Annotated in this window: 45 protein-coding genes and 1 pseudogene (2 of these 46 only partly in view); 23 read left to right on the forward strand and 23 right to left on the reverse strand. The window is 70.5% G+C overall.

All coding sequences use genetic code 11. From position 1 onward, the window contains the following. Positions 1–612: the 3' end of a PucR family transcriptional regulator gene (locus OG322_RS13100; RefSeq protein WP_266411140.1), read on the forward strand. It extends 984 nt beyond the left edge of the window; the window shows 612 of its 1,596 coding nt (coding positions 985–1,596); its start codon lies beyond the left edge, outside the window; the stop codon is at positions 610–612. Here the strand turns inward: OG322_RS13100 and OG322_RS13105 are convergent. From OG322_RS13105 to OG322_RS13135, 7 genes are read right to left on the reverse strand one after another with little or no spacing between them, the layout of a single operon-like run. Further along, positions 587–2,539, reverse strand: coding sequence for a prolyl oligopeptidase family serine peptidase (locus OG322_RS13105; RefSeq protein WP_266411141.1), 1,953 nt, complete (start codon positions 2,537–2,539; stop codon positions 587–589). The genes OG322_RS13100 and OG322_RS13105 overlap by 26 nt on opposite strands. After that, positions 2,536–3,519, reverse strand: coding sequence for an erythromycin esterase family protein (locus OG322_RS13110; protein WP_124284851.1), 984 nt, complete (start codon positions 3,517–3,519; stop codon positions 2,536–2,538). The genes OG322_RS13105 and OG322_RS13110 overlap by 4 nt, the downstream gene beginning before the upstream one ends. Continuing rightward, positions 3,501–5,315 carry an ABC transporter substrate-binding protein gene (locus OG322_RS13115; RefSeq protein WP_124284850.1) on the reverse strand — a complete coding sequence of 605 codons (1,815 nt, stop codon included), beginning with the start codon at positions 5,313–5,315 and terminating at the stop codon, positions 3,501–3,503. The genes OG322_RS13110 and OG322_RS13115 overlap by 19 nt, the downstream gene beginning before the upstream one ends. A gap of 13 nt (positions 5,316–5,328) precedes the next feature. Further along, entirely contained in the window at positions 5,329–6,153 is an 825-nt protein-coding gene (locus tag OG322_RS13120) for an ABC transporter permease (RefSeq protein ID WP_124284849.1), read from the reverse strand. Then, positions 6,150–7,100, reverse strand: coding sequence for an ABC transporter permease (locus OG322_RS13125; RefSeq protein ID WP_124284848.1), 951 nt, complete (start codon positions 7,098–7,100; stop codon positions 6,150–6,152). The genes OG322_RS13120 and OG322_RS13125 overlap by 4 nt, the downstream gene beginning before the upstream one ends. Beyond that, positions 7,093–9,024, reverse strand: coding sequence for a dipeptide ABC transporter ATP-binding protein (locus tag OG322_RS13130; RefSeq protein ID WP_266411142.1), 1,932 nt, complete (start codon positions 9,022–9,024; stop codon positions 7,093–7,095). Before OG322_RS13130 ends, OG322_RS13125 begins: the two co-directional genes overlap by 8 nt. A 54-nt stretch (positions 9,025–9,078) precedes the next feature. Further along, positions 9,079–10,368 (reverse strand): serine hydrolase domain-containing protein, encoded by a 1,290-nt coding sequence (locus OG322_RS13135; protein WP_266411143.1) that lies wholly within the window; start codon positions 10,366–10,368, stop codon positions 9,079–9,081. Positions 10,369–10,877: 509 nt separating this feature from the next. Here OG322_RS13135 and OG322_RS13140 point away from each other — a divergent pair. The 4 genes from OG322_RS13140 to OG322_RS13155 all read left to right on the forward strand — a co-directional run bounded on the left by OG322_RS13140 (position 10,878) and on the right by OG322_RS13155 (position 27,300). Further along, positions 10,878–12,131, forward strand: a complete 1,254-nt coding sequence (locus tag OG322_RS13140) for an MFS transporter (RefSeq protein ID WP_124284845.1) — start codon at positions 10,878–10,880, stop codon at positions 12,129–12,131. Then, positions 12,131–15,430, forward strand: a complete 3,300-nt coding sequence (locus OG322_RS13145) for a type I polyketide synthase (RefSeq protein ID WP_329306436.1) — start codon at positions 12,131–12,133, stop codon at positions 15,428–15,430. The genes OG322_RS13140 and OG322_RS13145 overlap by 1 nt, the downstream gene beginning before the upstream one ends. Next, positions 15,427–22,722 carry a MupA/Atu3671 family FMN-dependent luciferase-like monooxygenase gene (locus tag OG322_RS13150; protein ID WP_329306437.1) on the forward strand — a complete coding sequence of 2,432 codons (7,296 nt, stop codon included), beginning with the start codon at positions 15,427–15,429 and terminating at the stop codon, positions 22,720–22,722. The genes OG322_RS13145 and OG322_RS13150 overlap by 4 nt, the downstream gene beginning before the upstream one ends. Positions 22,723–23,568: 846 nt before the next feature. Further along, positions 23,569–27,300: a S8 family serine peptidase gene (locus tag OG322_RS13155; RefSeq protein WP_329306438.1), complete on the forward strand. Its 3,732-nt coding sequence runs from the start codon at positions 23,569–23,571 to the stop codon at positions 27,298–27,300. A 176-nt stretch (positions 27,301–27,476) separates the two neighbouring features. Here the strand turns inward: OG322_RS13155 and OG322_RS13160 are convergent, their stop codons facing one another. The 3 genes from OG322_RS13160 to OG322_RS13170 all read right to left on the reverse strand — a co-directional run bounded on the left by OG322_RS13160 (position 27,477) and on the right by OG322_RS13170 (position 30,771). Next, on the reverse strand, positions 27,477–28,046 hold the full coding sequence (locus OG322_RS13160) for a hypothetical protein (RefSeq protein WP_329306439.1): 570 nt from the start codon (positions 28,044–28,046) through the stop codon (positions 27,477–27,479). A 151-nt stretch (positions 28,047–28,197) separates the two neighbouring features. Continuing rightward, on the reverse strand, positions 28,198–28,998 hold the full coding sequence (locus OG322_RS13165) for a DUF4328 domain-containing protein (protein WP_241200110.1): 801 nt from the start codon (positions 28,996–28,998) through the stop codon (positions 28,198–28,200). 165 nt (positions 28,999–29,163) lie between these two features. Continuing rightward, positions 29,164–30,771, reverse strand: coding sequence for a beta-N-acetylhexosaminidase (locus OG322_RS13170; RefSeq protein ID WP_266411149.1), 1,608 nt, complete (start codon positions 30,769–30,771; stop codon positions 29,164–29,166). 326 nt (positions 30,772–31,097) lie between these two features. Here OG322_RS13170 and OG322_RS13175 point away from each other — a divergent pair, with 326 nt between their 5' ends. The 5 genes from OG322_RS13175 to OG322_RS13195 all read left to right on the forward strand — a co-directional run bounded on the left by OG322_RS13175 (position 31,098) and on the right by OG322_RS13195 (position 35,255). Then, complete coding sequence (locus tag OG322_RS13175; protein WP_124284839.1) at positions 31,098–31,607, forward strand: 2-oxo-4-hydroxy-4-carboxy-5-ureidoimidazoline decarboxylase; 510 nt, start codon at positions 31,098–31,100, stop codon at positions 31,605–31,607. Between the two features lie 218 nt (positions 31,608–31,825). Beyond that, positions 31,826–32,206, forward strand: coding sequence for a succinate dehydrogenase, cytochrome b556 subunit (gene sdhC, locus OG322_RS13180; RefSeq protein ID WP_123461189.1), 381 nt, complete (start codon positions 31,826–31,828; stop codon positions 32,204–32,206). A gap of 5 nt (positions 32,207–32,211) precedes the next feature. Continuing rightward, entirely contained in the window at positions 32,212–32,694 is a 483-nt protein-coding gene (locus OG322_RS13185; protein ID WP_123461188.1) for a succinate dehydrogenase hydrophobic membrane anchor subunit, read from the forward strand. A gap of 30 nt (positions 32,695–32,724) precedes the next feature. Continuing rightward, complete coding sequence (gene sdhA / locus OG322_RS13190; protein ID WP_123461187.1) at positions 32,725–34,479, forward strand: succinate dehydrogenase flavoprotein subunit; 1,755 nt, start codon at positions 32,725–32,727, stop codon at positions 34,477–34,479. After that, positions 34,479–35,255: a succinate dehydrogenase iron-sulfur subunit gene (locus OG322_RS13195; protein ID WP_123461186.1), complete on the forward strand. Its 777-nt coding sequence runs from the start codon at positions 34,479–34,481 to the stop codon at positions 35,253–35,255. Before sdhA ends, OG322_RS13195 begins: the two co-directional genes overlap by 1 nt. A 97-nt stretch (positions 35,256–35,352) precedes the next feature. Here OG322_RS13195 and OG322_RS13200 read toward each other — a convergent pair whose 3' ends face one another. Next, positions 35,353–35,862: a MarR family winged helix-turn-helix transcriptional regulator gene (locus tag OG322_RS13200; RefSeq protein ID WP_329306440.1), complete on the reverse strand. Its 510-nt coding sequence runs from the start codon at positions 35,860–35,862 to the stop codon at positions 35,353–35,355. 89 nt (positions 35,863–35,951) lie between these two features. Between OG322_RS13200 and OG322_RS13205 the strand changes: the two genes are divergently transcribed. The 4 genes from OG322_RS13205 (at position 35,952) to OG322_RS13220 (ending at position 38,869) form a co-directional block, all read left to right on the forward strand. After that, positions 35,952–37,178 (forward strand): MFS transporter, encoded by a 1,227-nt coding sequence (locus OG322_RS13205; RefSeq protein ID WP_329306441.1) that lies wholly within the window; start codon positions 35,952–35,954, stop codon positions 37,176–37,178. A 67-nt stretch (positions 37,179–37,245) separates the two neighbouring features. After that, a complete protein-coding gene (locus OG322_RS13210) occupies positions 37,246–37,677 on the forward strand; it encodes a hypothetical protein (protein ID WP_123461183.1) in 432 nt (143 codons plus the stop codon). 9 nt (positions 37,678–37,686) lie between these two features. After that, complete coding sequence (locus OG322_RS13215) at positions 37,687–38,127, forward strand: thiol-disulfide oxidoreductase DCC family protein (protein ID WP_123461182.1); 441 nt, start codon at positions 37,687–37,689, stop codon at positions 38,125–38,127. 19 nt (positions 38,128–38,146) lie between these two features. Beyond that, a complete protein-coding gene (locus OG322_RS13220; RefSeq protein ID WP_123461181.1) occupies positions 38,147–38,869 on the forward strand; it encodes a TetR/AcrR family transcriptional regulator in 723 nt (240 codons plus the stop codon). A gap of 100 nt (positions 38,870–38,969) precedes the next feature. Here OG322_RS13220 and OG322_RS13225 read toward each other — a convergent pair whose 3' ends face one another. From OG322_RS13225 to OG322_RS13235, 3 genes are all read right to left on the reverse strand, one after another. Beyond that, a complete protein-coding gene (locus tag OG322_RS13225) occupies positions 38,970–40,523 on the reverse strand; it encodes an ABC transporter substrate-binding protein (RefSeq protein WP_124285284.1) in 1,554 nt (517 codons plus the stop codon). Between the two features lie 229 nt (positions 40,524–40,752). After that, on the reverse strand, positions 40,753–42,132 hold the full coding sequence (locus OG322_RS13230) for a metallophosphoesterase (protein WP_329306442.1): 1,380 nt from the start codon (positions 42,130–42,132) through the stop codon (positions 40,753–40,755). A gap of 63 nt (positions 42,133–42,195) precedes the next feature. After that, positions 42,196–42,441, reverse strand: a complete 246-nt coding sequence (locus OG322_RS13235) for an SCO4848 family membrane protein (protein WP_241200109.1) — start codon at positions 42,439–42,441, stop codon at positions 42,196–42,198. A 121-nt stretch (positions 42,442–42,562) separates the two neighbouring features. Between OG322_RS13235 and OG322_RS13240 the strand changes: the two genes are divergently transcribed. Beyond that, a complete protein-coding gene (locus OG322_RS13240) occupies positions 42,563–43,825 on the forward strand; it encodes a D-alanyl-D-alanine carboxypeptidase family protein (RefSeq protein WP_329306443.1) in 1,263 nt (420 codons plus the stop codon). Here OG322_RS13240 and OG322_RS13245 read toward each other — a convergent pair. Then, a complete protein-coding gene (locus OG322_RS13245) occupies positions 43,773–44,771 on the reverse strand; it encodes a YihY/virulence factor BrkB family protein (RefSeq protein WP_123461177.1) in 999 nt (332 codons plus the stop codon). The two genes, OG322_RS13240 and OG322_RS13245, sit on opposite strands and share 53 nt — an antisense overlap. A gap of 140 nt (positions 44,772–44,911) precedes the next feature. On the opposite strand from OG322_RS13245, the gene OG322_RS13250 reads away from it, so the two are divergent. Together OG322_RS13250 and OG322_RS13255 are read left to right on the forward strand one after the other, a co-directional pair. Further along, positions 44,912–46,273 (forward strand): FAD-binding oxidoreductase, encoded by a 1,362-nt coding sequence (locus OG322_RS13250; RefSeq protein ID WP_329306444.1) that lies wholly within the window; start codon positions 44,912–44,914, stop codon positions 46,271–46,273. A gap of 94 nt (positions 46,274–46,367) precedes the next feature. After that, positions 46,368–47,150: a decaprenylphospho-beta-D-erythro-pentofuranosid-2-ulose 2-reductase gene (locus OG322_RS13255; RefSeq protein WP_123461175.1), complete on the forward strand. Its 783-nt coding sequence runs from the start codon at positions 46,368–46,370 to the stop codon at positions 47,148–47,150. 91 nt (positions 47,151–47,241) lie between these two features. On the opposite strand, the gene OG322_RS13260 is transcribed toward OG322_RS13255, so the two are convergent. Further along, positions 47,242–47,832, reverse strand: coding sequence for a 2'-5' RNA ligase family protein (locus OG322_RS13260; protein WP_329306445.1), 591 nt, complete (start codon positions 47,830–47,832; stop codon positions 47,242–47,244). Positions 47,833–47,938: 106 nt separating this feature from the next. Then, positions 47,939–48,952 (reverse strand): tryptophan--tRNA ligase, encoded by a 1,014-nt coding sequence (trpS, locus tag OG322_RS13265; RefSeq protein WP_123462378.1) that lies wholly within the window; start codon positions 48,950–48,952, stop codon positions 47,939–47,941. A 335-nt stretch (positions 48,953–49,287) separates the two neighbouring features. Here trpS and rocD point away from each other — a divergent pair, with 335 nt between their 5' ends. Next, positions 49,288–50,493: an ornithine--oxo-acid transaminase gene (gene rocD / locus OG322_RS13270; protein WP_329306446.1), complete on the forward strand. Its 1,206-nt coding sequence runs from the start codon at positions 49,288–49,290 to the stop codon at positions 50,491–50,493. Positions 50,494–50,616: 123 nt separating this feature from the next. Continuing rightward, positions 50,617–51,477, forward strand: coding sequence for a hypothetical protein (locus OG322_RS13275; RefSeq protein ID WP_123462376.1), 861 nt, complete (start codon positions 50,617–50,619; stop codon positions 51,475–51,477). Between the two features lie 145 nt (positions 51,478–51,622). Here the strand turns inward: OG322_RS13275 and OG322_RS13280 are convergent, their stop codons facing one another. The 5 genes and pseudogenes from OG322_RS13280 to OG322_RS13300 form a co-directional block, all read right to left on the reverse strand. Beyond that, entirely contained in the window at positions 51,623–51,952 is a 330-nt protein-coding gene (locus OG322_RS13280) for a hypothetical protein (protein ID WP_148085524.1), read from the reverse strand. 399 nt (positions 51,953–52,351) lie between these two features. Further along, positions 52,352–52,470 (reverse strand): annotated as a pseudogene (locus OG322_RS13285) (IS5/IS1182 family transposase); the annotation flags it as partial. A gap of 201 nt (positions 52,471–52,671) precedes the next feature. Continuing rightward, positions 52,672–52,974, reverse strand: coding sequence for a hypothetical protein (locus OG322_RS13290; RefSeq protein WP_185095368.1), 303 nt, complete (start codon positions 52,972–52,974; stop codon positions 52,672–52,674). A 563-nt stretch (positions 52,975–53,537) separates the two neighbouring features. Then, a complete protein-coding gene (locus OG322_RS13295; RefSeq protein WP_329306447.1) occupies positions 53,538–53,747 on the reverse strand; it encodes a DUF397 domain-containing protein in 210 nt (69 codons plus the stop codon). After that, complete coding sequence (locus tag OG322_RS13300) at positions 53,744–54,580, reverse strand: helix-turn-helix domain-containing protein (protein WP_329306448.1); 837 nt, start codon at positions 54,578–54,580, stop codon at positions 53,744–53,746. Before OG322_RS13300 ends, OG322_RS13295 begins: the two co-directional genes overlap by 4 nt. Before the next feature lie 106 nt (positions 54,581–54,686). Between OG322_RS13300 and OG322_RS13305 the strand changes: the two genes are divergently transcribed. Genes OG322_RS13305 through OG322_RS13315 form a run of 3 tightly spaced genes read left to right on the forward strand, consistent with a single transcriptional unit; the run spans position 54,687 to position 55,359 of the window. Next, on the forward strand, positions 54,687–54,926 hold the full coding sequence (locus OG322_RS13305) for a hypothetical protein (RefSeq protein ID WP_123461168.1): 240 nt from the start codon (positions 54,687–54,689) through the stop codon (positions 54,924–54,926). Continuing rightward, positions 54,923–55,093 (forward strand): hypothetical protein, encoded by a 171-nt coding sequence (locus tag OG322_RS13310; RefSeq protein WP_164494384.1) that lies wholly within the window; start codon positions 54,923–54,925, stop codon positions 55,091–55,093. The genes OG322_RS13305 and OG322_RS13310 overlap by 4 nt, the downstream gene beginning before the upstream one ends. Then, complete coding sequence (locus tag OG322_RS13315) at positions 55,090–55,359, forward strand: hypothetical protein (protein ID WP_329306449.1); 270 nt, start codon at positions 55,090–55,092, stop codon at positions 55,357–55,359. Before OG322_RS13310 ends, OG322_RS13315 begins: the two co-directional genes overlap by 4 nt. Before the next feature lie 416 nt (positions 55,360–55,775). Here OG322_RS13315 and pdxR read toward each other — a convergent pair whose 3' ends face one another. Further along, on the reverse strand, positions 55,776–57,179 hold the full coding sequence (pdxR, locus tag OG322_RS13320) for a MocR-like pyridoxine biosynthesis transcription factor PdxR (RefSeq protein ID WP_329306450.1): 1,404 nt from the start codon (positions 57,177–57,179) through the stop codon (positions 55,776–55,778). A 47-nt stretch (positions 57,180–57,226) separates the two neighbouring features. Between pdxR and OG322_RS13325 the strand changes: the two genes are divergently transcribed. Further along, positions 57,227–57,671, forward strand: the 5' portion of a protein-coding gene (locus OG322_RS13325; protein ID WP_329306451.1) for a carboxymuconolactone decarboxylase family protein. The gene runs 62 nt beyond the window's last position; the window shows 445 of its 507 coding nt (coding positions 1–445); its start codon is at positions 57,227–57,229; its stop codon lies beyond the right edge, outside the window.

Genomic DNA, 57,671 nt, shown 5'->3' on the forward strand with positions numbered 1-57,671 from the left:
GACGCCTTCGCCATGCACCTCGCCGCCGCGCACCCGCGCGCCGTCGCCGCGCTCATCGGCGATGTCGCGTATGGCGTCCTGCCGTTGGCCCGCCACGACGCGGAGGAGCGCGCGCGGCTGATCGCCACCGAGTTCCTGGCCCGGGTGGGCTCCCGGCTGCGCCCCCTGATCGGCGTGGGCCGGCTCGCCGGCGACCTCTCGGCGCTCGCCCGGTCGCGGTCCGCGGCCGAGCAGGCCCTGCGCGTCCTGCGCGCGGGGGTGCTCGACCAGCAGGTCGCCCTGTTCGACGAGGTGCATGTCGAGGCGCTGCTGCTGGAGCTCGCCGATCTGGTCCCCCAGGCCGACCTGCCCAGCGGCGCCATCGCCCGGATCGTCACGTACGACCGTGACCACCAGGCGAATCTCGCCGAGACGCTGCGCGCCTGGCTGGATGCCTTCGGCGATGTCACGGTGGCGTCCGCGGCGATGTACGTGCACCCCAGCACCTTCCGCTACCGCCTGAGGCGGGCCGCCGAGGTCGGAGGGATCAACCTCGGCGATACGAACGCCCGGCTGGCCGCGATGGTCCAGTTGCGCCTGATGCACATCAGATCCGCAGGCCGAGACTCCTGATCAGGAACGCCAGCCACTCTGTGTCCTGCTCGACCGCGACCGCCTCTCCCGTCGCCGCACCGTGTCCGGCGTCGTCGAAGACATGCACCAGGACCGGTTCCCCGCCCTGCTGCGCGGCCTGCAGACGGGCCGCGAACTTCCGTGCGTGCCAGGGTCCGCACCGCGGATCGTTCGCCCCCGCCTGCAGATACACCGCGGGAAACGCGCCGGGGCGCACCAGCTCGTAGGGCGACAGCCGAAGGAACCGTCGTACGTCGGCGGGGTCGTCGGGGTCGCCCCATGCCTTGCGGAGCACGAAGTCCAGGTACGGGTCGCGGATCCCCCCGATCAGGTCGAGCAGGGGTTCGCGCGGCAGTACGGCACGCCAGAGGTCGGGCCTGGTGGTCAGGGCGACGCCGCACATCAGACCGCCGTCGGACCCTCCGGTCAGGGCGAGGCGGTCCGGGGTCGCACGGCCAGTGGCGATGAGGTGCTCGGCCACCGCCACGAGATCGCTGTCCCGTACATGCTTGCGTTCCCGGTGCGCGGCCAGCCACCAGTCCCGTCCGAACTCGCCGCCGCCCCGCAGATGAGCCAGGACCACGACTCCGCCGGCGGCGACGAAGGCAGCCAGATCGCTCTGGTACGCGGGCAGCAGCGGCACGTTCGCCGCGCCGTAGGCGTAGATCAGCACCGGGCCCGAACCCCGCCCCACCACCTGGTACGGGACCGGGATGCCGTCGGGCGCGAGGGCCCGGCCCTGCTCCACGGTGGCGTCAAGCGTCACGGTGGGCGCGGTCAGCGTCTGGAGCGGGCCGCCCGGCTCGTGGCCGTACACGCCCCAGGAACTGGTCGGCGTGGAGAAGGCGAACACGAAGGCGGGGGCGGGATTGCCCACGGCCAGCCCCGTCAGCGGAAAGTGCGGTGCGGCCAGCGCCCCGCGCCCCGGCAGCGGCAGCTCCCCGACGACCGCCCCCGACCGGTCGAGAATCCGGACCCTGGCGCAGGTGCGGTCGAACTCGCTGAGGTAGAGATGGTTCCCGACCGGGGTGAGCGAGCGCAGCACCGTATCGCCCTGCGGTACGAGCTCGCCCCAGTCCGACGGGTCGTGGAGCGAGATGGCCACCACCCGCCCGCGCGGGGCGTCCACGTCCGTGACCGCGACATAGCGGTCCCCGACGACATGTCCGGCGACTGTCCCCGGGCAGTCGGTGAGGAACGGCCGCCACTCCCCGCCCGGGCGGCGGACCGCGACCGGGACCGGGCTGCCCACCCGGTGGGCGGCGATCTCCCATCGCTCGCCGGCCTGGATGAGCGTGTACTCCCGGGACTCCCCCACCGGGACGGGCTCCACCGTGGTGTCGCCCCCCAGCCGGTGGAAGAACACCGCCTGTCTGAACTCCTCGGGCGACCCGGTGAGCGCGAAGAAGTAGAACCCCCCGGAGTCCGGCAGCCAGGAGACACCGCCCGCCCACGCGCTGTGCAGGATCTGCGGCGGGGCGCCGCCCAGCTCCTGCCCTGCGGCCACGTCGAAGAGCCGGATCGTGTTGTGTTCGCTGCCGTCCGTGCAGACTCCGACGGCCAGGACCCGGCCGTCCGGCGAGGGCGCCAGCCAGGACAGCACCCCCTCCTCCAGGCGGGCGATCGACCGTCCCGGCCCGTACGGGGAATCGGCGACGACCACGTCGGAGCCGCAGGCCCTGAACCACTGACCGGCCGCGTATCCGGGCAGGTCGGGCCGGGCCCCGGTGTAATGAGCGAGCACCAACTCCCTTACGGCGCAGGGGTCCAGGCCCTCGAAGGCGACGGAGGAGGCGAGTTCGGCCTGGGCCTGCTGCCACTGACGGACCTCAGGCGTCTCCTCCTCCAGCCAGCGGTACGGGTCCGGCACCCGGACCCCGGCGACATCCGCGACGACCTCGACGGTCCGGGTGGGCGGATACTTCATCGGTACTCCTGGAACTCGGCACGGAGCCGTTCGAAGGCCCCGGGGATCAAAGTGGCGTGGTCGAGGTGGATCAGTGCGTCGTACTCCGCACCGGGGGCACCCGGCCCGGTCGGCTCCCGCTCCTCCAGCAGGACGTCCCAGTCGAAGGGCCGGGGTGAACGCTCCACGAAGCGGATCGCGGGACCCGAGCCGCATGTCAGGGCGATGACGGCCAGCTCGGAGCCCAGCGCCTCGTGCAGCAGGCCGCCCATCATCGGGCGCCCCTCGAACGGAGTCCGTCGCACATGTGCGTTGTGCGCGCTGACGACGATGCGCTCCTCCCGCTCCAGGACCCATCGCACGGTCTCCGCCATGAAGACATCACGCGGGTAGGGGCTGCCGGCCGGCACCGGTTCCAGTTCCGCGAGGAACGCCGCGACGGAGGCCGCGGCCCTGCGCACCACCGCGTCCGCGACCCCGGCGGACCGCGCGACCAACGCGCGCAGACCCGTGCGGAGCCGATTCCGTTCGGGAGGCGACAGCGCCGCGAACCGGACCGCCGCCTCGGTCCGGCCACCCAGTTCGCTCAGGCCGAGCAGCTCGCCCAGGTCCCAGCCCGGCATCCGGTCGGCGACCGCCCGGACCGCGGGTCCCGGCGAGGTGGAGGAGCCCGGCAGGTCCATTCCGTAGAAACCGGTCCCGCGGGAGCGCATCCACTCCAGCTGCCGGTGCATCGGAGCGCACTCACCGAACCGGTACGTGATGCCCTCCCGGGCGATGTCCGCCACCTCGCCCGGGCTGCCGCGGAGCCAGGCGTCGACGCCCAGCCCCTCGGCGAACCCGGACTCCATGACAAAGGCGGTGAACCCGTGGCGCTCCACCAGGTACCGCAGGATCCGGTCCTTGAGCTCGTAGAACTCGGTGACGTTGTGCGCGTCCTCGCCGAGCGCGACCACCCGGACGTCGCGGGGCAGTTCGGTGATCAGTTGTGGAAGAACCATTGTTCCGGCGTGTAGAGGCTGCTGAGCAGCGCCTGGAAGGAGGAGCCCGGTCCGGACAGTGTCTTCTTCCAGACCACCAGGGTGTCGGGGGTGGGGAGGAAGAGCACGGGCAGGTCCTTGCTGACCGCGGTGACCTCGGCGGAGAGCGCCGTGGAGTCCGCGCCGAAGGTCGAGGCGTTGATCAGCCTGTCGGCCTCGGGGTCGGTGTAGGAGCCCAGGTTGAAGCTGCCGCCCGTGTTGAACACCGTGTTGCTGGTCGGGTATCCGGCTGCCTGGTAGAGCCCGCCCTCGTCCTGCATCGCCCACTCGTTGGACTTGGCCGGAGCGAAGGAGTTGCCGTAGTTGGCGTACATGTAGTTGAGCGACTTGGTGACCAGGTCGACCCGGATGCCGAGCTTCTTGGCCGCCGATGCGAAGGCGATGTCGCGGGCGCCGACGTACTTGGGGGTGTCGGCCGAGGCGAGAGTGAATCTGATCGTCTGCCCCTGCTTGATCCCTGAGCCGCAGAGGGCGGGCTTCTCACAGGTGGTGCTGCCGCCGGGGACGACCTTCCAGCCGTGGTCGGTGAGCAGCTTGCGGGCCGCGTCCTCGTCGTGGGGGTACGGTGCGGTGCTGCCGAAGGACGCCGGGTAGGGGGAGTCCGCTCCGCCCGTGGTGTAGTTCTCCGAACCGGCGCCGCCGTAGATGCCGCGGCTGGCGATATAGCCCTTCTGGTCGATCAGCCGCTGGAGCGCCTGGCGGACGTAGGGCTGGGCGATCACCTGGTCGAAGTTGTTGACGGTGTTCTTGAAGTTGATCGTCAGCGAGTCGAAGCGGGCCGGTGCCGGGGCACCGTAGACGTTGTACCCCTTGGCCTTCAGGGCGGCGGCCTGCGAGATGAAACCGGAGTCCAGCGTTCCGACGGTGAGGTTGCCGGCCTTCATCTGGTTGAGCACCGCCGAGGCGGAGGTGAACGCCTTGAAGTCGATCTGGTCGAGCCGCTTCTCACCCGGCCCGCTGTAGGCCTTGTTCGCGGCCAGGGAGTAGGAGCCGGTCGTCGGGTCGAAGGACTTCAGCCGGTACGGCCCGTTGACGACCTGCCAGAGCGGGTTGCCCGCGAAGGACTTCTGGTCGGCCGACTCCTTGGTGAGGTAGCGGTAGATCGCCTTGGCGTTCCCGGGCCGGGTGAAGTCCAGGTGCGGGCCGTCGGTGCGGGCGATGTTCCACTCGGCCGACGGCATGATGTACAGCAGGGAGAGTACGGAGAGCAGGTAGGACGGGTTGTAGGCGGTGTCCAGGGTGAGCGTCAGGGTGTCGGCCGCTGTCGCCTCGGCGCTGACGCCGTCCGGGAACTGCCCCGGTGTGTAGAAGCTCCAGTTGGCCGGGGACTCGGCCAGCCCGGCCTTGAGCAGATCGAGGGAGAAGACGACGTCGGCGGCCGTGACGGGTCTGCCGGTGGACCACTTGTACTCCCTCATCTTGATCGTCACGGTCTTGCGGTCCTTGCTGTAGACCGGCGGATCGGCCAGGCTCGAAGCGGTGTCGACGATCTGGTCGCCCTCGCCGCTCGGCCGGTAGAGCGAGCGCCACAGCTGGCCGCGGGCGATCACCGTGCCGCTCGACGAGGCCGGCGGGTAGGGGTAGATGTAGTTCGGGCTGAGCCCCGGGGTCAGTGCGACGACGGCGGTGCCGCCGTTCTTGGGTACGCCGGTCTGCTTCGGGGGCGTCCTGGCGATGTCCTGGGCCGTGCCGCCGCCTCCGCCGCACCCCGCCAGGGTGAGCAGGGCGACGAGCACGATCGAGATACGTCCACGCATGGTGCTGTCTCCCTCAGTTCTGACTCGTAGGTGAAGTCGGCCGCCCGATGGCGTCCCTGAGCGCGTCCGCGAGCAGGTTCAGGGCGAGGACCGTGAGGACGATGCAGGCGCCCACGGGATAGACCAGCCATGAGTAGCCGGCCGAGAGATAGCTGGCCCCGTCGGCGAGCTGGCTGCCCCAGTCCGCTGTGGGGTAGGTCATCCCGAAGCCCAGGAAGCCCAGCGCGGAGACGACGATGATCGCGTCGGCCACCTGGAACGTGGCGTTGATGATGATCACGCCGAGGGCGTTGGGGATCAGGTGGGTGAGGATGATCCGCCGCCGTGAAGCGCCCATGACCTTCGCCGACAGGATGAACTCCCTGACGCGCAGCGCCAGTACCTCGCCGCGGATCAGCCGGGCCGAGAGGAGCCAGGAGAAGCCCCCGATGACGAGGCTGAGGGAGACCGCGTTCGCCGCGTACCGTGCCGAGAGGATCAGCACGACGAACAGGAACGGGATCGACAGCATCACATCGACCAGGCGCATCAGGAAACCGTCGACCACGCCTCCGGCGAGCCCGGCGACCGCACCGTAGACCGTGCCGATCGTGGTCGAGAAGAGCGCGGCCAGCAGGCCGATCTCCAGCGACAGCCGGCCCCCGGTCATCAGCCGGCCGAGTACGTCGAAGCCGTTGGTGTCGGTGCCGAGCAGATGGCCGTTGCCTGGCGGCAGGGCCGCGTTGACCAGGTCCACATCGGTCTGGTTGGTCGGGTGGATCAGTGGGCCGAGGAAGCAGAACCCGGCGATGAACACCAGGAGCAGGCCACCGGCGAGCGCGAGCGGATGCCGCCTCATTTTCTCAACTCGATTCGGCGGTCGGCGGCTGCGACCAGGAGGTCGGCGATGAAGCTGCCGGCCACGGTCAGGAAGCCGCCGATGAGCGTGTAGGCGAGGAGAAGGGGATAGTCCTCGCGTTGCAGGCTGTTCAGGAAGAGGAGGCCGAGGCCCGGGTAGTTGAAGAGCGACTCCACGATGAGGTTCCCGGCGAGCAGGGTGGGGACCAGTGTGCCGACCAGCGTGATCAGCGGCAGGCAGGCGTTGCGGAGCAGATGGCGAAGCAGGACCAGGCGTTCCGGCAGGCCTTTGGCCCGCGCGACCCGGATGTAGTCCTGGCCGAGCTGATCCAGCGCCGAGGAGCGCTGATACTGCGCGAAAACGGTGACGCTTCCGCAGGCCAGGGTGATGACGGGCAGTGCCATGGCCCGTGGATCGGTGAAGACCACCCAGGGTGAATGCGACTGGGACGCCTCGGCCGGGAAGATCTGCAGCGTCTGGCTGAACACCGCGATCAGCACCAGGCCGAGCAGGAACGACGGCATGGCGTAGAGGACGTACGAAGAGGCCGTGGCCGCCCGGTCGGCGATGCTGTTGCGTCGTACCGCCTGGAGGATGCCGAGCGGAACCGCGACGATCAGTGCGAGGACCAGACCGGCCAGGGACAGCATCGCGCTGCGGCCGGAGTTCTGGGCGAGCAGGGTGGAGACGTTCTCGTTCAGCGTGTAGGAGCGGCCCAGATCGCCGTGGAGCAGCTGGCCCAGATAGCTCAGGTACTGCGCGATCAGCGAGCGGTCGAAGCCGTGGTCGTGGTTGAAGGCCGCCACCGCCTGGGGCGAGGCCCGCTGGCCGAGCACGATCCGGCCCGGACTGGCGGAGACCAGGTGCAGCAGCAGGAACACGACCACCGATATCCCGAGCAGGACGAGAACCGAGACCACCAGGCGGTGGAGCAGATATCTAGCCATTGTGGTTCCCTTGCAGCGGGTAGTGGCAGGCCACCAGTTGGGCACCGGCGCTCTGGGTGCGGGTGAGCGGTGTGAGTGGCGGTTCGACCTGGGCGCACTTGTCCGTACTCAGCGCACAGCGGGTGCGGAAGCGGCAGCCGCTGGGCGGATCGACGGGGCTGGGCGGTTCGCCGCGCACGCCCGCCCCGGCGCGTTCGCCCTCGGGGACGGCTGCCAGCAGGCCCGCCGTGTAGGGATGGGCGGGGGCGCCGTACACCTCGTCGGTCGTACCGGTCTCGACGAGCTTGCCGAGGTACATGACACCGACACGGTCGGCGAGGTAGCGCACGACCGCGAGATCGTGCGAGATGACCACACTGCTGAGGCCGCGCTCCAGCTGGATCCGGCGCATGAGGTTGAGGATCTGGGAGCGGATGGAGACATCCAGGGCGCTGACCGGTTCGTCGGCGATCAGGACCTGCGGTTCCAGGGCGAGGGCGCGTGCCAGGCCGACGCGCTGACGCTGGCCGCCGGAGAGTTCGTAGGGGTACCGGTCGAGTACGCCCTCAGGGAGACCGACGTCGTCGAGGAGCCGCCGCACCCGCTCCGGCCGGTCACCAACACCCTGGATGACCAGGGGTTCGCGAAGGATGCGGCCGACACGCATCCTCGGGTCGAGGGCCGCGCCGGAGTCCTGGAACATCATCTGTACGGCCTTGCGCGGCCGGACGAGCCGTTCCCCTTCGAAGAGGACCTCGCCGCTGTCGGGGCGGTCCAGGCCGACGAGCAGCCGGCCCAGGCTCGACTTTCCGCAGCCGGACTCGCCGACCAGGCCGAAGGTCTCTCCGGCCGCCACCTCGAAGCTCACACCGGAGACCGCCTTGACGGTGCGGCGGCCCGCGGGGTGCTCGCGGACCAGGTCGACGACGCGCAGGAGCGTCTCGCCGCTCTCCTCGCTCGCCTTTCCCTCCTTCGACGGGAACCGTCCCCGCGTGCTGCCTTCTGCCGGACCGGTGACCGGGTGCCAGCAGGCGTAGGAGTCGACGAAGGGCGGCTGCTCCTCGCGGCACCGGTCCGTGGCCGCGTCGCAGCGCGGCGCGAACGGGCAGCCGGGCTCCGGCTTGGCCAGGTCGGGCGGCGAACCCGGGATGCTGAACAGCTCCTCGCCCTTGTCCTGGCCCAGGGTGGGGATCGAGGACAGCAGAGCCTGGGTGTAGCGGTGCCGGGTCCTGCCGAAGATGTCCGCCGTGGATGCGGACTCGGCGACTCTGCCGCCGTACATCACCCCGACCCGGTCGGCCCGCTGGGCGATCACCCCCATGTCGTGGGTGATCAGGATCATCGACATGCCGCGCTGGGCCCGCAGGTCGTCGAGGAGATCGAGGATCTCGGCCTGGACCGTCACATCGAGGGCCGTGGTGGGTTCGTCCGCGATGACGACCTCGGGCTCGCAGACCAGCGCCATGGCGATCATCACGCGCTGACGCTGGCCGCCCGAGAACTGGTGCGGGTAGCCGTCCCGGTGAACACCGACCCGGGCGAGCATCTCCAGGGCGTGGACCCGGGCGGCACGCCTGGACTCCTTGCGATGCAGGCGGACGGGTTCGGCCACCTGCTCGACGATCTTCTTGGTCGGGTTCAGCGAGGTCAGCGAGTCCTGAAAGATCATGGCGATCTCGTTGCCGCGATAGTGCCTCGGCTCCATCGCGAGCAGATCCCGGCCGGCGAAATCGATCGACCCGCTGGTCACCCGGCCACCGGAGGGAAGCATTCCCATGATCGCGAGACCGGTCATCGACTTGCCGGAACCGGTCTCTCCGACGATCCCCAGGGTCTCGCCGCGTTCCAGCTCAAGGCTGACGTTCGCGACGGGCCTGACGACACGGTCGCCACGCCGGATCTCGACCGACAGGTCCCGGAGCGTCAAACTCTTGCGCACATCCATTCGCCGATATTGAGGGCCGCGGCGCATGTGATGTTCGTCCGGGACGGCGAGTGTTCAGCCCTGGGTTCGTCGGGACGAACGAACGTCGGCGCGGCCCGTGTGCAGGTAGCGCGCACGCCCTTCGCCGTCGTCCCCCAGGAACGCCACCGGTCCATGGCCGGACTCGACGGGGAGGAGGGAATCGCCACGCCAGGCGACCAGCTCCGTCCGGTAGCTCTCGTCGCCGAGCTCCGCCGTGACACCGAGGGGAACATGGTCGAGCCAGAGCCTGCCCTGCTCGTCCTCATCCACCGTGGTCTCGCCCGTACTCGACAGATAAGTGCCCACGCAGCGCCGCGCGTTCAGGCGGACCGCCGGATCCGGAACCGGCTCACCGGGCAGTTCCAGGACCCGGCCGAGGATCTCCTCCCTCAGCGGCTTGGGATCACCGCCGTTGGTGAGGACCGCCACCGCCAGGCCACGGCCGGGAACGACGCGCAGGACCGCGGACTGTCCGATGGTGTTGCCGTCATGGCCGAAGACCAGGCCACCCGGCAGATCGTAGAGCTCCCAGCCCAGACCCCAGGCCGTGCCCCAGCCGATGTCCGGCAGCACGACCTGCGGCTGCAGCATGGCGCGGAGAGCGTCGTCCGCGAGGTGCATCCGGGCGAAGGCCAGCAGATCGCGAGGGGTCATCGCGAGCATCGAGCCCGCCGGGGCGTTCGAGCGGGCCATCGCCCAGACCGCGGACGGTTTCCCGCCGATATGGCCCACCGCCGCACGGTGGACGATCGCTTCGTACGGGTCGTTCGCCGCGTGCGTCATGCCCAGCGGCGTGAACAGGTGATCCCGCATGCACGCGTCGAAGGGCTTGCCCCGCACAAGCTCGACGATGCGTCCCAGCACGCAGTAGCCCGCGTTGTTGTACGAGAACATCGCCCCGGGCTCGAAGAGCTGCGGCACCTCCGCCAGGAGGTCCACGTACGCGGCCAGACAGTCGTCGCCCTTGCCGGTGTCGGTGAAGACATCACCTTCGAAACCGGAGGTGTGGCACAGCAGCTGGCGTACGGTCGCCTCCCGGAACCCGGGAAGGTAGGTCCGGACCGGGGCGTCGAGAGCCACTCTGCCCTCGCCGACCAGCTGCATCACCAGCGTCGCGGTGAGCACTTTGGTGATCGACCCGATCTGGAACACCGAGTCGACCGTCGCCTCCACCCCCGTCGCCGTGCTCAGCACCCCGGCCGCCGCTTCGACCACCTCCGTGCCCGCGCCGACGGCCACGGCAGCCCCCGGCACACCGTGTTCGGCCAATAGCCCCGGCAGCCGCTCCCGCAGCCAACTCCCGATGTCATGCAGTTCGCTCATTCGCCCGACCGTAGACGGCGGGAGCCGCTCCTGGTTCGTCCACGGCGACCATCGCTCTCATCTCATTTCGTGGATACGACCAGGCCCGGCACCCTCAGTGGCCGTACCCCCGGCCCTGGGACGCGTGGCCGACCACGTGCCCAACGCGCCGGCCGGTTCATCCGGGCCTCGCCCGGCCGACCCGCCGCGCCGCCCCCGAAACCGGCTCGCGAGCCCCTCGACCCGACGCCTTCCGCATGGGGGGATCGCCTGCCCCGGAGAGTGATGCCGGACGTCGGCAGCCATTCCCACCGTCCTCTCCCGCCTCCCGGATCGATTGGAGCCCGGAAATGCCGACGGCCTGGTGTGAAGCCAGTGACAGGCGGGCAAGGCTGACGGGATTGGCAGGTACATGTGTGGCCAGTGAACTCCACGAGGGGGGTGGGGTGTTGGCAGACCGGTCCAGCGCATGAGGCTGAGGCGGCGGGCGATCGGGCGCCTGGCCCCCTCGTGGTTCCGAAAGGGTGTGCATGAAGCATTTCCGGCTGCTCGTTCTCGGTAACGGAGTTTCCGCGTACGGCAGTTATCTGAACATGGTCGCGCTGAACGTCTTCGTCTACGACGTCACCGGGAGCGCCCTGGCCGCGGGGCTCTTCATGGCGGTACGGCTGGGGACGAGTGTGGGGGCGGGGTTCGTGAGCGGGCGCCTCGTCTCGGCGTACGACCGCAAACGTCTGATCGTCGGCGCCGACCTCGGCCAGGCACTGGCGCTCCTGGCGCTGCTGCTGGCACCGGAGGCCGGCCGGATCTCCTTGCTGTACTGCCTGGCCGTGGTCACCGGGGGCTGCTCGACGCTCTCGCAGGTCGCCCTGCGCAGCAGCATCCCGGAGATCGTGGGGGCCGAGCACCGGACCCGCGCCAACGGTCTGCTGGTCACCGGCCGTTCCCTCGCCATGATCGCGGGCTTCTCCTCGGCGGGTGTGGTGGTGGCGCAGCTCGGGTACACGGCGGCGTTCGTCCTGGACGCGGTCACGTTCCTGGTCTCCGCGTCGGTACTGCTGGCGCTGCCGATCCGCACGAGGGCCCGGTCCGAGGGGCCCGAGGGCGCCGAGGACGGCACGCCGAGCGCCGGTCACCGTTCCGTCCGGTTGCTGTGGGCCGGCGCGCCGGTGCTGATGGCGATGATCGCCGTGCGGGCCGTCGACGGGCTGGGATCCTCCTCGCACAATGTCGCGCTGCCCGTCTACTCCAGCCTGCTGGACCCCGGTCATCCGGCCACCTTCATCAGCCAGTTCTGGGCCACCTGGGCGGTCGGCACCATCATCGCCCAGCAGGTGCTGGCCCGGCACAACCGCCGGACCGGGCGCACCTTGGGCGAGCGGGCCTTCGCTGCCACCGCCTGCGTCATGTCAGGAGCGTTCATCGTCGTGTTCAGCGGGCTGCCCACGGTACCGACGCTCGCCACAGCACTCGTCGCCGGAGCGGCGGACGGAGTCACCGAGGTCGTCTACGTCTCACGGCTCCAGATGGTCCCCGACGAGCAGCGCGGACGCCTCTTCGGGCTCTCCGCCTCGGCCGAGAACGCCGGCTTCGGACTGGGGATGCTGATCAGCGGATCGCTGCTGGAGGCCTTCTCCCCGTTCCAGGTGGTGGCCTCCCTGCACGGCCTCGCCATCGTCCTGTGCCTCGCCCTGCTGGCGCTGCTCGTACTGCGCCGTTCCCCGGCCGGGCCCGACCAGGTGCGACAGCCCGGCGGCGGCACCCTGCACGAAGAGCGCGGCTGATGGGCGGCGGCGGGCAGGACCCGCGCATCGCCGTGGTCGGGATGTCCTTCCGGCTGCCGGGGGCCGACACGCCGGAGGACCTGTGGCGCGTCATCCGCGAGGGCGAGGACCGCTTCACCCGTTTCACGAAGGACGAACTGAAGGCCGCGGGAGTCCCCGAGGAGCTGTACCGGCGCGACGACTTCATCGGGGCCTCGGCCGTCCTGGACGACATCACCGGGTTCGATGCCCGGCACTTCGGGATGAGCGCCCGCGAGGCCAGCCTGACCGACCCCCAGCACCGCCTGTTCCTGGAGTGCGCGCAGCACGCCCTGGAGAACGCCGGCTACCCCGACGAGCGGGACGGAAAGCGGATCGGGGTCTATGCCAGCACCGGCTACCACCTGTACAACATGCAGTCCTATCTGCTCAACAACGTCCTGCCGAACGAGGACATCGCCGACTGGCTGGCCGGCATGCAGGTCCTGGTGGGCAACTACACCGACTTCAACGCGACCCGGGTCGCCTACCGGCTCGGTCTCACCGGCCCCGCCGTCAACGTACAGACGGCCTGCTCCAGTTCGCTGGTGGGTGTGCACCTGGCCGCCCAGTCCCTGCTGCTGGACGAATGCGACATCGCGCTGGCCGGCGCCAGCGCCGTCCATGTCCCGCAGGTCCTCGGCTACCACTACGTCAAGGGCTCGATCCTCTCCAGGACCGGCCGGCTCCGGGCGTTCGACGCGGCCGCGAACGGGACCGTCGGAGGCACCGGTGTCGTGGCCGTCGTACTGAAGCGGCTGGCCCGTGCGCTCGCGGACGGCGACACCGTGCACGGCGTCATCCGTGGCTGGGGCGTCTGCAACGACGGCGCCGGCAAGCAGGCGTTCGCGGCGCCCAGTGCGCGGGGCCAGCAGGAAGCCGTACGCCGGGCGCTGGACCACGCGGGCGTCGGGGCGGACACCATCGGGTATCTGGAGACCCACGGCACCGGCACCCTCAAGGGCGATCCCATCGAGCTGGAAGGGGCGGGCGCGGCGTACCGGCAGGACACGGACCGGACCGGCTACTGCGCTCTCGGAGCCGTCAAGACCAACATCGGGCACCTCGACGTGGCGTCCGGACTGGCCGGTCTCGTCAAGGCCCTGCTGGTGCTCAAACACGGTGTGATCCCCCCGATCGGGGGCTTCAGCGATCCCAATCCGCTGCTCGGGCTGGAGGACAGCCCGTTCTACGCACCCCGCGCCCTCCAGCCGTGGCCCGAGAACGGCACCCCCCGGCGGGCGGGTGTCACCTCGCTCGGGATCGGCGGCACCAACGTCCACCTGATCCTTGAGGAAGCACCTGAACCCGGGCCGCGTTCCGCCACCGCCGCCCCGCCCGACGTGCTTCTGGTCTCCGCGACGAGCCGGGAAGCCCTCGCCGACAACGCACGCTCCCTGCGCGACGTGCTCCGCAGGCGGACCGCTCTGCCCATGGCGGATCTCGTCACGACCACCGCACTCGGGCGCTCGCACGGCCGGCACCGGATCGCGGTCCGGGCAAGCACACCGTCCGCGCTGGCCGATGCTCTCGACGCCTGGCTCTCCGGCCCCGCACCGCTCGCGACCGCCGCGGGGCCCGTGCCGCCGGGGGACGCGCCCACCCGGGTGGTGTTCCAGTTCACCGGCCAGGGTTCGCTGCGCCCCGGAGCGGTGGCGGCCCTGTACGAACGGTTTCCCGTCGTGCGTGAGGTCCTCGACGCCTGCGAGGAGTGGCATCGCCGGCTCACCGGTGAACCGATGCTGACCGGACTCCTCACCGAGGGGGCGGGCACACCGGGGGCTGTCTGGCCGACCGCGACCGCGCAGCCGGCCCTGTTCGCCCTGCAGTGCGCCCTGGTCCGGCTGTGGGACGAGTCGGGCATCAGACCTTGGGCCGTGACAGGCCACAGCGTCGGTGAGTACGCGGCGCTCTTCGCGGCCGGGGCGCTGTCGCTCGCGGACGGCCTGGAACTCAGCGCGCACCGGGGCCGGTTGATGCGGGACCACTGCGCGCCGGGCGCCATGGTGGCGGTGGCGCTGGAGCGGGAGTCCGCCGTGGAGCTCGCCGCCTCGCACCCCGGGCTGGAGCTCGCCGTGACCAACGGGGAACGCTCCCAGGTGCTGGCCGGTCCCGTCGCGGGCGTGGACCGGATGTGCGCCGCGCTCGATGACCGGGGCACCCCGTACGAACGCCTCGCGGTGGACCGGGCCTTCCACACCGCCGCTACGGAGCCGATGCTCGACGCGTTCGCAGTGGTACTGGCGAAGACCCCCTTCACACCGGTACGGACCCGCTTCATCAGCTCTCTCGACGGCCGGACCCGTGAGCCCGGCTGGATGCCGGACCCGGAGCATCTGGTCCGCCACACCCGCGAGCCGGTGCGCTACGACGCGTCGCTGCGTGCCGTCGCCGGTGAACGGCCCGACGTGCTCCTGGAGATCGGGCCGCACACCACACTCAGCAGCCTGGCCCGCCGCTCCCTGCCGGCGGTGCGGGCGACTCCCTCCCTGCACCGGGGCACCGGACTCACGGCGCTCTTCGGCGCTGCGGCGGCTCTGCACTGCGCGGGAGCCGATGTCCGCTGGGAGACGTTCCTGGCCGGCACCGCAGGGCGGCGCGTCCCGCTGCCCGGCTACCGCTTCCAGCACCGACACCACTGGGTCGGGGCCCTGCCCGGGCCCCGCGGACCCATTTCCCCGGCACGAGAGGAACGCACCATGACGTCAGAAGCGACGGAGACCAGACGTTTGCTGGACAGCATTCTCGGTGTGCTGTCCGGAGCCTTCGGAGAGGACCTCACCTCGGTCCCGGCCGACACCCCGTTCTTCGATCTCGGTGCGGACTCGCTCCTCATGATCAATGTGCTCCGGGAGATCGAACAGGAGCACCACGTCAGAATCACGATGCGTGAGCTGTTCGACGAGACGGGAACGCCCCGGCTCCTCGCCGAACTCGTCGCTGCGCGGCTGCCCCGGCAGCCCGGGGCCGCCCCCCTGCCGGCCGCAGCGCAGCCCTCCGTCCCCCCGCCGTTCGCCCACGCGCCGATACCCGCGCAGAGCACCGCACCGCCCTCCCCCGGCGTACCGCCTGTCCCCACCGCGTCGACCGGCGGGGCACCGCCTGTCCCGCACGCCGCCGCGGACGCCGGTTTCGTCACCCGGCAGGAGCTGCTGGACCTGGGCCAACGGGTCCAGCAGCTGTCACAGATCCAGCTCCAGATGCTCACCCAGCTCTCCCAGCTGCTCGCACTCCAGAGCAACTCGGCGGCGGCCCTGCCGGACGACGAGGTGGTCCGGTGAACGAGCAGGAGAGCCTCACGGCCACCCTGGACCGGGACCTGGCCGCCATGGCCGGACTCGCCCGGCGCATCACCGAACAGATCGACGCCGGGCAGAGCGACGCCGGGCAAGCCATGGCAGACAGCGCGCAACAGCCCCAGGCACACGGGCCGCGCGTGGTGATCGCCCCCGATGCCGGCATGGTCCGCTCCACCTCACCCCGCACTCAGCAAGAGCATCTCGACGACCTGGTACGCCGGTACACGGCCCGTACAGCGGCCTCCAGGCAACTCGCTCAGCGCCACCGCCGCAGACTCGCCGACAGCAGAGCGGTCGTCGGATTCCGCAAGTCGACCAAGGAGATGCTCTATCCCGTAGCGGCCCGTCGCGCGGACGGCGCACGGATCGAGGACATCGACGGCAACAGCTATACCGACATCACCATGGGCTTCGGGGTGCTCCTCTTCGGCCACGAGCCCGGCTTCGTCCGGGAAGCCGTACGCGAACACCTCTCCCGGGGCATCCGGCTCGGCCCCCGCAGTGTCGAGACGGGCGGTGCCGCCGAGCTGCTGTGCGAACTGACCGGGCTGGAACGGGTGGCCTTCGCCAACTCCGGTACGGAGGCCAACGCGGGGGCGATCCGTCTCGCCCGTGCCGCCACCGGCCACGACCGGATCGTCACGTTCCAGGGCTCCTACCACGGTCATGCCGACCAGGTGCTGGGCCGGCCGGCCGGCCGCGGTGCTCAGGAGGGGACCGTGCCCGTCTCCCGGGGCATCCCGCACAGTGCCGTCGGCGAACTGACCGTCCTCGAATACGGCAGTGAGGAGGCCCTCCAGGCGATCGAACGGGACGCGGCGCGGATCGCGGTGGTCATCGTCGAACCCGTGCAGAGCAGGCATCCCTCGCTCCAGCCTGCCGCGTTCGTCCGCAGGCTGCGCGAACTGACCGCCCGTCACGGCATCGTGCTGATGTTCGACGAGATGCTGACCGGATTCCGTCCCGCTCTCCGTGGCGCGCAGGACCTCTACGGCGTCACGCCGGATCTCGCCACCTACGGCAAGCTCCTCGGCGGCGGATTCCCCATCGGCGCGGTCGCCGGCCGCTCCGACATCATGGACGGGATCGACGGCGGCCACTGGACCTACGGGGACGACAGCGGTCCGACCGCCGACACCACCTTCTTCGGCGGCACCTACCTGCAGCATCCCGTGTCGATGACCGCGGCGCACGCCGTACTCACTCATCTGAAGGAACACAGTCCGCACCTTCAGGAACGGCTCAACGCCCGGACGACCGAACTGGCCACCGGGCTCAACGACTTCTTCGAGGCCGAGGAATTCCCCCTGCGGATGGGCTGGTTCGGCTCCCAGTTCCGCTTCGAGCACCGCGCCGACATGGAGCTCCTCTACTACCATCTGATGCTGCGGGGCGTGCATGTGTGGGAGTGGCGCAACTTCTTCCTCTCCACGGCCCACACCGACGGTGACATCGAGCACGTGGCCGACGCCGTGCGGGGGTCGCTGAGGGACCTGCGGAAGGCCGGCTTCTTCCGCACCGGCAAAGCCCCGTCCCGGAGGCCCGCTCCCGGCCGGGCAGACGTCACACCGGCAGGCGTCACACCGGCGGCGGCCCTGCCGGTCCCGATGGCCGAAGCCGTCGTCGAAGCGGTGACCGATGCGCCTCCCGTTCCCGTGGCCGCCCCGGTTTCCGCGGCGCCCGCGACGCCGCGCCGCGCGGACTTCAGCCTCTACTTCTTCGGCGACTACCCGGACGACGGACCCGGTCCGAAGGAGGGCCGCTACGAACTGCTCATGGAGGCGGCCCGGTTCGCCGACCACCACGGGTTCGAGGCGCTGTGGATGCCCGAACGGCACTTCAACTCGTTCGGCGGCCTCTTCCCGAACCCCGCCGTCCTGGCCGCGGCACTGTCCCGGGAGACCCGGCGCATCCGCCTCAACGCCGGCTCGGTCGTGCTCCCGCTGCACGACCCGATCCGGGTGGCGGAGGAGTGGTCCATGGCGGACAACCTCTCCGGCGGACGCGTCGGCCTCGGTGTCGCGAGCGGGTGGAACGCCAACGACTTCGTCTTCTTCCCCGAGCGCTTCGGGCCGCACAAGCAGGAGATGTACGACCGGCTGGAACAGGTGCGGAGCCTCTGGCGGGGCGAGACGCTGCGCCGCACCACCGGGGACGGCGAACGGGAGATCCGGCTCTTCCCGCGCCCCGTCCAGACGATGCCGCCGCTCTACACGGCGGTGGTCGCCAACCCGGAGTCCTACGAACAGGCCGCCGCGCACGACCTGGGCATCGTGACCAACCTGATGACCCAGGACATCGACCAGCTCAGGGACAACATCGCCCGCTACCGCCGGGCACGGGCGCGGCACGGCCTCGACCCGGACGCCGGGCGGGTCGCCGTCCTGCTGCACACCTATCTCTCCGAGGACCACGACACCGCCCGGGCCGAGGCCTTCGCGCCGATGGCCCGCTACATGCAGGCCTCCCTGTCCCTGTTCAGCGGCGTCACCAACAGTCTCGGAGTCACCACCGACCTGAGATCGCTCAGCGAGGACGACCTGGACGTGGTCTTCCGGCGCGCCTACGGCCGCTACTGCGACCAACGGGCCCTGATCGGATCTGTGGACACCGTCCTGCCCGTGGCCGAGGCGGTGGTCGACGCGGGCGCGGACGAGATCGTCGCGCTGGTCGACTTCGGCGTCTGTGCGGACCAGCTGCGCGCCGGTCTCCCCCGGCTGGACGCCCTCCGCCGCCGGCACCGGGAGCGACGGGCACCCGATCCGGGCGCGCCCCTGTCCCCGGGCCAGGAGCGGATCTGGTTCCTGGAACGCCTGCTCCCGGGACGCACCGCCTACAACGAGGTGAAGGCGATCCGGCTGCGCGGTGCGCTCGACACCGAGGCGCTGCACACCGCGCTGCGTCGGCTCGTCGCCCGCCACGAAGGGCTGCGCACCGTCTTCCGGCAGGCCGGCGATTCGGCGGTCCAGCTGGTGCGGGAGGCCGCCGAGCCCGACTTCGCCGTGGTGGACGGCACCCTCCGGGCCGAGGCCGCCGTGCGGGAGGCACTGGCGACGGAGAGCGCCCGCCGCTTCGACCTGGAGAACGGCCCGCTGTTCGTCAGCCGGGTCGTGCGTACCGCGGCCGACGAGCACGTGCTGGTCCTGTCCTTCCACCACATCGTGGTCGACGCGGCCTCGGCGACCGTCCTGTGCCGGGACCTCTCCGCCTTCTACCGGGCGGAGCGCGACGGCACGGAGGCCGGTCTGCCCGCACTGACCTGGAGCTACGCCGAGCACGCACGGGAACAGCGCGCGGCGGCGGACAGCCCTGACACCGCGCGGGACCTGGCCCACTGGCGGCGCGTGCTCGGCGGAGACCTGCCGGTCCTCGAACTGCCCACCGACCGCCCCCGGCCGACGGAGATGACCTCCGAGGGCCGCGCTGTCTTCCGCTCCCTCGACCCCGGCCTGTCCGAACAGGTCAGGCAGCTGAGCCGCGGCCACCGCGCCACCCTGTTCATGACCCTGGTGGCCGGCTGGGCGGCGATGCTGCAACGGGTCACGGGGCAGGAGGACATCGTCATCGGCGTCCCGGTCTCCGACCGGCCGCAGCGGGCCGAGGAGCTGATCGGCTTCTTCGTCAACACCCTCGCTCTGCGGGTCGACCTCACCGGCGATCCCGGGTTCGCGACGCTGCTGGACCGGGTGCGTACCGTCGCGCTCGACGCCTACGACCACGCGGGGACCCCGTTCGAGAAGGTGGTGCGCGTGCTCGCTCCGCCCCGCAGGACGGACCGCACGCCGGTGTTCCAGGTGTGCGCCGAGTTCCAGTCGGCGGAGCCGTTCCGCCTCGACCTCCCCGGCATCGAGGCAGTCGCGCTGGACGCGGGCCCCGACAAGGCGCTGACCGACCTGACGGTCTACTTCACCGACGGGCCGGAGGGCGTTCGCTGTCATCTGGAGTACAACTCCGACCTGTTCGAGCCGAGCACCGTCGACATGTTCTTCACGGTCTTCCGCGATCTCCTGGCCGCCGCCGTCGGCAAGCCCGGCACACCGCTGTCCCTGCTCGCGCGCACGGCGGTCGAGGGTGACGAGGTGCCGGAGAGCTGGGAACACGGCCCGGTCCGGCCGGTCGCGGACACCACCGTGCACGACTGGGTCGCCCGGCAGGCCGCAGAGCACCCCGCGCGGACCGCGGTGGTGGGCGAGGACGCCGTACTGACCTACCGGGAGCTGGACGAGCGCGCCGGCCGACTCGCCGCCGTGCTCGCGGAACGCCGGGCGGACGATGACCAGGAACCCCTGGTGGCGGTGTGGCTGCCACGCTCCGCGGAGCTCGTCGTGGCGCTGCTCGCCGTGCTGCGGGCCGGTTGCGCGTATGTGCCGCTCGACCCGTCGCTCGGTGCCGTCCGCGCCACGCAGGTGATCGCCGAGAGCGGCGCCCGCACGGTGATCAGCGGCGCGGACGGACCGGTGGAGCTGCGGCTGCCCGGATCGGTGACCGTCGTCGCGCCGGACGCCGCCCCGGCGGGAGGCCCCGGGTCAGGCACCGGGGGCTCGTCCCCTTCCTCCGCGTGCTCCGTCATCTACACCTCGGGCAGCACCGGCACGCCCAAGGGTGTCGTGCTCACACACCGCGGCCTCGTGGACCTCTGCCAGTGGCACCACGAACGCTTCGCGTTCACCGGCGACGACCGGAGTGCCGTCGTGTGCAGCCAGAGCTTCGACGCCTCCCTCCTGGAGATCTGGCCGGCGCTGACGGCGGGCGGCACGATCGTCGTGGCCGGTGAGCCGGTCCGCCGCGATCCGCTCGCCCTGGCCCGGTGGTACGCGGACCAGGACATCGCCTTCAGCGTCCTGCCGACGGCCCTGGGCGAACAGGTGCTGCGCCTGCCGGCAGCCGATCAGCCCCCGCTGCGCCATCTGCTGCTGGGCGGCGAGGCGCTCCGGAGCCACCCCAGGCCCGAGGCCCCCTACGAGACGCTGAACATCTACGGCCCGACCGAGACGACCGTGCTGTGCGTCGTCGGTACGGTCCCGCCCAGGGCCGACGGGCCCGTCCCGGACGAGGGAGCGGACGTGATCGCGATCGGGCGTCCGGCCGACAACGTCACCGTGCGCGTGGTGGACGCGTCGGACAAGCCGGTGCCCATCGGTGCGGTGGGGGAGCTCTTCGTCGGTGGTCCGGGGGTGGCCGCAGGCTATCTGCACCGGCCGGACCTCACCGAGGAGAGGTTCGCGGCCGGGCCGGAGGGCGGGACGGAGACCCGCTGCTACCGCACGGGTGATCTGGTCCGCTGGACGGCGGACGGGCGACTCGTGTTCGTGGGCCGCACCGACGACCAGGTGAAGATCCGCGGATTCCGGGTCGAGCCGGAGGAGGTGGCACAGGTCCTGGGCCGTCTCGACGGTGTCAGCCGGGCGGCCGTCGTGGGCCTGCGCCGTGCGAACGGCGAGGCCTTCCTGTCCGCCTATGTGGTACCCACCGAGCCGGGCTGGGACAGTACGGCGGAGCAACGGTCCCGCACGGACCGGTGGGCCGAAGAGCTGAACCTCCACCTGCCGGAGTACATGGTGCCGCGCGTCTGGCGGGTCCTCACCGAACTGCCGCTGACCGGTAACGGGAAGGTGGACCGGACGAAGCTCCCGGCGGCCGATCCCTTCCTCCCGGCGGACGGAGAGGGGGCCCGCCGGGCCGACGGCCCGCCGCCGGAGGCCGAACCCCTCACCGCACTGGAGAACGGACTTCGTGATCTCTGGGCGGCCGAGTTCGACCTCACCGCGTCAGGCATCGATCCGGACGTCTCCCTCTTCGACCTGGGCGGACATTCGCTCACCGCGATGAGGCTGGTCAACCGGATAAGAGAGGCGTGGGGCATCGAGTACCCGCTTTCGCGCCTCTACCAGGAGCCCACGCTGCGCGCCATGACGGAGTTCGTGCACGGCGCCGGATCGAGAAGGGTCGTCCGCACGGGCCCGGCCAGCCATCAGCAGGCGCGCTTCGCCTCCGTGCACTCCCGCCACGCCAAGCCGCAGGTCTTCAACGTCGCCCTGCGGATCACCTTCTCCGGCCGACTGGACCCCGCATCGCTGCGCACCGCACTCCAGCAACTGACAGAACGTCATGAAGCGCTGCGCACCCGCCTGGTACGCGAGGGCCTCAGCTCCTGGCGACAGGAAGTGCTCGAACCCCGCCCCGTCGACCTGCCCGTGGACGACCTCACCTCACGGCCGGAGCCGGAACGGCAGGCCCAGGTGCGACGGCTCGCCGAGCAGGCGACGGAGACACCGCTCGACCTCTTCGAGGGGGACGTGCTCTCCACCCGCCTGCTGCGCACCGGTGCCGAGGAGTGGGTACTGCTGCTCGTGATGCACCACTGCACCTGCGACGGGTGGGCCCTGACCACGCTGCTGAAGGAACTCGCCGCGCTCTACCGTACGGCTGCCACCGGAACCGGACACGGTCTGTCATCCGCGGCGCCGCAGCAGGTGGAGTACGCGCACTGGCAGGTCGCCCACGAGGCGGCGACCCGTGAGCGCCGCACGGACTACTGGCTGGAGGAACTCGCCGACTCCCCCTTCACGGTGGATCTGCCGCTGGACCGGCCGCGGCCCGACACACTCAGCGGGCGGGGCGGAGTCATCGAGTTCACCGTGCCCGCCGAGGTCCGGGCCGATGTGGAACGGCTGGCTGTCCGGCGGGCGACCACGCCCTTCGTGGTGACCGCGGCGGCGCTCGGCCGGCTGCTGGCCGCGAAGGCGGAGCAGGAGGACGTGGTGATGAGTGTCTCCTACGCCGGTCGGGAGAGCCGCGAGTTCGAGTCCCTGGTGGGCTGCACGGCCATCGCGCTCGCCCTGCGGGTCCGTGACGCGCGCGCCGGTTCCTTCGCGGCGCTGATGGAGCGGGTCACCCGTACGACGGTCCTGGGCATGGAGCACGCCATGCCGCCGCGCCGGGTAGCACCGGCGATGCGGGAGCGCAGGGGCGTCGACATGCCGGACGGCCTGGCCATCGGCCTGGCCTACGAGAGTTCGCTGGACACCGGGATCGAACTGCCGGGAATCACCACCACGGTGGCGGAGATCGCCCCGGCCGCGTCCCGGTCGGAGTTCATCATGGTGCTGACCCCGGCCGGAGACGTTCTGGAGGGCGCCGTGGAGTACTCGGCCGACCTGTGGGACCGGGCGACGGTCGAGACGTGGACACGGGAGTACGTGCGGCTGCTGCGGGACGAGGTCAGGGAGGCGCTCGCCGACGGCGCCCACCTCCAGCCGGACAGCCCGCGGTAGCCGGCCCTGCGGTTGGTCACGCCGCCAACGCGTGACCAACCGCGGTCAGGAGCAGGCAGACGAGCGCCTCCGCCCGGACGGCAAAGCAGCGCCGGTGCCAGCCGGGCCTGGTTCGAACTTCCGGCGGAACAGCGGGCGGTGAAACCCCTCTGGACGCGCGAACGATTTCGCCGGGACGCGATCCCGTCGATCCCGAACGTGAGCACGTGGCGCCGGAACAGCGGCCAGTCGACGGTCGAGTACCTCGGCATGATCAGGTCATGGCCCCCTGGGGCATCATGCGGAGCTGCACGGAAAAGGGCACCGGCGGATCGGACAGCGGCTCGGGCGGAAGCTCCGGCGGCAAGAACGACGACGACAAGAACGATGAAAAGAAGAAGGACTGCCGGGACAATTCCAATGTCGCCTTCTACGGCAATGTGACCACCGGCGCACCCGGTGGCGGGCGCTACACGCTCGCCTCGGCCGGGACCCGTACGCGGGTTGCCGTCAGTGGCGCCGGGCTCGCGGCCGGCCCCGCCGCCCCCGCCGATAGAGCCCGAGCCGGAGCCCGAGCCGGAGCCGGAGCCCACACGAGATCTTCCTGGACGGCTTCGAGCCGAAGAATCCGTACATCAAGGGCGTCTGGAAGCTCCAGCCGGCCGACGGCACCCGGTGCGCCCCGGGGAGCCCTCCGGCTTCCCCGGGGGTACGCAAGGCGAGTCCGTGCTCCGCGACCGCTGCTGACGGATTCCCGCCATGCGGGCCAGCCGCCAACACGGCACGGTGTCAGGCAAGTTGACGTGGGGGAAATTCCTCGCAGCGCCCGGACCACCCATTCACCGGGTGCGCGGAGGAGAGACATCCATGACCAGAGCATCCGCGAGACGGCGGTCCCGGCTCCTGGCAGCCGGGCTGTCGCTCGTACTGCTGCCGGCCGGACAGGCCGTCGCAGCCGGGGCAATGGGGGCGACAACGGGCACCGACCGTGCCGCGTCGCCCGTGCACGCACCCACGACCGCGCGAACCGTCACCCTCATCACCGGTGACCGCGTGACCGTGACCGACCTCGGCGCGGGCCGGAAGTCGGTCGCCGTGGAGCGCCCCGCGGGCGCGACCGGAGCGGTGCACAGCGATATATCCGACGGGCGGATCACCGTCGTACCCGACGAGGCCCGGCCCTACCTGCAGGCGGGCGTCCTCGACGCCGAGCTCTTCGACGTCACCGCTCTGATCGAGCAGGGACTCGGCGACTCGTCCTCCGACGGTCTGCCGCTCATCGTGACGTACACCAAGAACGCCCGGGGCGCGACGCCCCGCGGAGCGCGCCAGGTCCGCGGTCTGCCGAGTGTGGGCGGTGCGGCCCTGGAGGCGTCGAAGTCCGGGGCGTTCTGGCGCACGGTCGCGCCGGACGCCAACTCCGCGGCCGCCAGAACAACTTCAGCACCCACTCGGCTGGCGGGCGGGGTCGAGAAGATCTGGCTGGACGCCCGCGTCGACGCCGCGATGGAGTCCAGTAACGCCCAGATCGGCACCCCCGCGGCCTGGGAGGCCGGGCTGACCGGCAAGGGTGTCAAGGTCGCCGTCCTCGACACAGGGGTGGACCTGACCCATCCCGATCTCAAGGACCGGGTGAGCGAGACCAAGAGCTTCATCGACGGCCAGGAGGTCGCCGACCGGAACGGCCACGGCACGCACGTCTCGTCCACCGTGGGTGGCAGCGGTGCGGCCTCCGACGGCAAGGAGAAGGGCGTCGCGCCCGGCGCCACGCTCGCCGTCGGCAAGGTCCTCAGCGACAAGGGTTCCGGCACCGAGTCGCAGATCATCGCCGGTATGGAGTGGGCGGCCAAGGACGTCCAGGCCAAGATCGTCTCCATGAGCCTCGGATCGTCGCAGGGCAGTGACGGCACCGACCCGATGGCCCAGGCGGTGAACACCCTTTCCAAGGACACGGGCGCCCTGTTCGTGATCGCGGCAGGCAACGCCGGCTCCCCCGGCAGCATCGGCTCCCCCGGCGCAGCCGACTCCGCGCTGACGATCGGCGCGGTCGACTCCGCCGACCGGCTTGCGTACTTCTCCAGCCAGGGTCCGCGTTTCGGCGACAACGCGCTGAAGCCCGACCTGTCCGCGCCGGGCGTGGACATCCTCGCGGCCCGTTCGCAGCTCGTGAGCGGCAGCGGCCCGTACACATCGATGAGCGGTACGTCCATGGCGACCCCGCACGTCGCGGGCGTGGCGGCGCTGCTCGCCGAGAAGCACCCGGACTGGAACGGGCAGCAGCTCAAGGACGGGCTGATGAGCACGTCCAAGCAGATCAGCGGCACGTCGTACGAGGTCGGTGCGGGCCGCGTGGACGTCCCGTCCGCCATCGCCGCGCAGATCACCGCGACCGGCAGCGCCGACCTCGGCTTCATCGGCTGGCCGTACGAGGCGAACAAGCCGGTCACCAGGACGCTGACCTACACCAACGCCTCCGACCGGCCGGTCACCCTGGCGCTGACCGCTGAGGGCGCTCCCGCCGGCGTGGTCACCCTCGCCGACTCCACCCTCACCGTGCCCGCACACGGCACCGCGCAGACCACGGTCACCGGTGACGGCACCGCCGCGCCCGTCGGCGCCACCTCCGGCCGGATCGTCGCCAAGGACGGCGACACAGTGGTCGCGCACACGGCCTTCGGCCTGACCAAGGAGCAGGAGCGCTACACCCTCACCGTCCACGTCAAGGACCGCGACGGTGCCCCATCCGCCGCATACGTGGCTGTAAAGCAGCTGGCCAAGGACACGTCGGTCATCCCGGCCTCGGTCGGCGAATCCGGCACGCTCAAGCTGCGCGTGAAGCCGGGCATGTACACCCTGTCCAGCTTCCTCGACGTGCACGGCAGCAAGGGCAAGGACTCGCTCGGCCTCGGTCTGCTCACCGAGCCCGAGGTCACCATGGACCGTGACCGCGAAGTCACCCTCGACGGGACGAAGTTGCGGGAGATCCGGGCCGAGGTGGACCGGCGGACCGAGACCCGTCAGCTGATCATGAAGTTCAACCGGTCCGCGAACGGCGAGTCCTTCGCGCCGGCCGTGCAGGTCCCGCCGAAGTACGACAGCATCTTCGCCGCGCCGACCCGCAAGCCCGCCACGGGCACCTTCGAGTACCGGACCGTCTGGCGGCTCGGCAAGCCGCAACTCGATGTCGAAGCAGGCGGCAAGCGGCTCGGCGAGACGGCCGTGCAGTACGGATCGGACATGTTCACCGGGCAGAAGCGGATGGACCTGGTGGACGCGGGCGCCGGATCCACCGCCGACTACGCCGGCAAGGACGTGGTGGGCAAAGCGGTCGTCGTGCGTCGCACCGACGCGATCACGACCACCGAGCTGGCCCAGAACGCACGGGATGCGGGCGCCAAGGCTCTGTTCGTCACCGACGAGGCTCCCGGACGGCTGATGGCCAACTTCAGCGCGGCCGACGGGGAGACTCGTCCCCTGTACATCGCGACGGTGAACGCGCAGGATGGCGCGCGCCTGATCGAGGCCGCTCGGCTCGGCCGGGGCGTGGAACTGACCGGTACCCAGTTCACGCCGTTTGTCTACGACCTCAGCAAGGGATACCCGGGGGCGATCCCCGCTGATCTGACATACCGGCCGGGCAAGAGCGAACTGGCGGTGGTCAACAACAAGTTCCACGCGGCGATTCCCGCCGACGGCGGCGAGTTCCGCTACTCGATCACCGGCAGCTTCCCCTACGGCATGGGCTTCCAGGAGAAGATCAGGTTCCCCGCGGAGCGCACCGACTACATCAGCGCCGGCCCCGACCAGGGCTGGCACGAGTCCATGTCCAGCGGCCCGGGCACCCTGGAGGAGCGCAGCGGCGTCGTGCACTATCGCGGCGGCACGCGCTCCGGGACCGACTGGTTCAAGCCGGTCCTGCACCCGTGGCTGGGTACCGGTCTCGGCTGGGGCCAGCGTCGCGCGGGCAACGACCTGGAGTTCAACACGCCGGGCTGGGGCGACTCGGGACCGGACCACACCGGCTTCGGCGAAGTGTTCAACCAGAAGTCGCTGACCCAGTTCACCGAGGTGTACGTGGACGGGGTGCAGGTCGACCGGAGGAAAAGCTCGGGAGTGCACGCCTGGCGCGTCAAGCCGACCGAGCAGGACTTCAAGGTGGTCACCGACACCACGATGGACCCGGACGTCTGGCGGCTCTCCACGAAGGGCCACTCCGAATGGACCTTCAAGTCGTCCGCCACGCCGGCCGACCGGTGGACGTATCTGCCGATGCTCAACCTCGGGTTCGACGTCGACACCGACCTGCACGGTGATGTGCGGGCCGGAAAGCGGCTGGATCTCGGGATCTACTCCGAGTACGTCAAGGGCGCCACGGACACCGGGAAGATCACCGGCTCCACGCTGGAGGTCTCCTTCGACGACGGCGCGACGTGGACATCCGTCGAACTCGACGGCGTACGCGGCAAGTCCGCCGCCTGGGCCGGCTCTGTGCGGGTGCCGAAGGACGCGCGGTACGTCTCCGTGCGGGCCTCGGCCACCGACGACCGGGGCGGCTCGGTCAAGCAGGAGATCGTCCGCGCGGTGGGCGTACAGAAGTAGTGGGCGTACAGAAGTAGCTGACGCCTGCGCAGTGGCCCCGCGGGCCGAAACCACCTGAAGGAGCGCGGTACCCGGCGGATTTCGCCGGGTACCGCGCTCCGTGGCGGCGGCCGCGCGGGAGCCGGCCTCGCGTTCCCGTTCCCGGGTGCGCCGGCCCACGCCGGGACCGCTCCGCCTCAGCCCCGGACGCGTGCGCGTCGCGAGACCGCCGCGCGCAGCACGCGCTGCCCCTCGGCCGACACGTCCAGCACCTGGCGCAGCCCGGCTCCGGCGGGGGCCTTGTCCGCGATCTCCGCCAGCATCTCCAGGATCCGGATCTGGCGCGCGGTCTCCCCGGCCAGCAGCGGTCCCGCCCCCTGCGGGTCGCCCGCCCGGCAGTGCCCCACCAGCTCCGCCCGGTCGGCGCGCTCGGCGTCGTGCCCGAGGTGGACCTCCAGGGCCAGCACCGAGCAGGCGTCCGCCCAGCCGCGCAGCTCCGCGCCCGCCCGGTCCGCGGGCGCCTCGCCGAGCAGCTTCCGGATCCGCTGGACGGCCGCCTCCGCGCCGGGCAGCGCGTCCATCGCCGCACGTGCCTCGGCCAGCCGGTCCGGCCAGGCCGCCCCGTCCGCGCAGCCGGCCCAGAGCGGGCGCAGCGGGTCGGGGTCGGCCCCCTCGGCGGGCTGCGGCAGGCAGCGGTCGAGGCAGGCGGCCCCGCTCGCGGTCAGTCCCCGCTCATCAGCGGCGGCGATCAGTTCCAGCAGGCTCATCGGCGTCTCCCGTCGGCCCTCCCCATGCCGGGACGCATGGGGACGCAGCGCTTCCTGTACCGCGTTCAGCGCCGAATGGCCGAAAATCGTCACTGTGTGAGGCCGAAACCGCTTGCTGTCGGCGGCCGGTTCCCCGGCCCGCGGGCGCGGCCTACGGCCGGGCGCTGAGCGGGTACATGCCGAGGGCGGCCCGCTCGCCCTGCATCCGGGTCAGCTCGCGCACGAACAGGACCGCGAAGACCGCGGCCGTGATGTCGAGCAGATCGGACACCACCATCTGCGAGGCGGCGTTCGCGATCTCCTGCGGCATCTCGGCCCGGTCGTACTGCCGGGAGGCGTACCGGCCGAACAGCAGCGAGACCACCCACGCACCCCACCACAGGTTCACCGGTACCTGGGAGACGTTGCGCCAGGTGCCGTCGGTGTGGGTCGGGGCACTCGCGACCCAGATCCCGCCCGCGATCCGGCGCGGCAGCCACAGTCCTGCGACCGGCATGAACCAGCCACCGATGGCCCAGCCGGGCCGCATCGGCTGGACGCTCGCGTCGAAGATCCCGGCGTTCGCCCGGACCCGCCAGAACCACATGATGAACGCGACGGCGGTGGCGACGGTCGCGAGGAACTGCAGGACGCCGGCGCCCGCGTAGAACATGTCGGCGCGGTCGGCCTCCGCTTCGTCGATCGCCACGAAGCCGTTGTCGGGACCGTTGCCCAGCAGGCTTCGGATGTTGACGTCCGCGGCCACCGCCAGCAGGTCCGCCACGACGACGACCGCCAGCAGGACGACGACGGTCTTCGCGAGCCCGTCGGGCGAACGCAGCCACTGCTGCGGAGCGGTGAAGGCCGGGGCGTACGGTGCCTGAGCCCCGGCCGGTCCGGCCGGCTGCGCGCAGAGCGCGCAGCGCCCGTCGCCGGTGACCGGTGGTCTCGTACGGCAGGTGGAGCACAGCACGGAGCAACCCCCCAGGGTTGTGGGCGCGAAGAGAATCCGGACGCGGACGAGAGAAGGCGCGCGCTCCTCCCCAAGAGCGCGCGGCATCCGGAACATAGCCCCGGGTCAACGCCCTGTCCACAGCAATTCCGGGGCCGCCCCCGCACGCCGGCCGCGGCGCGGTGCTCAGCCCTTGTCGATCTCCCCCGCCAGTGTCCGGAAACCGTCCCAGCTCAGCTTCGGCGTCCCCGGGTCCCACAGCTTCTGGGACGTCGCCCGCAGCGGCATCCGGACGCCCTGCGCCACCTGGGCCGCGGTCTGGGCCTGCGGCAGATCGCCCCAGACGGCGAACCGGCCACCGAGGATCTGGCTTGAGTAGCGCGCCGGGACGGGGGTGGTGCCGCGCAGGACGAGGGGGGTCCACTGCTCGTAGATCCGCTTGCCGGTGGGGTAGACGAAGTTGTTGGGCTGGCCGAGCACGTAATAGAGGAACTCGTCGTTGAGGTTCATCACCCGGCGGCCCTCGCGCAGATACTCCTCCGGCGACCGGGCCCCGTACTCCTTGCCCGTCCAGTACTCGACCTCGATGTTCTTGTCCGCCTTGACGATGCCGTCGCGGAAGAGGCCGTCGTTCCACGCCTTGGGCTGTTTGCCGTGCGGGCGGACCACCGCCGCGCGGTCGTTGAGCCAGCCGGTGGCGAGGTCGCCGATCCCGGCCTGCGGCCCGTACTTCCGTACGGCGGCGCTCTGCAGCTGGGGGTAGGAGGCGGCGGGGTCCTGCGCCATCAGCGCGCGGTACTCGTCGGCGCCCAGATGCCAGTACGCACCGCGGAAGAGCTCCGTGTACTCGCCGAGGAGCTCGTCGATGAGTTTCGCCGCGCCGGGCTTGGAGATGTCGAGCGACCCGGTCGAGGCCACGCCCGACACATTGTGCAGCTGGAGGTCGGGGTGGGCGCGCAGGACCGCGCCGAGGTGGCCCGGGGAGTCGATCTCCGGCACGACCTGGATGTGCAGCCGGTCGGCCAGGGCGACGATCTGCCGCACCTGTGCCTTGGTCAGGTGCTCGGGCGAGACCACTTCGGGGTGGGTGTCGGACTGGATACGGAAGGCCTGGTCGTCGGAGAAGTGCAGGCCGAACTGGTTGAGCTTGAGGTCGGCCATCTCGCGCAGCCGGTCCTCGATCCAGGCCACGCTGTAGAACTTGCGCGCGATGTCGAGGTTGAACCCGCGCTGCGGGCGGTCGGGACGGTCGCGCACCTCGCCCTCGGGCATGACGCCGTCGGCCCGCACCGACTGCTTGAGGGTGCGGGTCCCGTAGAAGACACCCGCCTCGCCGGGCCCGCTGATGGTGACGCGGCCGTCGTGGGCCTTGAGGGTGTACGACTCGGGCCCGCCCCCGGCCGTCGGGGTCAGGGCCAGTTCCACATCGCCGGCCCGGGCCGGCGTCTCACCCCGGTAGCCGATCTTCAGCTCGCCCGCGAGCAGCCGCCCCTCGTCGTCGAGCCCCTTGCTGCCGTCGGCGATCACCACCGCGCTGCCCTTGCCCGGCCGCCAGCCGGGACCGTGGGCGGGGATGTGTTCGCGTACGGCGGGGATGGTGCGGGGCGTCCTCGACAGCGGATAGCTCCGGGTCGGGGAGGGCGTGGGGGCGGCGGACGAGGCCCGGGGCGAGGCCGTGGCCCCGGCCTCGCGCGCGGTGTCGGAGCTGTCGGGCCACAGGACGACGGTGAGCGTCACCGCGGCCGCCGCGGTGACGGCCGCTCCGGCCGTGAGGGCGCCGCGTGAGGGCGACATCGGTAAGAAACCTCCGGTTTTCAGTGGAAAAGGGGGCAAAAGTGAGGAGATAGCCGGGCATTCTCCTCGCTATTTCGTCCATCAGTCATCCCGAAACTCTCCCGTCCGGGTGAAATTCGCGCATTCGTCGGACGGCCGTTGCCCGGCCTCGCTAGCTTTGAGGCACATTCGTCTCTCCCTTCACTCTGCATCCACCTGGTCTCTTCGATCCCTCTCCACTCCAGGTTCACAGATGCCGCTGATTCGAGGAGCCCACGCTGTCCAGGTCCAGCGAGTCCCACGCCGGCCTCCCTGAGCAACCGCACCGGCCCGCCGGACGGACCGCCGTGCCTCTCCAGGGCTGCGGACCCGTACCCGGCCGGACCGTTCCGCACGGCTTCGGCCTGCGCCGTTTCAACGCCGCGGCCGCCGCCGACGTCGAGGCGGCCCTGCTGGACTGCTTCGGCAGCCGCCGCTGGGCCCAGCGGCTGGCTGCCCACCGCCCCTACCCGGACCTCGACGCGCTGCTCGCCGCCGCCGAGGAGGCAGGCTACGACCTCTCCCTCACCGACCGCGCCGAGGCGCTCGCCGCCGAGGTCTCCCCGGCGCTGCCGCCCGACGCGGCACCCTCCGCCCACCTCGCGCTGGCCGCCGCGCACGCCGCGTACGAGAGCCGCTTCGGCCATGTCTTCGTCATCTGCCTCGACGGTGTCCGGCCCGCCGAGCACCCCGACCACGTCCTGGCGGGCATCCGGGCCCGGCTGGGCCACGACCCCGACCAGGAGCGGGTGGTGACGGCGGACGAGATGCGGCGAATCGCGCGGGGCCGCATCATCGGGCTGGTATCGAGTCAGTAACGGCTTGCCGCGGGCCAGGGACGGCCCGGCCCGGGAACAGGCCCCTGGCTAGCCCGTCCGTGCCTGTTTGATTGCCACTTTGATCACACCAGAGGCCCCGGCGCGAACGAACCGACAAACCGTCGCTACGATGGCCGGGGCCGGTGGACCGTACCTGGCCGGGTCAGACCGACAGTCAAGCCGGCCGACCCCAATCCCCGCTCCCGGAGGGTTCTTCCGTGCCGGCTGGAACGCTGTACCGCGGCCGGGAAGGCATGTGGTCCTGGGTGGCTCATCGAGTCACCGGTGTCCTCATTTTCTTCTTCCTGTTCGTACACGTCCTGGACACCGCTCTCGTCCGTGTCTCCCCCGAGGCCTACGACGACGTCGTGGCCACATACAAGACATGGCCTGTCGCGTTCCTTGAATACGGCCTCGTGGCCGCGATTCTCTTCCACGCGCTGAACGGTCTCCGCATCATCGCCGTGGACTTCTGGGCCAAGGGCCCGCGCCTCCAGAAGCAGATGCTCTGGACCGTGCTGGGCATCTGGATCGTGCTCATGGTCGGGGCCCTGTACCCCGTCCTCGGCCACGCCGTCCGTTCCATCTTCGGGAGCTGAGGCCCATGTCCACCGAGACTTCCGCGATCGGCGCAGTCGAAGGCGTTCAGCCTGCGGGCCGATTCGATTCAGACAACCCGGCCCCCGTGATCGAGCCCCCGCGTACGCGGACCGGCAAGACGCCCAAGGGCTCGCGCACCAACTTCGAGATGTACGCCTGGCTCTTCATGCGCCTGTCGGGTGTCGTCCTGGTCGTCCTGGTCATCGGCCACCTGCTGATCCAGCTGGTGCTGGACGGCGGCGTCTCGAAGGTCGGCTTCGCCTTCGTGGCGGGCCGCTGGGCCTCGCCGTTCTGGCAGATGTGGGACCTGGCGATGCTGTGGCTCGCCATGCTGCACGGCGCCAACGGCCTCCGTACGGTCATCAACGACTACGCCGAACGGGACAACACCCGCTTCTGGCTGAAGATGCTGCTGTACACCGCCACGGTGTTCACCGTCCTGCTGGGCACGCTGGTGATCTTCACCTTCGACCCGAACATCCGCTAGGCGCCGGGCCCGAAGGACCAGAGGTAAACCATGCAGATCCACAAGTACGACACCGTCATCGTCGGCGCCGGCGGCGCCGGCATGCGCGCGGCCATCGAGTCGACCAAGCGCAGCCGCACCGCCGTGCTGACCAAGCTCTATCCCACCCGCTCCCACACGGGCGCCGCGCAGGGCGGTATGGCCGCCGCGCTCGCCAATGTGGAGGAGGACAATTGGGAGTGGCACACCTTCGACACGATCAAGGGCGGCGACTACCTGGTCGACCAGGACGCCGCCGAGATCCTGGCGAAGGAGGCCATCGACTCCGTTCTCGACCTGGAGAAGATGGGCCTGCCGTTCAACCGCACGCCCGAGGGCAAGATCGACCAGCGCCGCTTCGGCGGCCACAGCCGTAACCACGGCGAGGCCCCGGTCCGCCGGTCCTGCTACGCCTCGGACCGCACCGGCCACATGATCCTCCAGACGCTGTACCAGAACTGCGTCAAGGAGGGTGTGGAGTTCTTCAACGAGTTCTACGTCCTGGACCTGCTGCTCCAGGAGGTGGACGGGGTCAAGAAGTCCGCGGGCGTCGTCGCCTACGAGCTGGCGACCGGCGAGATCCACGTCTTCCAGGCGAAGTCGGTCATCTTCGCCTCCGGCGGCACCGGCAAGTTCTTCAAGGTGACGTCGAACGCGCACACCCTGACGGGTGACGGCCAGGCCGCCGCGTACCGCCGCGGTCTGCCGCTGGAGGACATGGAGTTCTTCCAGTTCCACCCGACGGGCATCTGGCGCATGGGCATCCTGCTGACGGAGGGCGCCCGCGGTGAGGGCGGCATCCTCCGCAACAAGGACGGCGAGCGCTTCATGGAGAAGTACGCGCCCGTCATGAAGGACCTCGCGTCCCGTGACGTCGTGTCCCGCTCCATCTACACGGAGATCCGCGAGGGCCGCGGCTGCGGTCCCGAGGGCGACCACGTCTACCTGGACCTGACACACCTGCCGCCGGAGCAGCTGGACGCCAAGCTCCCGGACATCACCGAGTTCGCGCGTACGTACCTCGGCATCGAGCCCTACACGGACCCGATCCCGATCCAGCCGACCGCGCACTACGCCATGGGCGGCATCCCGACCAACGTCCAGGGCGAGGTGCTGGCCGACAACACCACCGTCGTCCCGGGCCTGTACGCCGCGGGCGAGGTCGCCTGTGTCTCCGTGCACGGCGCCAACCGCCTCGGCACCAACTCGCTGCTCGACATCAACGTCTTCGGACGCCGGTCGGGCATCGCCGCCGCCGAGTACTCCGCGAAGAACGACTACGTCGAGCTTCCCGAGAACCCGGCGCAGCAGGTCGTCGACCAGGTCGAGCGGCTGCGCAACTCCACCGGCACCGAGCGGGTCTCGGCGATCCGTCTGGAGCTGCAGGAGTGCATGGACGCCAACGTGATGGTGTTCCGCACCGAGCAGACCATCAAGACCGCGGTCGACAAGATCGCGGAGCTGCGTGCGCGCTACCTCAACGTGTCCATCCAGGACAAGGGCAAGCGGTTCAACACGGATCTGCTCGAAGCGGTCGAGCTGGGCAACCTGCTCGAGCTCGCCGAGGTCATGGCGACCTCCGCGCTGGCCCGCAAGGAGTCCCGCGGCGGTCACTACCGCGAGGACTACCCGAACCGCGACGACGTCAACTTCATGCGCCACACCATGGCGTACCGCGAGGTCGCCGACGACGGCACCGAGTCGATCCGGCTGGACTACAAGCCGGTCGTCCAGACCCGCTACCAGCCGATGGAGCGTAAGTACTGATGGCTACCCCCACGATGGAAAAGGCCGACAAGGTCCCTGAGCCCGAGGCCGGCTTCGCCGACACCCCGTACATCACCGCCACGTTCCGGATCCGCCGGTTCAACCCGGAGGTCTCCGAGGAGTCCCAGTGGCAGGACTTCCAGATCGAGATCGACCCGAAGGAGCGTGTGCTCGACGCCCTTCACAAGATCAAGTGGGAGACCGACGGAACGCTGACCTTCCGCCGCTCCTGCGCGCACGGCATCTGCGGCTCGGACGCAATGCGGATCAACGGCAAGAACAGGCTCGCCTGCAAGACGCTGATCAAGGACCTGAGCCCGGAGAAGCCGATCACGGTCGAGGCCATAAAGGGCCTCACGGTCCTCAAGGACCTCGTGGTCGACATGGACCCGTTCTTCCAGGCCTACCGCGACGTCATGCCCTTCCTCATCACCAAGGGGAACGAGCCGACCCGCGAGCGTCTGCAGTCCGCCGAGGACCGCGAGCGCTTCGACGACACCACCAAGTGCATCCTGTGCGCCGCGTGCACGTCCTCGTGCCCGGTGTTCTGGAACGACGGGCAGTACTTCGGCCCGGCGGCGATCGTCAACGCGCACCGCTTCATCTTCGACTCGCGCGACGAGGGCGGCGAGCAGCGCCTGGAGATCCTCAACGACCGTGACGGGGTGTGGCGTTGCCGCACCACCTTCAACTGCACGGACGCCTGCCCGCGTGGCATCGAGGTCACCAAGGCGATCCAGGAAGTCAAGCGCGCGCTGATCACGCGTCGCTTCTGACCTTCCTGCCGCGCCCGTAGCATCCAGGGCCCCGTCCTCCGCACGAACACCGCGGGAGGCGGGGCCTCCTGGCTGCCCCGCGCGGAGCCGCGGCCCGTCAGTCCCAGGCCGCGCCGCCCCGGTCCTCGGCGACCACCATGATGCGCCGCAGCATGGAGTTGAGCAGTCTGCGTTCGTCCTTGCCGAGGACGCCGAGCAGCCGCTCCTCCTCGTTGCCGAGGAAGGCCATCGCGCCGAGCCACGTCGAACGGCCCTGGTCGGTCAGCTCCACGTCCACCCGCCGCCGGTCGGTGGTGGAGGGCGTACGGCGGGCGAATCCGCGCCGCTCCAGCGCGTCCAGCCGGCCGGTGACGGAGGCGGGCGCGAGGTCGAGGTCTGCGGCGAGATCGGACGGGGCCGCCTTGCCGCCGCGGCCGGCGAGCTTGTGCAGGGTGTCGAACTCCTGGCGGTCCAGGGCGAAGTCGACCAGGGACTGCTCACGCACCCGGCGCAGATGGACGGAGAGCTTCTTCATCCGGGTCACCGCGCCCTCGACGTCCGGGTCGAGTTCCGGAAGCACCGGCTTCCACCGCTCCACGTGTCCGTCGGTCCAGTCCCGTTGCTCCATGGTCCACAGCCTACGCCGAGACCCCAACTACCCTTCGGTACGCAATATTTCGTTGACGAATAATTCGAAGACGAAATAGATTCCGCGCCATGCCTCATCCCCTGCGCACCCGCTCCTTCCGCCTGCTCTTCATCGGCCGCAGCCTCTCGATGCTCGGCGACGCGGCGATCCCCGCGGCACTCACCCTCGCCGTCTACCTGGCCACCGGCTCGACCGGCGCGCTCGCCCTGGTGCTCGCCTGCGCGATGGTGCCCAAACTGCTCCTGCTGCCGCTCGGCGGCGTTGTCGGCGACCGTTTCAACGCCCGCACGGTCGCGCTCACCACCGATCTCGTACGGTGCGCAAGCCAGCTCTTCGTCGGCGCCGAACTCCTCTCCGGCGCACCGGCGCTGTGGCAGATCGCGGTGGCCGAGGCGCTCGGCGGCGCCGCCGGGGCCTTCGCGATGCCGACCGTCTCCCCGCTGATCCGCGGCACCGTGGCGGAGTCCGGGCTGCTGCGCGCCAACTCCCTGATGGCGGTGGTCAGCAGCGCGACCCGAATCGGCGGCCCCGCGGTCGCCGGAGCGCTGGTCCTCACCGCGGGGCCCGGCTGGGCGTTCGTGCTGGACGGTGCCAGCTTCGCGGTGAGCGCCGCGCTGCTGTCCGCGATCGACGTCCGGCACGTCCCCGTCGCCCGCAGCTCCGTGCTCAGCGACCTCAAGGAGGGCTGGAGCGAGGTCCGCGGCCGCGACTGGTACTGGACGAGTCTGATCGCCCACTCCGTCTGGAACGGTGCGGCGGCCGTCCTGATGACGCTGGGCCCGGCGCTCTTCCTCGACCACCTGGGCGGCAAGGGCATGTGGCTCGCCTTCCTCCAGACCGGCGCCGTCGGCCTGCTGCTCGGTTCGCTGCTGGCCGGCCGGGCCCGGCCGCGCCGCCCGGTCCTGATCGCCAATCTGGGCCTCGCCCTGTACGCGCTGCCGCTCTGCCTGCTGGCCGCACACGCCCCCGCCGTCGTCGCCATCGCCGCGTACGGGATCTCCCAGGCCGGACTCGGCTACCTCAACCCGGTCTGGCAGACCGCCGTCCAGTCCGCCGTACCCGCCCACGCACTGGCCCGGGTGACCTCGTACGACTGGCTGCTCTCCCTCGGCGCGATGCCGCTGGGCTACGCCCTCGCCCCACTGGCGGCTTCGGCCTGGGGCACCGAAGTCCCCCTTGCCGCAGCTGGGTTGGCGGTCGGTGCGGCCTGCCTGGCCACCGCCGCCGTGCCGGGCGTACGGCGCTTCGCGGCGCCCGCCGACCAGGTGACGCGGACCACCGAAGCCCCCGCTTGAACATGTTCAAAGTCAGGTCTACAGTCCATGACAACAGCATTTGAACGCGTTCAAAGGAGGGTGAGGCATGGACCTCACTGTTGTCGCGTACGTCATCTATCTGCTCATCAGCGTGGCGCTCACCATCTGGGTGGCCCGCACGCTCAGCCGCAACGGCAGGGTCTTCCTCGCCGATGTGCTGCACGGGAACGAGAAGCTCGCCGACGCCGTCAACCATCTGCTGGTGGTCGGCTTCTACCTGGTCAACCTGGGGTTCGTGACGCTCTACCTGAAGAACTCCGACAAGGTCGCCGACGCCCGCGGGCTCTTCGACGCACTCTCGGTGAAGGTCGGTGTCGTCCTGCTCGTCCTCGGGGTCATGCACCTGGGCAACGTCTATGTGCTGAACAAGATCCGCCGCCGGGGCCTGATGGATCGTGAGCAGACCCCGCCCGTACCGCCGCAGGGCTGGACGGGTCCGGGCACCGGACCGTGGACCGCGCCCACCGCCAAGGCGTGAGGGCCGGCCATGGCGGCCCGGACCGGTGGGCGACGGCTGTCCGTCGAACGGCTCACCGTGCTCTACGACGCGCAGTGCTCGCTCTGCGTCCATCTGCGGCAGTGGCTGATGAAGCAGCGCCAGTTGGTCCCGCTCGATCTCGTCCCGGCGGACTCCGCGCAGGCGCACCGCCGCTTCCCCGGTCTCGACCACTCCGGGACCCTGGAGGAGATCACGGTGATCGGTGACGGGGGCCAGATCTACCGCGGCACGTCCGCGTGGATCGTCTGCCTCTGGGCGCTGGCCGAGCACCGGCCCAGGTCCCACTGGCTGACCACCCCGGCCGGCCGCCCGTTCGCCCGGGCGACCGTCCTCGCCGCCGCGAAGTACCGCTCCCTGACAGCAGCGCCCTGCCGGGCGGCCGGGGACGGCGAGTGCGCGGTGCGGGGCCCGGAGCCCGGCACCTCGTGACCCCGGTACCCTCGGGACCGTGGTGAAGGAAGAGAAGGACGTGAAGGAAGTCAAGGCTCCCAAGAGCGAGCAGACCCGCACACTCATCCTCGAAACCGCGCTCCGGCTCTTCCAGGAACGCGGCTACGACAAGACGACGATGCGGGCCATCGCCCAGGAGGCCGGGGTCTCCGTAGGGAACGCGTACTACTACTTCTCGTCCAAGGAACACCTCGTCCAGGGCTTCTACGACCGGATCGCCGCCGAGCACGAGGCGGCGGTCCAGCCGGTTCTGGCCGGCGACAAGGACCTCGCGGTACGCATCCGCGGGGTCCTGCTCAGCTGGCTGGACGTGGCGGAGCCGTACCACCGCTTCGCCGCCCAGTTCTTCAAGAACGCCGCCGATCCGGAGAGCCCGCTCAGCCCCTTCTCGAAGGACTCCGTCGCGGCGCGCGACGCGGCGATCTCCGTCCACGAGCGCTGCCTGGCGGGCGCGGGCACCAAGGTCGACCCGGAACTGGCCGAGCTGCTGCCGCAGCTGATGTGGCTGAACCAGATGGGCCTGGTGCTGTACTGGGTGTACGACCGGACGGACAACGCCGAACGCAGCCGCCGCCTCGTCGAGCGCACCGCCCCGATCGTCGCGCGGGCCATCGTCCTGTCCCGGTTCCGGGTGCTGCGGCCGCTCGTGCGCCAGGTCCACGAGGTGCTGGAGGAGTTCCTGCCCGGAGCGGCGGGGCGGGCGGCGGGCCGGCCGGGCTGACCCGGAGCCGTGGTGACGGCGTACACCGCGCAGCGGCCGCCCCGTTGACGCCGGGACGGCCGCTCCGTGGTGTACTGCGCCACTGATCCGTGACGGCCGCTCAGATCCAGCCGAGTTCCCACAGCCGCCAGATGCCGGTGCCGTCCGAGAGGTACTGCGAACCGGATACGTCGGGCTTGGCGACGACGTAGTCCTTCTTCTGCCACAGCGGCACGAGCGGCACGTCCTCGCCCACCAGCTTCTGGAGCTCCTTGAAGTCGGCCGAGGTGCGGCTGCGGTCGCTGAACTGCAGCGTGTCGCTGATCAGCGAGTCCATCTTCTTGCTGCTGTAGCCGTTGTGGAGGCTGTTGTCGCGGCCGACGAGCGGCTGGCTGAAGGTGTCGGGGTCCGGGTAGTCGGGGAGCCAGCCGACGGTGTACGCGTCGTACTCGCCGGCCGCGTACCCCTTCTGGAACGCCTTCCACTCCACGGCCTTCACCGTGACCTTGAACAGCCCGTCCTCCTCCAGCTGGCGCCGGATCTCCCCGGTCTCCTTCGTGTACGCGTCGTCGGCGCGGTAGGCGAAGGTGATGTGGAGCGGCAGCTGCACGCCCGCTTCCTGCATCAGCTTCTTGGCGCGCTTGGGGTCGGGCGCGGGGTACTCGTCGAAGAACGGGGTGCTGTGCCCGATGTAGCCCTGCGGGATCAGCGAGTAGAGAGGTTCGACGGTGCCCTTGTAGACGTCGGTCACCAGCGGCGCGCGGTCGATGATCGACGCGATGGCCTGCCGGACCCGCTTGTCGGCGAGCGGGGACCCCTCGCGGACGTTGAAGACGAGGTTGCGGATCTCGGCGCTGTCCGCCTCGGTGATGCGCTGGTCGGCGTCGCCCGGGTTCAGCTCGGCGAGCGTGGACGGCGGGAGCTGACGGTGCGTGACATCGACCCGCCCCGACTTCAAGGCCGCCAGGAGGTCGTCCGACTGCTTGTAGTAGCGCACGGTGACCGGTCCGCCGGTCTTCTTCAGCGCACCCTTGTACTTGGTGTTCGGCACCAGTTCGGCGCTGACGCCCGGCTGGTACGACTTGAGCACGTACGGCCCCGAGCCCGTCACGGAGTCACCCGAGCGGAGTTTACCGTCCGGGTAGTCGTCGCGGTCGACGATCGAACCGGCCCCGGTGGCGAGCTTCTGCGGGAAGGTCGCGTCGCGCGAGGAGAGGTTGAACGTGATCAGCCGGCCCTCGGCGACCACGTTCTTGAGGCTGGGGAACAGCACCGAAGGACCGACGTCCGTCTTGATCCTGCGCATGCGCTCGAAGGAGTACTTGACGTCCTCGGCGGTCACCTTCCGGCCGTTGGAGAACGTCAGGTCGTCCCGGAGCTTGCACTGGTACGTCTGGAGCTTCCCGCCGATGAAGCCGCAGCTCTCGGCCGCGTCCGGTTCGGGGACGATCGCCCCGGACTTGAACGTCATCAGGGACTGGTAGACGTTGCTGTACATCGCCCAGGAGCCGGCGTCGTAGGCTCCGGCCGGGTCGAGCGAGGTCACCTCGTCGGTCGTGCCGACGGTGACCGGGTCCTTCTTCGCTCCGTCCGAGGGAAGCAACTGCCAGGCGCCGACGCCTGCGATGACCAAAACCGCGAGAATCGCGAGAATCCGTAGTCGGATCGACCGCATTGCCGTGCTCTCCCTTAACAGCCCCACCTCGGCGTCGCGCTCAGATACGCAGATCACCGCACGTTCGCGCTCAGCCAATCACACGATTTTCACATCTGGAAGAGGAAATCAGAGACACATAGCCTTTTGTTCGTTACTTGAAACCTTGGGCGGATAGGCCGAATACAGAGGGTTGATAACCAGTCACCGAATTCACCTGTGCCGGGCCCCGGGAGGCCCTGCGGGACACCTACGCCTGCTTGGAGGCGAGTTCGACGACGGTGATGTCCGAGGGGGCACCGACCCGCACCGGCGGACCCCAGGCGCCCGCGCCGCGCGTGACGTACAGCTGGGTGTCGCCGTAGCGTTCGAGCCCGGCGACCGTGGGGTTGGACAGTTCCGCGATGTAGTTGCCCGGCCAGAGCTGGCCGCCGTGGGTGTGGCCGGAGAGCTGCAGGTCCACGCCGTGCGCGACGGCCTCATCGATGACGACGGGCTGATGAGCCATGAGGACGGCGGCCCGGGACCGGTCCCGGTCGCCCAGGGCCCGATCGAAGTCCGGGCCCTGCCCTTCGCTCTCGCCCCCGATGTCATTGACCCCGGCCAGGTCGAAGCCGTCGATCTCCACCCGGGCATTCTCCAGCGGGTGCATCCCCAATTCCCGTACATGATCCACCCATTGGGCCGCGCCGGAGTAGTACTCGTGGTTGCCGGTGACAAAGAACGCGCCGTGCCGGGAGCTCAGTCGCGCGAGCGGTTCGGCGGCCGGCCCGAGATCGGCGACCGATCCGTCCACCAGGTCCCCGACGACCGCGATCAGGTCGGGCTGGGTCCGGTTGACCGTGTCGACGATCCGCTGGGTGTGCGCCCGGCCCAGGATCGGGCCGAGGTGGATATCGCTGACGACGGCGATCCGGAAGCCGTGCGCGGAGCGGGGCAGCCGGGCCAGCGGGACGGTGACGCGCTTGACCCGCGGGCCGCGCAGCACCCCGTAGGTGCCGTACCCGACCGTGCCGAGCCCGGCGACGGCCGCGGCGCCCCCGACGGCCCGCGCGACGAACAGCCGGCGCGAAGGGGTGCCGTCGGCGGGAGCGGGGGCCGGCGGCGCGGCGGGCGGAGCGGCCGTTCCGGTCTCTGCGGCGGACGCGACGGACGCGACGGATGCGGCGGATGCGGCGGATGCGGCGGATGCGGCGGATGCGGCGGCCAACGCTCCGGGCACCGGCGCGGAGGCACGGGTGTCCGTTGCGGCGGGCTCGGCCTGCGGTGTCGGCACCGGCGCCGCTGCGGCCTCCGCCTCCGTCCCCGCCGTCGCCCGGCGCGCGAGCAGCCGGCGGAGCAGCGGCCGTACCGCCTCACCGGCCAGCAGCGCCAGCGTCAGGTACAGCAGGGCGGCCAGCCACAGATAGCCCGGCCAGGCCAGCACCTGCTGGAGCCAGAAGGGCGCCCCCGTACGGCCGGAGACCAGCGCGCCGACGCTCAGCAGCGGCAGGACGTACGCCGCCACCGTGCCCGCCCGGCGCAGCGGGCTGCCCGCCGCCGTCGTGTCACCGACGAAGCGGCGCCACACATAGCGGTGCACGGCGACGAGCAACGCGAGGACCACGATCGCCACCAGAGCGAATCCCATGACTGCCACGTGCTCTGCCCCGCCCTGTTTGTCCGTATCCGGTCCGTACGAGGTGCCGAGTCGCTACGCGGTCCGGTCGCGCAACGCCCTGACGCCACGGAACCCGATCACGCCAACCGCCGTCCCCAGAAGAAAGGACGTGATGGCGAGCAGCAGATGCACCCAGAAGTACGCAGTAGGGTCACCCGCGTCGTCGAAGGCGAGACCGCTGCCGTCCTTCCACAGGTTCTTGACGAAAGTGATCCAGATGAACCAGCTCCACACCCCGAAGGCGAGCAGGAACCAGGAGACGGGGCGGCTGAGCTTCATGGGCTCAGTATCTCCGCCTCGCTCGGGCCGGCTCGCCCGGGGTGGGCTGTCCTGGCGGTACACACGGCGGGTCATACCGTCGGTGTCCATTTTCGCATCACCTGCATGTACGTTTTCGACCGTGTCAGCTCTCAAGAAGACCGCTTTGGCGGTCACCTCTGCCGCCCTGCTGTCCGTTTTTGTCGTCAGCCCTGCTTCGGCGGTCGCCAAGGACGCCGACGACAACGCGCCGAAGCCGCCCGCCGGAATGTCGAAGGTCGGGGGCGACCAGCTCGGCCGGACCGGCACCCAGGTCAATCTCGGCCCCGGCGCCCCGGTCCTGCCCAAGGACCTGACCGGCAGATCGTGGATGGTCTCGGACGCCGAGAGCGGTGAGGTGCTCGCCTCGCACAATCCGCACTGGCGGCTGCCCCCGGCCTCCACGCTGAAGATGCTCTTCGCGGACACCGTGATGCCGACGCCGGCCCTGCAGCCGAAGACCCTGGAGTACACGGTGAAGGACGAGGACCTCGCCGACATGGGCGAGGGCAGCAGCCTGGTGGGCATCAAGGAGAACCTCAGCTACACGGTGCACGACCTGTGGCTCGGCGTCTTCCTGCGTTCGGGCAACGACGCGGTGCACGTGCTGGCCTCGATGTACGGCGGTGTCCCCAAGACGGTCCGCGACATGCAGACACACGCCGAGGAACTGCAGGCCCTGGACACCACTGTCGTGTCGCCCGACGGCTACGACTCCCCCGAGCAGGTCTCCAGCGCGTACGACCTGACGCTGTTCGCCCGCAGCGGGCTGCAGAACGCGGACTTCCGCGAGTACTGCTCGACCGCCACGGCGCAGTTCCCCGGCGAGAAGAAGAAGGGCGAGAAGCGCGAGAGCTTCGGCATCCAGAACACCAACCGGCTGCTCACCGGGGCCGACGGCGTCACTCCGTACAAGGGCATCGCGGGCGTCAAGAACGGCTACACGACGCACGCGGGCAACACCTTCACCGGTGTCGCCGAGCGCGACGGCAAGGTGCTGCTCGTCACCGTCATGAACCCGTCGTCCGACGAGACGCACGCCGTCTACAAGGAGGCGGCGAGCCTGCTCGACTGGGGCTTCAGCGCCAGCGGCAAGGTCACGCCGGTCGGCGAGCTGGTCCCCCCGAAGTCCGCGGTGACCGGAAACGGCACGGGCAAGGGCGCCGAGGCCGACGGCCCCGCCTCGGCCAAGGGCAAACACGGCCCGGCGAAGACCGCGAAGGCCGCTGCCTCGGGCGGCACCGGCGGGGCCGGGATCGCGCTGGGCATCACCGGCGGGGTGCTGGTGCTGCTGGCCGGAGCCGCGTTCCTGGTCAACCGGCGCTGGCCGCTGCCGGACCTGGTGCGCCGCCGCCCTCGCCGCTGACCCGGCCGCCCGGGGCGCTCCTGCCCCGGGCTTCCTCGCCCCGGGCCGCGTCGTCCTGGGCCCTGTCGTCCGCTGCGGGCGGGGGCTTCTCGGCGTCCTTGCTCGGCGTCGCCGTCCAGGCGGCGCAGAACAGCAGCAGCCTCGCGGTGAAATTGATCCATAGCAGCAGGGCGATCGGCACGCCGAACGCGCCGTACATGCTCTTCGCCGCGACGCCCTGCATATAGCTGCCGAGCAGCAGCTTCAGCAGCTCGAAGCCGACCGCGCCGGTCAGCGCGGCGACCAGCAGTCGGCGTCGCGGCGGCTCGACGCCGGGCAGCAGCGTCAGCAGATAGAGCAGCAGCAGGAAATCGGCGCACACCGCCACCACCAGGGCCGCGATCCGGAGCAGCACACCGCCCGCACCGCCCTGCGGGATGTTGATCAGATCGGCGACCCGGCCGACGGCGACGGAACCGACCGAGGAGATCGCCAGGGTCACCAGGGCCGCACCGCCCAGGCCGAACAGCACCCCGGCGTCCTTGAGTTTGCGAACGACCGGATTGCCCTGGTCCAGATCGTCCATGCCCCACACCGCGCGCAGGCAGTCCCGCATCGAGCCGACCCAGCCGATGCCGGTGAAGAGCAGCAGCGCACCGGCCACCAGCCCGACCGTGCCCGCGTGGGCCACCAGACTGTCGATGCCCAGCTGGTCGGAGATGCCGGGGACCTGCTCGGTGACCTTGTTCTCGATCGTGTCCAGCTGCTTGTCGGAGAGCAGCGCCGCGCCGATCGCCGCGCCGACCGCGATCAGCGGGAAGAGCGCCAGGAAGCTGATGAACGTGATCGCCGCGGCGAGCCTGGCCCAGTGGACCCGTTCGAGCGTCTCGTAACTGCGCCAGGCGTGCGTCTCCATCAGCCGGGAGACGAGCGGCCCGATGACAGGGAGTTTTTTCAGCCAGTCCATGACGTACGACTACCCTCCCCGGCACCGAAAACCGGTGCCCGGTGCGGAGCGTAGGAGATGACACCTTTCCAATCACCCATTTCGGTGAGTGTTGTAACAAATCCCTCAAAGGTGTTTTCTCGGGCTATACGGTCACCCTCATGTCTGTCGACACCGTGTCCCTGACCGGCTGGGGCCGTACCGCCCCGACGACCGCGCTGCGCTTTCGCCCCCGTAGTCACGAGGAGGCGGCGGCGACGGTACGCGGCTGCGGGCCCCGTGGCTCGATCGCCCGCGGCCTCGGCCGGGCGCACGGCGACGCGGCGCAGAACGCGGGGGGCTCCGTCCTCGACATGACGGCGCTGAACCGCATCCTCGCCTTCGACGCCGGGACCGGTGCGGTGGTGTGCGAGGCGGGCGTGAGCCTGCACCGGCTGATGGAGGTGCTGCTGCCGCTCGGCTGGTTCCTGCCGGTGACGCCCGGCAGCCGGTACATCACGGTGGGCGGCGCGATCGGCTCCGACGTCCACGGCGACAACCACCGCGCCGCGGGCTCCTTCTCCCGCCACGTCACGGAGTTCGAACTGCTCACCGCCGACGGCGATATCCGCACGGTCCGGGCCGGCACGCCGCTCTTCGACGCGACCGCGGGCGGCATGGGCCTGACCGGGGTGATCCTCTCGGCCACGCTCCGGCTCCGCCCCGTCGCGACGTCCCTGATGTCGGTCGACACCGAACGGGCCGCCGATCTGGACGACCTGATGGCCCGTCTCACCGCGGGCGGCGACCGTGACCGCCACGAGTCCGCCTGGGTCGACCTGACCGCCCGCGGCCGGGCGACGGGCCGGGGCGTCCTGACCAGGGGGGTGCACGCCCCCTTGGACGCACTCCCGGCGCACGCCCGGCGCACACCGCTCTCGTTCCGCCCCGCCCAACTGCCCGCCGCCCACGCGCTCGTACCGGGCCTGGTCCCCGCAGGGCCGGCCGGCCGTACCTCCGCAGCCGTCCTGGCGGAGCTCCGGTACCGCCGGGCGCCCAGGTCCCGCACCGGCGAACTGCAGCGGATCCCCGCCTTCTTCCACCCGCTGGACGCCGTGCCGCACTGGAACCGGATTCATGGGCGCGGCGGCTTCGTGCACTACGAGTTCGCCGTCGGCCGCGGACAGGAGGAGACCCTGCACCGGATCGTCCGGCAGATCTCCCAGCGGCGCTGCCCGTCGTTCCTCGCCGTGCTCAGACGGTTCGGCGAGAGCGATCCCGGCCTGCTGTCGTTCCCGGTGCCCGGCTGGGCCCTCTCCCTCGACCTGCCGGCCGCCCTGCCGGGGCTGGCCCGCTTCCTCGACGGCCTGGACGAGGAGGTGGCGGCCGCGGGCGGCCGGGTAGGCCTGACGAACGACTCCCGGCTGCTCCCCGACGCGCTGGCCGCGATGTACCCGCGACTGGGTGAATTCCGTTCACTGCGAGCCGAGTTGGACCCGAACGGGGCGTTCAGGTCGGACCTCTCGCGCCGGCTGTCGCTCTGACCGCCGCTCCGGTTGCGGCACCGGCTGCGGCTCCGGCCGTCGCTCTGCCCTGCTCCCCCGCCTCCGCCTTCCGCCTTTCCTAAGGAGCGTTTCCGTGAAGGATGCCTTCGGTGCCCCGCAGTCCCTGCTCGTTCTCGGCGGTACCTCGGAGATCGGGCTCGCCACCGCACGCCGCCTGATCGCCTGCCGTACCCGCACGGTCTGGCTGGCCGGGCGCCCCTCCCCCGCCCTGGAGTCCGCCGCGGCCGAGCTGCGCGGGCGCGGGGCCTATGTCCGTACCGTCGACTTCGACGCCCTGGACACCGAGTCCCACGAGACCACCCTCGGCAAGATCTTCACCGAGGGCGACATCGACATGGTGCTCCTCGCCTTCGGTATCCCCGGCGATCAGGAACGCGACGAGGAGGAACCGCTCTCCGCGGTCCGGGTCGCCCAGACCAACTACACCGGGGCCGTCTCGGCGGGGCTGGTGTGCGCCGGCGCACTCCAGGCGCAGGGGCACGGCTCGCTGGTGGTGCTGTCATCGGTGGCAGGGGAGCGCGCCCGGCGTGCGGACTTCATCTACGGGTCGAGCAAGGCGGGCCTGGACGCGTTCGCCCAGGGGCTGGGGGACGCGCTGCACGGTACGGGCGTGCACGTGATGGTCGTACGCCCCGGTCTCGTACGGTCGGCCGGTCCGGACCGGTCCGGTGCGCCGCTCGCGACGATCCCGTTCACCCGGGCACCCCTGGTGACCACGCCCGACGCCGTCGCGGCCGCGATCGTGACGGGCCTGCGGCGGCGTTCGGAGACGGTGTGGGTGCCTGGGGCACTCCGGGCCGTGATGTCGGCGCTGCGGCATGTGCCGCGGCCGCTGTTCCGGCGCCTGCCGGTCTGATCCGGCCGGTCGGCCGGGCGGCTCCGGAGCCCGCCGGTTCGGGCCGGCGGGCCAGGGGCGGCGGGCCGGGGATGGCGGGCCAGGGGGCAGGTCAGGGGTGGAGCGAGGGCGCGTCCACGGAGCTGCCGCTCTGCGCGGGGACAGCGGGGGCGCCGCCGCCCGCCGAGAACGGGAACTCGTTGATCTTGCGCCAGACGCTGTCCGGGCCCTGCTCGTACAGCGCGAAGGAAGCGCAGGTCCAGGCGGCCTCGTAGTCGCCGAGCTCCGCGTACGCCTGGTCCATCGCCTCTTCGGAGATGCCGTGCGCCACGGTGACATGCGGGTGGTACGGGAACTGGAGCTCGCGCACCAGCGGGCCGGAGGCGTCCCGGACCCGCTTCTGCAGCCAGGAGCACGCCGAGGCGCCCTCGACGACCTGGACGAAGACGACCGGCGAGAGCGGGCGGAAGGTGCCCGTGCCGGACAGCCGCATCGGGAAGGGGCGGCCACCGGTCGCGATCCCGGCGAGGTGCGCCTCGATCGCGGGCAGGAGGGCCGCCTCCGCCTCGGTCGGCGGAAGGAGGGTGACGTGGGTGGGAATGCCACGTGCGGCAGGGTCCCCGAAGCTCGCGCGCCGCTCCTGGAGCAGGCTGCCGTAGGGCTCCGGGACCGCGATCGAAACGCCGAGCGTTACGGTCCCCACATCGTTCTCCTCAATCCTCGATGGTCTGCTTTCAGCCACTGCCGGCCGCAAGCTTCACATCGCCAGTGTGCCGCCTGTGGAGGCGGTACCGCCAGGGTCCTTGGACTCAGTGCTTCGCGGGCAGCAGACCCATGCGGTCATAGGTCCGCGCCAGGGTCTCGGCGGCGACGGCCCGGGCCTTCTCCGCGCCCTTGGCCAGGATGGAGTCCAGCGTCTCGGTGTCGTCGAGATATTCCTGGGTGCGGGTCCGGAACGGTGTGACGAACTCGACCATGACCTCTGCGAGGTCGGTCTTCAACGCACCGTAACCCTTGCCCTCGTACTTCTGTTCCAGATCCGGGACAGAAGTGTCGGTAAGGGTGGAATAGATGCTCAGCAGGTTGCTGACACCGGGCTTCTCCGCCTGGTCGAAGCGGATCACCGTGTCGGTGTCGGTGACCGCGCTCTTCACCTTCTTGGCGGTGATCCTCGGCTCGTCGAGGAGGTTGATCAGCCCCTTCGGGGTGGCCGCCGACTTGCTCATCTTCGCCGACGGGTCCTGGAGGTCGTAGATCTTCGCCGTCTCCTTGAGGATGTACGGGTCCGGCACGGTGAAGGTGTCGCCGTAGGTGCCGTTGAACCGCTCGGCGAGATTCCGGGTCAGCTCCAGGTGCTGGCGCTGGTCCTCGCCCACCGGGACCTGGTCGGCCTGGTAGAGCAGGATGTCGGCGACCATCAGCATCGGGTAGGTGAAGAGCCCGACGGTGGCGCGGTCGGCACCCTGCTTGGCGGACTTGTCCTTGAACTGCGTCATCCGGGACGCCTCGCCGAAGCCGGCCAGGCAGTTCATGACCCAGCCGAGCTGGGCGTGCTCGGGAACATGGCTCTGGACGAAGAGCGTGCAGCGCTCCGGGTCGAGCCCGGCGGCGAGCAGCTGGGCGACGGCGAGCCGGGTGTTGGCGCGCAGTTGCGCGGGGTCCTGCGGGACGGTGATCGCGTGCAGGTCGACGACCATGTAAAAGGCGTCGTGGGACTCCTGCAGGGCCACCCACTGGCGGACCGCGCCGAGGTAGTTGCCGAGGTGGAACGAGCCTGCGGTGGGCTGGATTCCGGAGAGCACACGGGGACGTTCAGAGGCCATGGAAATCATTGTCTCAGGTACGGAACCGATCTCGGGCAGCCGGTGTATGAAAGCTGTGAGGACGCCGTGGCTGTCGCGGACCGCCGCGAATGAGACCAGGAACACAGTCCGCCCGGCCGGTCCGGCCGCGGGCGACGGCCGGGCGCGGGGCGGGACCGCGGGAGGCCGGCCCGCCGCTACCGGACTCGGCGGGCGCAGTCAGCGGCGCCGGGGTGGGCGGCCCCGGCAGAGGAAAACGCGGAGCGCGCCGTGAAGCGAAGGTTTCCTCGTGGGTGATCCGACCGACGATACAAAGTGGGCACACCAACCCGAGCCGCACGACGAACGGAGATCCCGTGTCGACCACGGAAAACGCCATCGCCTCCGCCGAGGCGCACAGCGCGCACACCTACCATCCGCTGCCCGTCGTCGTCGCGACGGCGGAAGGTGCCTGGATGACCGATGTCGAGGGGCGGCGCTATCTCGACATGCTCGCCGGCTACTCGGCGCTCAACTTCGGCCACGCCAACCGCCGACTGATCGACGCGGCCAAGGCGCAGCTGGAGCGGGTGACCCTCACCTCGCGGGCCTTCCATCACGACCGGTTCGCCGAATTCTGTACGCAGCTCGCCGACTTGTGCGGCATGGAGATGGTGCTGCCGATGAACACCGGCGCGGAGGCGGTGGAGACCGCGGTGAAGACCGCCCGAAAGTGGGGCTACCGGGTCAAGGGCGTCCCGGACGGCATGGCGAAGATCATCGTCGCTTCGGACAACTTCCACGGCCGGACGACGACGATCATCAGCTTCTCCACGGACCACGAGGCCCGCGCGGACTTCGGCCCGTACACGCCGGGGTTCGAGATCGTGCCGTACGGGGATCTGACCGCGATGCGGGCCGCGATGACGGAGAACACCGTGGCGGTGCTGCTGGAGCCGATCCAGGGCGAGGCCGGGGTCCTGGTGCCGCCGCCCGGCTATCTCCCCGGGGTCCGGGAGCTGACCCGCGAGCGGAACGTGCTGTTCATCGCGGACGAGATCCAGTCGGGTCTCGGCCGGACCGGGAAGACGTTCGCGTGCGAGCACGAGGGCGTCGTGCCGGACATGTACGTGCTCGGCAAGGCGCTGGGCGGCGGCATCGTGCCGGTGTCGGCCGTGGTCTCGTCAGCCGCGGTGCTGGGGGTGTACCGGCCCGGGGAGCACGGTTCGACGTTCGGTGGCAATCCGCTGGCGTGCGCGGTGGCGCTGGAGGTCATCGCGATGCTGCGCACCGGTGAGTTCCAGCAGCGGGCAACGGAGTTGGGCGACCACCTCCATCAGGAGCTGGGCCTGCTGGTGGGCGGGGGCGCGGTGCAGACGGTGCGGGGGCGCGGGCTCTGGGCGGGCGTCGACATCGATCCGGGCCACGGCACGGGCCGGGAGATCTCCGAGAAGCTGATGGACCGCCGGGTGCTGGTGAAGGACACCCATGGTTCGACGATCCGGATCGCCCCGCCGCTGGTGATCAGCAAGGAGGATCTGGACTGGGGCCTGGAGCAGCTCCGCGAGGTCCTGCGCGGCTGACCGCCTCCGGTTCGGCACCCGGCGCCGGGCTGGGGCGGCCCCGCCCGCCCAGGTGCGTCGCGGGGCCGCTCGGCCTTGGGGCCACCGTGCCGTCACCAGTAGAGTCCCCGTGTGCTCCTGGGGATGATCTGTGCGCTCGGTTCCGCGGTCTGCTTCGGTACGGCCTCCGTTCTTCAGGCCGTCGCCGCGCGGGCCGCGGCCGAGCCAGGGGCCGGCGCGGGGGTCGATCCGGCGCTGCTGCTGCGGGCCCTGCGGCAGTGGCGCTACGTCGCCGGGCTCGCCCTGGACGGCCTCGGTTTCGTCCTCCAGATCATCGCCCTGCGCTCCCTGCCCATCTACGCGGTCGGCGCGGCACTCGCGGCGAGCCTGGCCGTGACCGCGGTCGTCGCCGCCCGCCTCCTCCATGTGCGGCTGAGCGCCACCGAGTGGACGGCCGTCGCCGTCGTCTGCGCGGGCCTGGGCATGCTGGGGCTCGCCTCCGGCGGCGAGGGACACCTGCCCGGATCGGACGCGCTGCGCTGGTCGATGCTCGGCATCGCCCTCGGCATCCTGCTGATCGGCACGACGGCCGGGCGGCTGCCCGAACGGGCGCGGGCCCTGGTCCTGGGGCTCGGCGCGGGCTGCGGCTTCGGGGTGGTGGAGGTCGCGGTCCGGCTCATCGACGACGTCTCACCGGCTGCCCTGCTGTCCAACCCGGCCACGTACGCGCTGCTGGTGGGCGGCGGCTCGGCGTTCCTGCTGCTCACCTCGGCGCTGCAGCGCGGCTCGGTGACCACGGCGACCGCCGGAATGGTCCTGGGCGAGACGATCGGGCCCGCGCTGGTGGGCGTCATCTGGCTCGGGGACCGTACCCGCGAGGGCCTCGGCTGGCTGGCGGTCACCGGCTTCGCGGTGGCCGTGGCGGGCGCACTGGCCCTGGCCCGGTTCGGCGAGGCCCCGGCGGAGGACGTGGACGGGGACGCACCTGCGGTGAGCCCGAGGTAGGGGTACGACGGCGGCTGCCGGCCACGAGTGATACGGGAAGTCGACGGCAGCGCTGTCATTGCCGGCCGAGCCCTGCCCTCGTCCGGTCCCTGCCGGACTCTGCCGGCGGCCAGTACCCGAGTACCGGGCTTCCCCTTCGGGTCTGTCAGGTGAAGGGGAGCGGGCTTTCCAGGAGCCAGGTGGCCGAGGCCGCTCCGCCGGCGCAGGCTGTCGCCCATCCTGCCCAGGCGCGCCCGGACAGTTCCTTGGCTGCCCTGGCGGCCTCGGAGCCGATGAGCACGCCCCACATGAGTGTCAGGCAGAGGTCGCCCCAACTGATCGCGGGCCGTCCGATGGCGAGCCATCCGGCCGCGCACGCCCCCAGACAGGCCGCCATCCAGGACCAGGAAGTGGGGCGGGAGGCCGTTGACGGTGTGCGTCTGCGGTGGATCAGGATCACGATGATCTGCGCGACAGCGGCCGCTATGGCGATCACGTCGGTACTCCCCTATCGGAACGTCAGGCTTTCTTGAGTGCCGGAATCCCGGGATGTCCGCGACCGCCTTGCGGTGCGCGGAGGCCGGCTTGCGTCGCTCGGCGTAGGCCTGAATGAGCTTCGCGGTCTTCTTGGGGGGCGCGCCTCGTCACCTTCGGATGCGACTCCCCCGGACGGCGAGCCGCGCATGGTCCATGAGCGGCGGAATATAAACATACATTGCATGGTCTTAGCCACTTTTGGACCTATGCGCGCGCAGTGACACCTATATCGGAGAAGTGAAACAACGACACAACTTCGATCCGATCAAGTCCAGTTGTCCCTCGCGAATCGAGGAAGCGTTGCCGGGGATGGCCTCAGTAGGTGTGCAAACGAGAGGAAGACAGACAGGTGCAAGCCACGTTCGATGACGTTGCGGATCTTGTAGAGCGCACGGCCGAAGGCAGGTGGCCTGCCACGGCCATTCCGCGCCGTGCCGGGTCGGCTTTCTGATCGACCCGTTCCGGGATCACGGCCCGGTTGACCCCGGAGTCCACCGACACCGCCCACTCCACCGACCCGAGCGAGTCGTCCTGGCCCTGGACCTCCTCAAGCAGGCGAGCCCCGGAGCGTGCCCGGCTACCACGCCGACGAGACCCGGCGGCCCTGCGAGCGACGCCCGGCGTGATGGCAGCCGCGGCCACACACCGCGACGTCGTCACCCGCGGAACGAACCACCGTTACGGTTGCTCTTCTGTCTTGACTGCGAACGGTCCGGATGCGGGGACTACGCACTTGTTGACATCCGATACCTCGCCCGCCGCCAGACCCACCTCGCAGAGCTGGCCGCCGTTCTCGCGCAGGTCGAGGTAGAAGCGTGTGGTCTTGCCGTCCTGCTTGAGGCCGTGGATGCGTTCGTCGATGTAGCCGAGGCCGTTCAGGGTCTTCCGGACCTTGGCAGGGGTCGGCTCCGCTACCTTCTGCAGCGCCTCGATGATGCGCTGTTCGTGGTGGCCGCTCGCGCACCAATCGCGGGCGTTCAACTCCGCTGCGGGCCCTGTGGCTGCGCCAGGCTCGATCGGGTCGGCGGGGGGACTCTCCCCAGGGGCGAGACTCTGCGTCCCCTCCGGACCCGTCGGCTTCTTGTAGGTGGGTCTTGGCGCGGTCCCTTCGGTCGGAGGACATGCCTGCGCAAACGTGTTGAGCATCGCCGCGAATGCCGCCTGCTCGGGGGACGGCCGGGTTGGACTCGTCTCGGAGACGACGCTCCTGCCCTGCTCACCCTGTAGATCACCACCACTCAGCTCACTTCCGCAGCCTGTAAGCACGAGAGCGGCGAGAGCGGCAGTCGCGAGGCCGTGCCGATGATGGGTCAATGCGCTGATGGAGGCGCGGAGATATGTCATGCACAGAGTCTCCGGTCGACACCTCGCGCCCGCTTGAGTACGCGTACTCACCCCCATGGATCGACTTCAGCAGCCGGCGGATCTTCCCTGCCGGAAGGAATCGGGCGCTCGCCGTATCCGGCGGGCCGCGGACAGCGAGAAGCTCCGCCGCGCACCGCACGACGGAGCTTCCCTGAATCGGTACGTGTCGGGGTGGGCCCTCAGACGCTGCCGAACTCTCCGGCCTTCACGCCTGCCACGAACGTGGCGAACGAGGCGGTGAGGACGTTCAGAACCGGGCCGGCCGGGGTCTTGGAGTCACGAACCGGGACGATGCCGCGTGCGGCGGCGAAGTTGGCGGCGACCTCGATGCAATTGCCGCCGTTCGAGCTGTATGAGGACTTGAACCAGCGGGGGGATTCGGTCGTCACGGGGTGCCCTTTCTTAGCTGGCTGATCATGGCCACGGATGCCGCCTGTGACATCGCCTCGGCCTGCAGTTGATGGTATGCGGTCAGCAAGGGCACCACAGAAGCAGTTTCACGATCCACGTGCCCCTGTGCCTGCGACTCGGCATACGCCAAGACGGACCGATCAGCCAGAGTGAGCAGATTGACGGGGAGGTTGAACGGGCGTCGCTCCCCTATCTCGAACGGGGCCACCTGAAGAACCCAGTTGGGGAGGGCGGCGATTTCAATCAACCGCTGGAGCTGTGCCGCCATGATCTCCCTCCCGCCAACGGCGTGACGGAGGCAGCTCTCATCCATCACAACAAGCACCATGGGCGGGCGGGTCCTTGCCAACGCAGCTTGCCTCTCCGCGAGAAAGGAAACGCGCTCGGCCGCCTGTTCCGGTGCGATGGACCCACGCTGCACATCTCCATCTGCCAGCACTCGTGCGTACTCCGGCGTCTGCAACAGGCCCGGGATGATCCCGATCTCGAAGAGCCGGATCTCCACGGCCCGGCCCTCGTGGCCGACGTACTGCGGGAAGCCCTCCAGGAGCGATCCGTGCCGGATCTCGCGCCATTGGCGTTCGAACGTGTCAGCGGTTTCTCCGGTGCCGAACACTTGGTCCGCGCTGCGCGAAAAGCGGAGAGTCGGCATCTTGCGACCAACCTCCACGGCCGAGATGTGCGTACCGGAGTACCCCATCCGTTCGCCGAGTTCTTCCTGTTTCCACCCACGAGCCTCACGTACACGGCGGATACGCGCCCCGAAGGCGGCTTGCGGACTGCTTTCGGGGTCCAACTCCTTGCGGTTCAAAGAGACATCACCAGTCTTTCGTTCGCGACTGACACGTTGAACAGCTCCTCACCCTAGGCCACGCTGAACGCCCTTGGTAGTGGAATGACTACAGAGAGGTGCGGCGATGTCTGAGCAGAAGCACGTCCAACTCCCGCCCGCCGGGACACTCGTGGTGGATCGAGGCCGTAACGACCGGGTCGGGGAGTTCCGCGGAGTCTCCGGTCCGTACTGGTCTCTGCGGCCGGTCGGTGGGGGTCCCGAGTGGGAAGCCATCCCCGAATACGTCCGGCTCGCCACCCCCGACGAGCGCCTCCGCGCCCGTACCGCGTACGAGAACGCCAGGAGTCGGGGGGACGTGGCATGACCGACCACAGCACCGCCCAGCCTTCCGGGACCGACGAGTGCCGGGACTGCCAGGAACTCGACCTGGCCGAAGCCGTGGCCCGGGGCGAGAGGGACGAGAGCAGGGCGACCGACTGCCGTGTGCTGCGCAAGCGGCACCGGGTCGCCGTGCACGGGGAGCAGCCGTGAAGCACATCCCTGTTCGACTCGTCCTCGCCGTGGGAACCCGGCAGCGGAACTCCGCGAGCGAACTGCCCGTCACGTGGGACCGCATCGACTCGGACACGGCGTCCCGCGCGCTGCTCCTCGCCGCGCTGGACGCAGCGATTGACCAGCGCATTGCCGAGCGCGCCGCCGAAGTGGCCGAGCTGGACATCCTCGTGGCCTTCGCCGAAGCGGCAGCCGCGACGGCGAAGGGCGTGGTCCATTCGCCGACCCGGGAGCGTGCCGCATGACCGGTGCGGGCTACGCGGCAGAGATCACCGTGACCGACGGGCAGCGGGCGGTTTCGCTGGGAGAGGTCGTGGTGCGCAGTCGCCGGCTCGCCCTCCGCTGGCTGCGGCGGCGTGCACTTCGGCTCGCGGAGGGTCTTGGTGTTCCGTCCGGCTCGGGGTGTTCCGGAGGGATGGACGTACGCTCGGCTGCCCTTCAGAGCTCCGCTGTGCTGAACGGGCTTCGGGCCTGGGCCGAGGACCAGGAGCAGCAGGACGAGGCGATGGCACGGCTGGAAGACGGGTACCCCGACGCGTTCGCCGTGGTCGACCCCGCCGCCGGACTGCTGGTGACGCTCGCCGTGCGGCGCGTCCGGTCGAACCGGGCCGCGGGCAAACCGGCTCCTGCCATGGGGCGGGCGCCAGCTCCGCCGCCGGGCTCACGGCAGCACCCGCACGAGCGCGTCCAGCGTGCCCGCCCAGGCACTGTCGGTCGGGGTCCCGTAGCCGATGACCAGGGCCTCGTGGCGTGCCTCGGCGTCCGGGTGGCGGTAGAAGGACAGCCCCTGCACCACCAGCCCCTGCCAGGCCGCCGACCGGACGACGTCCGCCTCGCTGCCTTCCGGGAGTTCGAGTACGGCGTGCAGACCGGCGGCGATCCCGCTGATCTTGATGGACGGGGCGCGTTCAGCCAGCGCGGCGACAAGCTGGTCGCGGCGGTTGCGGTAGCGCAGCCGCATGGAGCGCACATGCCGGTCGTACGCGCCGGAGGCGATGAACTCGGCGAGCGTCAGCTGGTCCAGCGCGCTGGACGCCCAGTCGCTCAGCCCCTTGGCCGCGGTCACCTCGCCCACCAGTTCCTGCGGGACCACCATCCAGCCCAGCCGCAGCCCCGGCGCCAGGGACTTGCTGGCCGTGCCGAAGTACACGACGCGTTCCGGGTCCAGTCCCTGGAGCGCGCCGACCGGCTGGCGGTCGTAGCGGAACTCTCCGTCGTAGTCGTCCTCCAGGATCAGGCCGCCGGTGCTCCGGGCCCAGTCCACCGCAGCGGCCCGCCGGTCGGGGTGGAGCGGTACCCCGGTCGGGAACTGGTGCGCGGGTGTCAGCAGCACCGCGCCCGCGCCGCGCATCGCGGACAGTTCGCCGGTCCGGGAGCCGAGTTCGTCGAGCGGCAGGCAGGGGATGCGCAGCCCGGCCTCGGTGAGCAGGCGGGTGTGCACGTGGAGCCCGTACGACTCGACGGCCACCTCCCGCACGCGGCGCTCCCGCAGCACCTTCCCCATCATCATCAGTCCGTGGACGAAGCCGGAGCAGATGACGATGCGGTCGGGGTCCGCGTACACGCCGCGGGCCCGTGACAGGTAGTCGGCGAGCACGGTGCGCAGTTCGACGCGGCCGCGTGGATCGCCGTATCCGAGGGCGTCGTTGGGTGCCGCGGTGAGGGCGCGGCGGGCGGCCTTGAGCCATTCGGCGCGCGGGAACGTCGACAGGTCGGGCGAGCCGGGCTGCAGGCTGTAGGCGGGGCTGGTGCGGGGCGGCCGGGAGCGCGGCGCCCTGGTCGCCGCCCGGCGCGGCTCGGCGCGCTGCGCGACCCGGGTGCCGGAGCCCTGCCGGGCGGTGAGCCAGCCCTCGGCGACCAGTTCCGCGTAGGCGTCGGCGACGGTGTTGCGGGCGATGCCCAGGTCGGCCGCGAGGGTGCGGGACGACGGCAGCCGGGTCCCCGGTGCCAGCCGCCCCGTCCGGGCGGCCTCGCGCAGGGCGTCCATGAGCCCGGCCCGCAGTCCGATGGCACCGGCCGGGTCAATGTGCAGGTCCGCACCGAAAGTGGCCCAGGGATCTGTCATGAAAATGGACCATACCGCTACGCCACCCCCCGCGTAGCGTCGTATCCATGACGACGAACGAGCACAGCCGCGCAACGTCCGAGTACACCACCGAGCACACGCCCCGCATGCAGTGGGCCGAGCACGCCCCCGACGTCTACAAGGCGATGGCCCGGCTGGACGCCACGTCCCGCAAGGGGCTCGACCCGGTCGTGGCCGAGCTGGTGAAGATCCGGTCCTCGCAGCTCAACCACTGCGCGTTCTGCCTCGACATGCACACCAAGGACGCGCTCGCGGCGGGTGAGTCCATCCAGCGGATCGTGCAGCTCAGCGCGTGGGAGGAGTCGCAGCACTTCTACACGCCGAAGGAGATCGCGGCGATCGAGCTGACCGAGGCGGTGACCGTCCTGACCGACGGTTTCGTGCCGGACGAGGTGTACGCGAAGGCCGCGAAGCACTTCGACGAGGCGGAGCTCGCCCACCTCATCGCCGCGATCATCACGATCAACGCCT

This window comes from Streptomyces sp. NBC_01260 (genome assembly GCF_036226405.1).
In the GTDB taxonomy this organism is placed as follows: Bacteria; Actinomycetota; Actinomycetes; order Streptomycetales; family Streptomycetaceae; genus Streptomyces; species Streptomyces laculatispora.

Coding starts and splice junctions, on each gene's coding strand:
- OG322_RS13105 (WP_266411141.1), bottom strand. CDS start 2,539: ATGAAGTATCCGCCCACCCGGACCGTCGAGGTCGTCGCGGATGTCGCC.
- OG322_RS13110 (WP_124284851.1), bottom strand. CDS start 3,519: ATGGTTCTTCCACAACTGATCACCGAACTGCCCCGCGACGTCCGGGTG.
- OG322_RS13115 (WP_124284850.1), bottom strand. CDS start 5,315: ATGCGTGGACGTATCTCGATCGTGCTCGTCGCCCTGCTCACCCTGGCG.
- OG322_RS13120 (WP_124284849.1), bottom strand. CDS start 6,153: ATGAGGCGGCATCCGCTCGCGCTCGCCGGTGGCCTGCTCCTGGTGTTC.
- OG322_RS13125 (WP_124284848.1), bottom strand. CDS start 7,100: ATGGCTAGATATCTGCTCCACCGCCTGGTGGTCTCGGTTCTCGTCCTG.
- OG322_RS13130 (WP_266411142.1), bottom strand. CDS start 9,024: ATGGATGTGCGCAAGAGTTTGACGCTCCGGGACCTGTCGGTCGAGATC.
- OG322_RS13135 (WP_266411143.1), bottom strand. CDS start 10,368: ATGAGCGAACTGCATGACATCGGGAGTTGGCTGCGGGAGCGGCTGCCG.
- OG322_RS13140 (WP_124284845.1), top strand. CDS start 10,878: ATGAAGCATTTCCGGCTGCTCGTTCTCGGTAACGGAGTTTCCGCGTAC.
- OG322_RS13145 (WP_329306436.1), top strand. CDS start 12,131: ATGGGCGGCGGCGGGCAGGACCCGCGCATCGCCGTGGTCGGGATGTCC.
- OG322_RS13155 (WP_329306438.1), top strand. CDS start 23,569: ATGACCAGAGCATCCGCGAGACGGCGGTCCCGGCTCCTGGCAGCCGGG.
- OG322_RS13160 (WP_329306439.1), bottom strand. CDS start 28,046: ATGAGCCTGCTGGAACTGATCGCCGCCGCTGATGAGCGGGGACTGACC.
- OG322_RS13170 (WP_266411149.1), bottom strand. CDS start 30,771: ATGTCGCCCTCACGCGGCGCCCTCACGGCCGGAGCGGCCGTCACCGCG.
- OG322_RS13185 (WP_123461188.1), top strand. CDS start 32,212: ATGTCCACCGAGACTTCCGCGATCGGCGCAGTCGAAGGCGTTCAGCCT.
- sdhA (WP_123461187.1), top strand. CDS start 32,725: ATGCAGATCCACAAGTACGACACCGTCATCGTCGGCGCCGGCGGCGCC.
- OG322_RS13195 (WP_123461186.1), top strand. CDS start 34,479: ATGGCTACCCCCACGATGGAAAAGGCCGACAAGGTCCCTGAGCCCGAG.
- OG322_RS13200 (WP_329306440.1), bottom strand. CDS start 35,862: ATGGAGCAACGGGACTGGACCGACGGACACGTGGAGCGGTGGAAGCCG.
- OG322_RS13205 (WP_329306441.1), top strand. CDS start 35,952: ATGCCTCATCCCCTGCGCACCCGCTCCTTCCGCCTGCTCTTCATCGGC.
- OG322_RS13210 (WP_123461183.1), top strand. CDS start 37,246: ATGGACCTCACTGTTGTCGCGTACGTCATCTATCTGCTCATCAGCGTG.
- OG322_RS13215 (WP_123461182.1), top strand. CDS start 37,687: ATGGCGGCCCGGACCGGTGGGCGACGGCTGTCCGTCGAACGGCTCACC.
- OG322_RS13225 (WP_124285284.1), bottom strand. CDS start 40,523: ATGCGGTCGATCCGACTACGGATTCTCGCGATTCTCGCGGTTTTGGTC.
- OG322_RS13230 (WP_329306442.1), bottom strand. CDS start 42,132: ATGGGATTCGCTCTGGTGGCGATCGTGGTCCTCGCGTTGCTCGTCGCC.
- OG322_RS13235 (WP_241200109.1), bottom strand. CDS start 42,441: ATGAAGCTCAGCCGCCCCGTCTCCTGGTTCCTGCTCGCCTTCGGGGTG.
- OG322_RS13245 (WP_123461177.1), bottom strand. CDS start 44,771: ATGGACTGGCTGAAAAAACTCCCTGTCATCGGGCCGCTCGTCTCCCGG.
- OG322_RS13250 (WP_329306444.1), top strand. CDS start 44,912: ATGTCTGTCGACACCGTGTCCCTGACCGGCTGGGGCCGTACCGCCCCG.
- trpS (WP_123462378.1), bottom strand. CDS start 48,952: ATGGCCTCTGAACGTCCCCGTGTGCTCTCCGGAATCCAGCCCACCGCA.
- OG322_RS13275 (WP_123462376.1), top strand. CDS start 50,617: ATGATCTGTGCGCTCGGTTCCGCGGTCTGCTTCGGTACGGCCTCCGTT.
- OG322_RS13305 (WP_123461168.1), top strand. CDS start 54,687: ATGTCTGAGCAGAAGCACGTCCAACTCCCGCCCGCCGGGACACTCGTG.
- OG322_RS13310 (WP_164494384.1), top strand. CDS start 54,923: ATGACCGACCACAGCACCGCCCAGCCTTCCGGGACCGACGAGTGCCGG.
- pdxR (WP_329306450.1), bottom strand. CDS start 57,179: ATGACAGATCCCTGGGCCACTTTCGGTGCGGACCTGCACATTGACCCG.